The sequence below is a fragment of the Streptomyces anthophorae genome, from assembly GCF_049310305.1.
Taxonomy (GTDB): domain Bacteria; phylum Actinomycetota; class Actinomycetes; order Streptomycetales; family Streptomycetaceae; genus Streptomyces.
Genome location: NZ_JBLWQQ010000001.1, coordinates 4,089,964 through 4,145,422, shown reverse-complemented (window position 1 = coordinate 4,145,422; position 55,459 = coordinate 4,089,964). Strand labels below are relative to the sequence as shown.

Annotated in this window: 51 protein-coding genes (1 of these 51 cut by a window edge); 32 read left to right on the top strand and 19 right to left on the bottom strand. The window is 71.7% G+C overall.

Annotation, left to right across the window (positions count from 1 at the left end; all coding sequences use genetic code 11):
- Positions 1–22: 22 nt before the first annotated feature.
- On the top strand, positions 23–1,477 hold the full coding sequence (locus ACNYS0_RS18590; RefSeq protein WP_422475056.1) for an NCS2 family permease: 1,455 nt from the start codon (positions 23–25) through the stop codon (positions 1,475–1,477).
- Between the two features lie 37 nt (positions 1,478–1,514).
- Here ACNYS0_RS18590 and ACNYS0_RS18585 read toward each other — a convergent pair whose 3' ends face one another.
- A complete protein-coding gene (locus ACNYS0_RS18585; RefSeq protein ID WP_266712647.1) occupies positions 1,515–1,703 on the bottom strand; it encodes a ribbon-helix-helix protein, CopG family in 189 nt (62 codons plus the stop codon).
- 176 nt (positions 1,704–1,879) lie between these two features.
- Between ACNYS0_RS18585 and ACNYS0_RS18580 the strand changes: the two genes are divergently transcribed.
- From ACNYS0_RS18580 to thpR, 3 genes are all read left to right on the top strand, one after another.
- Complete coding sequence (locus ACNYS0_RS18580; RefSeq protein WP_385769628.1) at positions 1,880–2,317, top strand: MarR family winged helix-turn-helix transcriptional regulator; 438 nt, start codon at positions 1,880–1,882, stop codon at positions 2,315–2,317.
- Positions 2,318–2,459: 142 nt separating this feature from the next.
- Positions 2,460–3,800: an MFS transporter gene (locus ACNYS0_RS18575; RefSeq protein WP_422475054.1), complete on the top strand. Its 1,341-nt coding sequence runs from the start codon at positions 2,460–2,462 to the stop codon at positions 3,798–3,800.
- Positions 3,801–4,026: 226 nt separating this feature from the next.
- Positions 4,027–4,584: an RNA 2',3'-cyclic phosphodiesterase gene (gene thpR, locus ACNYS0_RS18570; protein ID WP_422475052.1), complete on the top strand. Its 558-nt coding sequence runs from the start codon at positions 4,027–4,029 to the stop codon at positions 4,582–4,584.
- Positions 4,585–4,719: 135 nt separating this feature from the next.
- Here thpR and ACNYS0_RS18565 read toward each other — a convergent pair whose 3' ends face one another.
- Together ACNYS0_RS18565 and ACNYS0_RS18560 are read right to left on the bottom strand one after the other, a co-directional pair.
- Entirely contained in the window at positions 4,720–5,709 is a 990-nt protein-coding gene (locus ACNYS0_RS18565; protein WP_422475049.1) for an aldo/keto reductase, read from the bottom strand.
- 39 nt (positions 5,710–5,748) lie between these two features.
- Complete coding sequence (locus ACNYS0_RS18560; protein ID WP_422482716.1) at positions 5,749–6,423, bottom strand: SGNH/GDSL hydrolase family protein; 675 nt, start codon at positions 6,421–6,423, stop codon at positions 5,749–5,751.
- A 68-nt stretch (positions 6,424–6,491) separates the two neighbouring features.
- Between ACNYS0_RS18560 and ACNYS0_RS18555 the strand changes: the two genes are divergently transcribed.
- Entirely contained in the window at positions 6,492–7,490 is a 999-nt protein-coding gene (locus tag ACNYS0_RS18555) for a WD40 repeat domain-containing protein (protein ID WP_422475047.1), read from the top strand.
- An 18-nt stretch (positions 7,491–7,508) separates the two neighbouring features.
- On the opposite strand, the gene ACNYS0_RS18550 is transcribed toward ACNYS0_RS18555, so the two are convergent.
- Positions 7,509–8,288: a TetR/AcrR family transcriptional regulator gene (locus ACNYS0_RS18550; RefSeq protein WP_422475045.1), complete on the bottom strand. Its 780-nt coding sequence runs from the start codon at positions 8,286–8,288 to the stop codon at positions 7,509–7,511.
- Positions 8,289–8,376: 88 nt separating this feature from the next.
- Between ACNYS0_RS18550 and ACNYS0_RS18545 the strand changes: the two genes are divergently transcribed.
- Together ACNYS0_RS18545 and ACNYS0_RS18540 are read left to right on the top strand one after the other, a co-directional pair.
- A complete protein-coding gene (locus ACNYS0_RS18545) occupies positions 8,377–9,351 on the top strand; it encodes an ATP-binding cassette domain-containing protein (protein ID WP_422475044.1) in 975 nt (324 codons plus the stop codon).
- Entirely contained in the window at positions 9,351–10,148 is a 798-nt protein-coding gene (locus ACNYS0_RS18540) for an ABC transporter permease (protein ID WP_422475042.1), read from the top strand. Before ACNYS0_RS18545 ends, ACNYS0_RS18540 begins: the two co-directional genes overlap by 1 nt.
- Before the next feature lie 728 nt (positions 10,149–10,876).
- Here ACNYS0_RS18540 and serC read toward each other — a convergent pair.
- Both serC and ACNYS0_RS18530 read right to left on the bottom strand, forming a co-directional pair.
- A complete protein-coding gene (serC, locus tag ACNYS0_RS18535) occupies positions 10,877–11,995 on the bottom strand; it encodes a phosphoserine transaminase (protein WP_422475040.1) in 1,119 nt (372 codons plus the stop codon).
- 91 nt (positions 11,996–12,086) lie between these two features.
- Entirely contained in the window at positions 12,087–12,947 is an 861-nt protein-coding gene (locus ACNYS0_RS18530) for a LysR family transcriptional regulator (RefSeq protein WP_422475038.1), read from the bottom strand.
- 174 nt (positions 12,948–13,121) lie between these two features.
- Between ACNYS0_RS18530 and ACNYS0_RS18525 the strand changes: the two genes are divergently transcribed.
- Positions 13,122–14,084 (top strand): EamA family transporter, encoded by a 963-nt coding sequence (locus tag ACNYS0_RS18525; RefSeq protein ID WP_422475035.1) that lies wholly within the window; start codon positions 13,122–13,124, stop codon positions 14,082–14,084.
- A gap of 35 nt (positions 14,085–14,119) precedes the next feature.
- Here the strand turns inward: ACNYS0_RS18525 and ACNYS0_RS18520 are convergent, their stop codons facing one another.
- Positions 14,120–14,752 (bottom strand): DUF4232 domain-containing protein, encoded by a 633-nt coding sequence (locus ACNYS0_RS18520; RefSeq protein WP_422475033.1) that lies wholly within the window; start codon positions 14,750–14,752, stop codon positions 14,120–14,122.
- A 288-nt stretch (positions 14,753–15,040) separates the two neighbouring features.
- Here ACNYS0_RS18520 and ACNYS0_RS18515 point away from each other — a divergent pair, with 288 nt between their 5' ends.
- From ACNYS0_RS18515 to ACNYS0_RS18480, 8 genes are read left to right on the top strand one after another with little or no spacing between them, the layout of a single operon-like run.
- Positions 15,041–15,835, top strand: a complete 795-nt coding sequence (locus tag ACNYS0_RS18515) for a TIGR03084 family metal-binding protein (RefSeq protein WP_422475031.1) — start codon at positions 15,041–15,043, stop codon at positions 15,833–15,835.
- A complete protein-coding gene (locus ACNYS0_RS18510; protein ID WP_422475029.1) occupies positions 15,832–17,592 on the top strand; it encodes an acyclic terpene utilization AtuA family protein in 1,761 nt (586 codons plus the stop codon). Before ACNYS0_RS18515 ends, ACNYS0_RS18510 begins: the two co-directional genes overlap by 4 nt.
- Entirely contained in the window at positions 17,589–19,187 is a 1,599-nt protein-coding gene (locus tag ACNYS0_RS18505) for an acyl-CoA carboxylase subunit beta (RefSeq protein ID WP_422475027.1), read from the top strand. Before ACNYS0_RS18510 ends, ACNYS0_RS18505 begins: the two co-directional genes overlap by 4 nt.
- A gap of 8 nt (positions 19,188–19,195) precedes the next feature.
- Positions 19,196–21,058, top strand: a complete 1,863-nt coding sequence (locus tag ACNYS0_RS18500) for an acetyl/propionyl/methylcrotonyl-CoA carboxylase subunit alpha (protein ID WP_422475025.1) — start codon at positions 19,196–19,198, stop codon at positions 21,056–21,058.
- Complete coding sequence (locus ACNYS0_RS18495) at positions 21,055–22,230, top strand: acyl-CoA dehydrogenase family protein (RefSeq protein WP_422475023.1); 1,176 nt, start codon at positions 21,055–21,057, stop codon at positions 22,228–22,230. The genes ACNYS0_RS18500 and ACNYS0_RS18495 overlap by 4 nt, the downstream gene beginning before the upstream one ends.
- Before the next feature lie 36 nt (positions 22,231–22,266).
- Complete coding sequence (locus ACNYS0_RS18490) at positions 22,267–23,829, top strand: 4-coumarate--CoA ligase family protein (RefSeq protein WP_422482714.1); 1,563 nt, start codon at positions 22,267–22,269, stop codon at positions 23,827–23,829.
- Entirely contained in the window at positions 23,829–24,584 is a 756-nt protein-coding gene (locus tag ACNYS0_RS18485; protein WP_422475021.1) for an enoyl-CoA hydratase family protein, read from the top strand. The genes ACNYS0_RS18490 and ACNYS0_RS18485 overlap by 1 nt, the downstream gene beginning before the upstream one ends.
- Positions 24,572–25,150, top strand: coding sequence for a TetR/AcrR family transcriptional regulator (locus ACNYS0_RS18480; protein WP_422475019.1), 579 nt, complete (start codon positions 24,572–24,574; stop codon positions 25,148–25,150). The genes ACNYS0_RS18485 and ACNYS0_RS18480 overlap by 13 nt, the downstream gene beginning before the upstream one ends.
- Before the next feature lie 243 nt (positions 25,151–25,393).
- On the opposite strand, the gene ACNYS0_RS18475 is transcribed toward ACNYS0_RS18480, so the two are convergent.
- Entirely contained in the window at positions 25,394–26,506 is a 1,113-nt protein-coding gene (locus ACNYS0_RS18475; RefSeq protein WP_422475017.1) for a citrate synthase 2, read from the bottom strand.
- 258 nt (positions 26,507–26,764) lie between these two features.
- Between ACNYS0_RS18475 and pdxH the strand changes: the two genes are divergently transcribed.
- Positions 26,765–27,409: a pyridoxamine 5'-phosphate oxidase gene (gene pdxH / locus ACNYS0_RS18470; RefSeq protein ID WP_422482712.1), complete on the top strand. Its 645-nt coding sequence runs from the start codon at positions 26,765–26,767 to the stop codon at positions 27,407–27,409.
- A 134-nt stretch (positions 27,410–27,543) separates the two neighbouring features.
- On the opposite strand, the gene ACNYS0_RS18465 is transcribed toward pdxH, so the two are convergent.
- A complete protein-coding gene (locus ACNYS0_RS18465) occupies positions 27,544–28,407 on the bottom strand; it encodes an alpha/beta fold hydrolase (RefSeq protein WP_422475015.1) in 864 nt (287 codons plus the stop codon).
- A gap of 523 nt (positions 28,408–28,930) precedes the next feature.
- The gene (locus ACNYS0_RS18460) at positions 28,931–29,623 is read right to left on the bottom strand and encodes an iron-dependent transcriptional repressor DtxR (RefSeq protein ID WP_351342484.1); all 693 of its coding nucleotides are present in this window, start codon (positions 29,621–29,623) and stop codon (positions 28,931–28,933) included.
- A gap of 255 nt (positions 29,624–29,878) precedes the next feature.
- Here ACNYS0_RS18460 and ACNYS0_RS18455 point away from each other — a divergent pair, with 255 nt between their 5' ends.
- A complete protein-coding gene (locus ACNYS0_RS18455) occupies positions 29,879–30,643 on the top strand; it encodes an SIS domain-containing protein (RefSeq protein WP_422475013.1) in 765 nt (254 codons plus the stop codon).
- A 25-nt stretch (positions 30,644–30,668) separates the two neighbouring features.
- Here ACNYS0_RS18455 and ACNYS0_RS18450 read toward each other — a convergent pair whose 3' ends face one another.
- The gene (locus ACNYS0_RS18450) at positions 30,669–32,042 is read right to left on the bottom strand and encodes a PAS domain-containing protein (protein WP_422475011.1); all 1,374 of its coding nucleotides are present in this window, start codon (positions 32,040–32,042) and stop codon (positions 30,669–30,671) included.
- A 140-nt stretch (positions 32,043–32,182) separates the two neighbouring features.
- Here ACNYS0_RS18450 and ACNYS0_RS18445 point away from each other — a divergent pair, with 140 nt between their 5' ends.
- Complete coding sequence (locus tag ACNYS0_RS18445; RefSeq protein ID WP_422475009.1) at positions 32,183–32,713, top strand: DinB family protein; 531 nt, start codon at positions 32,183–32,185, stop codon at positions 32,711–32,713.
- Positions 32,714–33,146: 433 nt separating this feature from the next.
- Here ACNYS0_RS18445 and ACNYS0_RS18440 read toward each other — a convergent pair whose 3' ends face one another.
- The 3 genes from ACNYS0_RS18440 to ACNYS0_RS18430 form a co-directional block, all read right to left on the bottom strand.
- Positions 33,147–34,718 carry a transporter gene (locus tag ACNYS0_RS18440; protein ID WP_422475007.1) on the bottom strand — a complete coding sequence of 524 codons (1,572 nt, stop codon included), beginning with the start codon at positions 34,716–34,718 and terminating at the stop codon, positions 33,147–33,149.
- Positions 34,715–35,596, bottom strand: coding sequence for an ABC transporter ATP-binding protein (locus tag ACNYS0_RS18435; protein ID WP_422475005.1), 882 nt, complete (start codon positions 35,594–35,596; stop codon positions 34,715–34,717). Before ACNYS0_RS18435 ends, ACNYS0_RS18440 begins: the two co-directional genes overlap by 4 nt.
- Positions 35,597–35,668: 72 nt before the next feature.
- Positions 35,669–36,355 (bottom strand): bifunctional DNA primase/polymerase, encoded by a 687-nt coding sequence (locus ACNYS0_RS18430; protein ID WP_422475003.1) that lies wholly within the window; start codon positions 36,353–36,355, stop codon positions 35,669–35,671.
- 314 nt (positions 36,356–36,669) lie between these two features.
- On the opposite strand from ACNYS0_RS18430, the gene ACNYS0_RS18425 reads away from it, so the two are divergent.
- Together ACNYS0_RS18425 and ACNYS0_RS18420 are read left to right on the top strand one after the other, a co-directional pair.
- The gene (locus ACNYS0_RS18425; protein WP_422475001.1) at positions 36,670–38,058 is read left to right on the top strand and encodes an NsdA family TPR-like regulatory protein; all 1,389 of its coding nucleotides are present in this window, start codon (positions 36,670–36,672) and stop codon (positions 38,056–38,058) included.
- A gap of 145 nt (positions 38,059–38,203) precedes the next feature.
- Positions 38,204–39,763, top strand: coding sequence for a hypothetical protein (locus ACNYS0_RS18420; RefSeq protein ID WP_422474999.1), 1,560 nt, complete (start codon positions 38,204–38,206; stop codon positions 39,761–39,763).
- Between the two features lie 24 nt (positions 39,764–39,787).
- Here ACNYS0_RS18420 and ACNYS0_RS18415 read toward each other — a convergent pair whose 3' ends face one another.
- Complete coding sequence (locus tag ACNYS0_RS18415; RefSeq protein ID WP_422474997.1) at positions 39,788–41,071, bottom strand: ABC transporter substrate-binding protein; 1,284 nt, start codon at positions 41,069–41,071, stop codon at positions 39,788–39,790.
- Positions 41,072–41,188: 117 nt separating this feature from the next.
- Here ACNYS0_RS18415 and ACNYS0_RS18410 point away from each other — a divergent pair, with 117 nt between their 5' ends.
- Together ACNYS0_RS18410 and purU are read left to right on the top strand one after the other, a co-directional pair.
- Positions 41,189–41,689, top strand: coding sequence for an SCO4402 family protein (locus tag ACNYS0_RS18410; protein ID WP_422408714.1), 501 nt, complete (start codon positions 41,189–41,191; stop codon positions 41,687–41,689).
- Between the two features lie 30 nt (positions 41,690–41,719).
- Positions 41,720–42,595: a formyltetrahydrofolate deformylase gene (gene purU / locus ACNYS0_RS18405; protein WP_385755573.1), complete on the top strand. Its 876-nt coding sequence runs from the start codon at positions 41,720–41,722 to the stop codon at positions 42,593–42,595.
- A gap of 189 nt (positions 42,596–42,784) precedes the next feature.
- Here purU and ACNYS0_RS18400 read toward each other — a convergent pair whose 3' ends face one another.
- Positions 42,785–44,050 carry a zf-HC2 domain-containing protein gene (locus ACNYS0_RS18400; RefSeq protein WP_422474994.1) on the bottom strand — a complete coding sequence of 422 codons (1,266 nt, stop codon included), beginning with the start codon at positions 44,048–44,050 and terminating at the stop codon, positions 42,785–42,787.
- Positions 44,047–44,622 carry a sigma-70 family RNA polymerase sigma factor gene (locus ACNYS0_RS18395; protein WP_422474992.1) on the bottom strand — a complete coding sequence of 192 codons (576 nt, stop codon included), beginning with the start codon at positions 44,620–44,622 and terminating at the stop codon, positions 44,047–44,049. The genes ACNYS0_RS18400 and ACNYS0_RS18395 overlap by 4 nt, the downstream gene beginning before the upstream one ends.
- A gap of 307 nt (positions 44,623–44,929) precedes the next feature.
- On the opposite strand from ACNYS0_RS18395, the gene ACNYS0_RS18390 reads away from it, so the two are divergent.
- Entirely contained in the window at positions 44,930–45,310 is a 381-nt protein-coding gene (locus ACNYS0_RS18390; RefSeq protein ID WP_422474990.1) for an STAS domain-containing protein, read from the top strand.
- 120 nt (positions 45,311–45,430) lie between these two features.
- A complete protein-coding gene (locus ACNYS0_RS18385) occupies positions 45,431–45,928 on the top strand; it encodes an EF-hand domain-containing protein (RefSeq protein ID WP_422482710.1) in 498 nt (165 codons plus the stop codon).
- A gap of 47 nt (positions 45,929–45,975) precedes the next feature.
- On the opposite strand, the gene ACNYS0_RS18380 is transcribed toward ACNYS0_RS18385, so the two are convergent.
- Entirely contained in the window at positions 45,976–47,523 is a 1,548-nt protein-coding gene (locus ACNYS0_RS18380; RefSeq protein WP_422474988.1) for a class I adenylate-forming enzyme family protein, read from the bottom strand.
- Positions 47,524–47,670: 147 nt separating this feature from the next.
- Between ACNYS0_RS18380 and ACNYS0_RS18375 the strand changes: the two genes are divergently transcribed.
- The 4 genes from ACNYS0_RS18375 to ACNYS0_RS18360 all read left to right on the top strand — a co-directional run bounded on the left by ACNYS0_RS18375 (position 47,671) and on the right by ACNYS0_RS18360 (position 51,842).
- Positions 47,671–48,873: an amidohydrolase family protein gene (locus ACNYS0_RS18375; protein WP_422474986.1), complete on the top strand. Its 1,203-nt coding sequence runs from the start codon at positions 47,671–47,673 to the stop codon at positions 48,871–48,873.
- A 9-nt stretch (positions 48,874–48,882) separates the two neighbouring features.
- Positions 48,883–50,040: an acyl-CoA dehydrogenase family protein gene (locus ACNYS0_RS18370; protein WP_422474984.1), complete on the top strand. Its 1,158-nt coding sequence runs from the start codon at positions 48,883–48,885 to the stop codon at positions 50,038–50,040.
- A 2-nt stretch (positions 50,041–50,042) separates the two neighbouring features.
- Positions 50,043–50,900 (top strand): acyl-CoA dehydrogenase family protein, encoded by an 858-nt coding sequence (locus tag ACNYS0_RS18365; RefSeq protein WP_422474982.1) that lies wholly within the window; start codon positions 50,043–50,045, stop codon positions 50,898–50,900.
- Between the two features lie 486 nt (positions 50,901–51,386).
- Positions 51,387–51,842, top strand: coding sequence for an ATP-binding protein (locus tag ACNYS0_RS18360; RefSeq protein WP_422474981.1), 456 nt, complete (start codon positions 51,387–51,389; stop codon positions 51,840–51,842).
- A gap of 67 nt (positions 51,843–51,909) precedes the next feature.
- On the opposite strand, the gene ACNYS0_RS18355 is transcribed toward ACNYS0_RS18360, so the two are convergent.
- Positions 51,910–52,836, bottom strand: coding sequence for a cyclase family protein (locus ACNYS0_RS18355; protein WP_422474979.1), 927 nt, complete (start codon positions 52,834–52,836; stop codon positions 51,910–51,912).
- 101 nt (positions 52,837–52,937) lie between these two features.
- Here ACNYS0_RS18355 and ACNYS0_RS18350 point away from each other — a divergent pair, with 101 nt between their 5' ends.
- The 3 genes in view from ACNYS0_RS18350 to ACNYS0_RS18340 are tightly spaced (at most 15 nt apart) and all read left to right on the top strand, a layout consistent with a single transcriptional unit that may run on beyond the window.
- Positions 52,938–53,852, top strand: a complete 915-nt coding sequence (locus ACNYS0_RS18350) for an SDR family oxidoreductase (protein WP_422474977.1) — start codon at positions 52,938–52,940, stop codon at positions 53,850–53,852.
- A gap of 15 nt (positions 53,853–53,867) precedes the next feature.
- Positions 53,868–55,064, top strand: a complete 1,197-nt coding sequence (locus ACNYS0_RS18345; RefSeq protein ID WP_422474975.1) for an acyl-CoA dehydrogenase family protein — start codon at positions 53,868–53,870, stop codon at positions 55,062–55,064.
- Positions 55,061–55,459: the beginning of a Zn-dependent alcohol dehydrogenase gene (locus ACNYS0_RS18340; protein ID WP_422474973.1), read on the top strand. The gene runs 651 nt beyond the window's last position; 399 of the gene's 1,050 nt are visible here — the first part of the coding sequence; it begins with the start codon at positions 55,061–55,063; its stop codon lies beyond the right edge, outside the window. Before ACNYS0_RS18345 ends, ACNYS0_RS18340 begins: the two co-directional genes overlap by 4 nt.

Below are 55,459 nucleotides of genomic sequence, written 5' to 3'. Positions count from 1 at the left end.
CTGAATACCGCTGAGGTCATCCATGTCCACTTCGGCCACCACCCCGGTCGATGTCAACGACTCGCCGCCGCCGGCCCCGAAGAACGGCTTCGACCGCTACTTCAAGATCACCGAGCGCGGTTCGACCGTCCCGCGTGAGATCCGTGGCGGCCTCGCCACGTTCTTCGCGATGGCGTACATCATCGTGCTGAACCCGATCATCCTCGGTGGCGCGAAGGACATGTACGGGCATCAGCTGGACAACGGCCAGCTGGTCACCGCGACCGCGCTGACCGCCGCGTTCACCACCCTGCTCATGGGCGTCATCGGCAATGTGCCGATCGCGCTCGCCGCGGGCCTCGGCGTGAACACGGTCGTCGCCCTCCAGCTCGCGCCCCGGATGTCCTGGCCGGACGCGATGGGCATGGTCGTCCTCGCCGGCTTCGTCGTGATGCTGCTCGTCGCCACCGGTCTGCGCGAGCGGGTCATGAACGCCGTGCCGTACGGCCTGCGCAAGGGCATCGCGATCGGCATCGGCCTGTTCATCCTGCTGATCGGCCTCGTCGACTCCGGCTTCGTGACGCGCATGCCCGACGCCGCGCAGACCACGGTGCCGCTCCAGCTGGGCACCGGCGGTCACCTGATGGGCTGGCCGGTCCTGGTCTTCGTGCTGGGCGTGCTGCTGACCCTGGCGCTGCTCGTGCGCAAGGTGCCGGGCGCGATCCTGCTCGCGATCGTCGTCATGACGGTCGTCGCGCTGATCATCAACGCCGTCGCGGACATCGACCCGGCCTCGTGGGGCCTGACCGTGCCGTCCTGGCCCGGCAACCCGGTCGCCAGCCCGGACTTCTCGCTCATCGGGCAGGTCAGCCTGTTCGGCGGATTCCACAAGGTCGGCATCCTGACCGGCGTCCTGTTCGTCTTCACCGTGCTGCTGTCGTGCTTCTTCGACGCGATGGGCACGATCATGGGCATCAGCGACGAGGCGCACCTGACCGACGACAAGGGCCAGATGCCCGGCATGAACAAGGTGCTGTTCATCGACGGTGTCGCCGTCGCCGCCGGTGGTGCCTCGTCCTCCTCGGCCACCACCTGCTTCGTGGAGTCCACGGCCGGTGTCGGCGAGGGCGCCCGTACGGGCCTCGCCAACGTGGTCACCGGCCTGCTGTTCGCGGTCGCGCTGTTCCTCACGCCGGTCGTCACGATGGTCCCGTCCCAGGCGGCGACGCCCGCGCTGGTCGCGGTCGGCTTCCTGATCCTGTCCGGGGGCATCCGCGAGATCGACTGGGACGACTGGACGATCGCCGTCCCCGCGTTCATCACGATGCTGATGATGCCGTTCACGTACTCGATCACGAACGGCATCGGCATGGGCTTCATCAGCTTCACGGTGCTGCGCGTGGTCGCGGGCCGCGCCAAGGAGGTGCCGGTCGCGATGTACGCCGTCTCCGCGGTGTTCGTCTTCTACTACCTGATGCCGGCTCTCGGCCTCACGTAGTCGCGCCTTACGTAGTAGCGGCTTACGCCGTAACGCCTTACGTAGTCACGTCTCCGTAGAACCGCTCCGTCTCCTCGACGGCAGTCTTGAAGCGTTCGTCGAAGTCGTCCCGAATGAGCGTCCGGACCACATAGTCCTGGACGCTCATTCCTCTTTTGGCGGCATGCACTTTGAGCCGGTCGAGCAGCTCACCGTCGATCCGCAGACTGAGCACTGTCGATCCCATACGGACAGGGTCGCCGGGCCCCGCGACCCGTTGCGTCACTTTCCGCGTCCGGCTCACTCGTATGGGTGATGAAACTTTTCTGCACTCCTGCCACAGGTGAAGAGGTGGTGGGGATCACGGACTCGCCGCGTCCCCCTGGTAGTCGTTAGACACAGTAATGAGTTACGCTAACGAACATGCCAGACCTCTCCCATGGCGACGATGCAGCCGCCGTGAACTCCCTGCGTTCCGCAGTGATGCGCCTGTCGCGTCGGCTCAAGCACCAGCGGGTCGACGAATCGCTGAGCCCCACCGAGATGTCGGTGCTCGGCACCCTCGCCGGATGCGGCTCCGCGACCCCGGGTGAGCTGGCCCGGAAGGAGCACGTGCAGCCGCCGTCGATGACCAGAATCGTCGCGCTCCTCGAGGCCAAGGGACTGGTCCGGCTGGAGCCCCACCCCGAGGACCGCCGGCAGAAGGTCGTCACCTCCACCGAGCAGGCCGAGACCATGCTCGCGGAGAGCCGCCGCAAGCGGAACGCCTGGCTGGCCGGCCTCACCGAGGGGCTCGACGAGGACGAGTGGGCCAAGCTCCGCGCCGCCGCACCCGTCCTGGAGAAGCTCGCCCACCTCTGAACACGGCGAGCGCGACCGCACGAGAAGCACGAGAAGCACGAGAAGCACGAGAAGCACGAGAAGCACGAGAAGTACGAGAAGCACGACGAGCACGACCGAGCCGCAGACGACGCAGGACGACCGCCGAGGAGGCGAACCCACTTTGAGTACGGGATCCGGAGCAGACTCCGCCCCCGCACCAGCCGTCCACGACCCGAACGCCCGCCCACGCAAGCCCTCGATGTTCGCCAGCCTGAAGGTACGCAACTACCGGCTGTTCGCGACCGGGGCCGTCGTCTCCAACACCGGCACCTGGATGGCCCGCATCACCCAGGACTGGCTGGTGCTCTCCCTCACGGGATCCTCCGCGGCCGTCGGCATCACGACGGCGATGCAGTTCCTGCCGATGCTGTTGTTCGGCCTGTACGGCGGCGTGATCGCCGACCGCTTCGCCAAGCGGAACCTGCTGTTCTGCACGCAGGGCGCGATGAGCCTGTCCGGCCTCTTCCTCGCGGCGCTGACCCTCACGGGCAACGTCGAGGTGTGGCACGTCTACCTCGCGGCCTTCTTCACCGGTCTCGTCACGGTCGTCGACAACCCGACCCGGCAGTCGTTCGTGTCCGAGATGGTGGGGCCGGACCAGGTCCGCAACGCGGTCTCCCTCAACTCGGCGAACTTCCAGTCCGCCCGCCTCATCGGCCCGGCCGTCGCCTCCGCGCTGACCGCCGCCGTCGGACCCGGCTGGGCGTTCCTCGCCAACGGCCTGTCCTTCCTCGCCCCGCTCACCGGCCTCATGCTCATGCGCACGCACGAGCTGCACGAGACCAAGCGCTCCCCGCGCGGCAAGGGCCAGCTCAAGGAGGGCCTGCGCTACGTCTCGCAGCACCCCGAGCTGATCTGGCCGATCGTCCTCGTCGGGTTCGTCGGCACCTTCGGCTTCAACTTCCCGATCTGGCTCAGTGCGTACGCGGACGACGTGTTCCACGGCGGGGTCGGCCAGTACGGCCTGTTCAACACGCTCATGGCGATCGGTTCGCTGGCCGGCGCGCTGCTCGCGGCGCGGCGCCGCTCCACCCGTCTGCGGGTCCTGGTCGGCGCGGCGATCGGCTTCGGTGTCCTGGAGGTCGCGGCGGCGTGGGCGCCCGGCGTCTGGGCCTTCGCCCCGCTGATCGTGCTGCTCGGCATCCTCGGCCTGACGGTCAACGTGACCGCGAACTCCACGGTTCAGATGGGTACGGACCCGGAGATGCGGGGCCGTGTGATGTCGCTGTTCATGATGGTGTTCACCGGTGGTACGCCGCTGGGGGGCCCGCTCTTCGGCTGGCTCGCGGACGAGTTCGGGGTGCGGGTCAGTTTCGCCCTCGCCGGGGTGATCTGCGCGGCGGCGGCGGTCGGCGTCGGCCTGATGCTGGCGCGTGCGGCCAACCTCCGTCTGAAGGTGGACCTGCGCCGGGGCGAGCGGCACGTCCAGTTCGTGCCGCGTGAGCTGGCGGCTGCGGCGTAAGCCCCGGTGGCGTGTGATTCGTTGAGCCCCTGGGGCGGGTGAGCCGATCAAGCCCCTGCGGCGATTGAGCAGCGGGGTCCGGGGCGGAGCCCCGAGGCGTCAAGCCTCTCCGGCGTTGCGGTCCTGGGGCGCTGCCCCAGACCCCGCTCCTCAATCGCCGGAGGGGCTTGATTTACTCACCCGCCCCAGGGGGCTTGATGGGACCACGTCGCGCGACACTGGCCCGGTGAGACTCTTCGCGGCCGTGCTGCCGCCGAACGGAACCCTGGCCGAACTGGGTGACGTCGTCGGGAGATTGCCGACCGGCGACGGCATCCGGTGGACCGAGCCCGCCGGTCGCCACCTGACGCTCGCGTTCTACGGCGACGTACCGGAGGACACCGTCCCCGAGCTGTCCCGGCGGCTGGCCCGCGCGGCGGCCCGCACGGAGGCGTTCACGCTGGCGCTCGGCGGGGGCGGGCACTTCGGTGGGCGGGCCCTGTGGACGGGCGTGAGCGGCGACGTGGAGGCCCTGCGCAGGCTCGCGGAGCGCGCGGAGGCGGCGGGCCGCAAGAGCGGGCTTCCGGGGGAGCACCGGCACTACCGCCCGCACCTGACGCTGGCGCGCGCCCGGGAGCCCCAGGACCTCGGCGCGTACGTGTCGGCCCTCGACGCCTTCGCGGGCACACCCTGGACCGTGGCGGAGCTGACGCTCGTGCGCAGCCTGCTGCCGAGCTCGGGAGTGCCGGGGGAGCGGCCGCGCTACGAGAAGGTCGCCGGATGGGAGTTCACCGGTACGCGTTAGTCTCGTTGACGTGGACCCGAAGACCCGTAACCGGATCATGGCCGGTGTGCTCGTGCTGATGTTCTTCGTCGTGGCTGTCGCGGCGGCCGTCGGCCAGTAGTCGACCGAAGGCCGCCGCGTACCGGCGTCGGCCGATTACCAGGCGAAGGCCTCCGGCGACGGGCCCGGACCCGGGAAGATCTCGTCCAGGCCGGACAGCACCTCCTCGCTCAGCTCCAGCTCGACCGCGCGCAGCGCCGAGTCCAGCTGCTCCTGCGTGCGCGGGCCGACGATCGGGCCCGTGACGCCGGGCCGGGTGAGCAGCCAGGCAAGCGCCGCCTCGCCGGGCTCGATGCCGTGCTTGTCCAGCAGGTCCTCGTACCGCTGGACCTGCTCGCGCACCTTCGTGTTCTCCAGCGCGGAGGCGGAGCGGCCCTGGGCCCGCCGCTTGCCCTCGTTCTCCTTCTTGAGCACGCCGCCGAGCAGTCCGCCGTGCAGCGGGGACCACGGGATGACGCCGAGGCCGTAGTCCTGCGCGGCCGGGATGACCTCCATCTCGGCGCGGCGCTCGGCGAGGTTGTAGAGGCACTGCTCACTGACGAGGCCGACGCGGCCGTGCGCCCTGGCCAGTTCGTTGGCCTGGGCGATCTTGTAGCCGGGGAAGTTCGAGGACCCCGCGTAGAGGATCTTGCCCTGCTGGATCAGGACGTCGATCGCCTGCCAGATCTCCTCGAAGGGAGTACTGCGGTCGATGTGGTGGAACTGGTAGATGTCGATGTAGTCGGTCTGGAGCCGCTTGAGCGACGCGTCGACGGCGCGGCGGATGTTCACCGCGCTGAGGTGGTCGTGGTTCGGCCAGACCGGCCCGTCGCCGCCCATGTTCCCGAACACCTTGGTGGCCAGGACCGTCTTGTCGCGCCGGCCGCCGCCCTGGGCGAACCAGGTGCCGATGATCTCCTCGGTACGGCCCTTGTTCTCGCCCCACCCATAGACGTTCGCGGTGTCGAAGTAGTTGATACCGCTGGCCTGCGCCGCGTCCATGATGGCGTGGCTGGCGGCCTCGTCGGTCTGCGGCCCGAAGTTCATCGTCCCGAGGACGAGTCGGCTGACCTTGAGCCCCGTGCGTCCGAGTTGTGTGTACTTCATGTCTGCCATGACTCCATAGCCAAGGACGTGGAGTGCGCTCTAGGCAAGCGTGCGCGGGGCAGCAGCTTCATAAGGCCCCCCGATCCCCCACGCCTGATGCAGCGCGTTCGCGAAGGCGGAGGCCAGTTTGTGTTCGCCGGAGGCGTTGGGGTGGGTGCCGTCGTACGTGTCGTGGTGGATGTCGTACGAGTCGGGGACGGAGGCCAGGAGGAGGGGCGAGCGGGGCTCGTCGAGGTCCGCGACCGTCTTCGCCAGGAGGGTGTTGAAGTGGGCGACCTCGGCGGCGAAGGGGGCGTCCGTCTCGGCCCGGACGTTGGGGATCACGGGGAGCAGGACCATGCGGACGGCCGGGTTCGCGCGGCGGGCCTCGGCGACGAAGCGGCGCGTGTTCGCCGCCGTCTGCTCGGCGTCGGTGTAGAAGCCGAGGTCTATGAGGCCGAGCGAGACGAGGAGGACGTCGGCGCGGGCGGCGGTCACCGCGTCGGCGATCGTGGGCGCCATGTGCTGCCAGCCCTCGCCCCAGCCGGCGAGGTGGTGCTGCGGGAAGTCCGGGTCCGCGTACGCGTGGCCGTCGCCGTGCAGGGCGGTGCGGGGGCCGACCAGCGTGTGCGGGGTCGAGTGGGCGCGCAGATGCTGCCAGAAACGCAGGCGCCAGGTGTGCTCCCCGGCGCTCCCAATGGTCATCGAGTCGCCGACCGGCATGAACCTGAGCATCCGCTCATCATCGTCGATCACGCCGGGTGCGTGCGTGTGAGCCCCAACACGCCTGGCAAGCTGGGGGCATGCGTGCGTATGTGGGGGCGGCCGGGGTCGCCGCAGTCCTCCTTCTCGGCGCGGCGTCCGGTCCCGCGGTCGCCGACTCCCGTTCCGTCGGCTCCGACGGGTTCACGATCAAGGACCCGCGGATCACGGAGTCCAGCGGCCTGGCCGCCTCGCGTGCCCACCCCGGCGTCTACTGGACGCACAACGACAGCGACGACGGCGCCTTCCTGTTCGCCATCGACGGCAGGACGGGGAAGACGCTCGCCACGATCACGATGTCCGGCATCGGCTCCCCGCGCGACGTCGAGGCGATCTCGGTCGGCTCCGACGGGAACATCTACGTGGGCGACATCGGCGACAACCTCGGCGGCAAGTGGGACCACGTGTGGATCTACAAGCTGCCGGAGCCGAAGAAGCTCGTCGACCAGACGGTGCGGGCCACCCAGTACGACGTGAAGTACGCCGACGGGCCGCGCAACGCCGAGGCGCTGATGGTCCATCCGAAGACCGGACGCGTCTACATCGTCGAGAAGGGGGACGACGGCGGCGGCCTGTACGAGGGCCCGGCCACGCTGAACCCCTCCGCCACCAACACCTTCCGTCGCGTCGCCGAGATCGACCTGTGGGCGACGGACGCCGCGTTCTCGCCCGATGGGAAACAGCTCGCCGTACGCGGCTACTTCGGCGGCATCGCGTACAAGTGGAACGACGGGAAGCCCGAGCGGCAGGGCCGGCTGAGCGTGCCGATGCAGCCGCAGGGCGAGTCCGTGACGTACACGCCCGACGGGAAGACCCTGCTGTACGGGAGCGAGGGGCAGGGCAGTCAGGTGGAGCCCGTGGAGGTCGAGGGCGCGGGTGGCTCGGGCGACGGCTCCAACTCGCCGTCCGACCAGGGCGGTTCGGGCGGCGACGACGGCGGCAGCGCCTTCACCGGGAAGGCCGGCGCGGTCGGTGCCGCCGCCGTCGTCATCCTGCTGTTCGGGATCGGCAGGCTGTTCCGCCGGTCCAAGGACCGCTGAACCGGCCGAACCACTCGCTCAGTTCCCGGCGCGCGCGGCCACGAGGACGTCGAGCCCGTCCAGGATCCGTTGCAGCCCGAACTCGAAGTGGTCGAAGCCGGCGGCGAAGGTGTCCTCGGAGAGCGACGCCATCACCGGGTACGCGCCACTGGCCATGGCGGCCTCCAAGGAGGGCTGCTGCGCCTCCCAGAACGCGGCGTCCGTCATGCCCGTCGTCGTCTCCGCCTCCTGCTCGTAGATGCGGGTGCGCGCGACCCCGGACACGTACCCGTCGACCATCACCAGGACGGAGAGCAGCTCCGGGTCGGTGAGGCCCATCGGCTTGATGCGGGCCATCATCTTCTCCATCGAGGCCAGCGCGCCGGGGCCGATCACCGGGCGGGCCTGGTTGACCTGGAGCAGCCAGGGGTGGCGCTGGTAGAGGGCGAGGGTCTCGCGGGCCATCGTGGCGACGGCGTCGCGCCACGTCCCGTCGCCGAGGGCGGCCGGCTCCCCGTACGGGGTCTGCACCCGGTCCAGCATCAGGTCGAGCAGCTCGGCCTTGCCCGGCACGTACCGGTACAGCGACATGGTGCCGGTGCCCAGGTCGGTGGCGAGGCGGCGCATCGAGACGGCGCCGATCCCCTCGGCGTCCGCGACCTCGACCGCGACCTCGACGATCCGGTCGAGCGAGAGCGCGCGCTTCGGGCCCCGGCTCGGCCGGTCCCCCGTGCCCCACAGCAGCTCCATGCTGCGCCGGATGTCGCCGCTGCCGGAGGTCTCGGCGCTGCTGTTCGTGCCCTGGGTGCCGCTGGTCATGGGGTTCAGCGTAAACCTCTGGCGAAAAACTGAGTACGGTGTACTCTCATTTGGGTACGGTGTACTCGGTTTGCCAGGGGGTGTTCCGATGACGAGGTGCGGAGGAGGGGGCGTGGCCGACGGGTATCGCGATCACGCGGTGCGGGCCGAGGGGCTCGTGAAGCGGTACGGGGACAAGCGCGCGCTCGACGGGTTCGATCTGACGGTGCGGCGCGGCACGGTGCACGGCCTGCTGGGGCCGAACGGGGCGGGCAAGACGACCGCCGTGCGCGTGCTCGGTACGTTGCTGAGGTTCGACGAGGGGCGGGCCGTGGTCGGCGGTGTGGACGTGGCGGCCAGGCCGCGCGAGGTGCGCCGCCGCATCGGGCTCACCGGTCAGTACGCGGCGGTGGACGAGGTGCTCACGGGGCGGCAGAACCTGGAGATGTTCGGCCGGCTCTTCCATCTCGGCGGGCGCCGGGCGAGGGCGCGGGCGACGGAACTGCTCGACCAGTTCGGGCTCGCGGACGCGGGCGGCAAGGGGGTGGGCGAGTACAGCGGCGGCATGCGGCGCCGCCTCGACCTCGCGGCGTCCATGATCCTCACCCCGGACGTGCTGTTCCTGGACGAGCCGACGACGGGGCTCGACCCGCGGGGCCGGGGCGAGGTCTGGGACAGCGTCAGGGAGTTGGTGGCGGCGGGCACGACCGTGCTGCTGACCACGCAGTACCTGGAGGAGGCCGACAAGCTGGCCTCGCGGATCACCGTCATCGACCAGGGGCGGGCGATCGCCGACGACAGTCCGGAGGGCCTGAAGCGGTCCGTCGGCGGGGACCGGGTCGAGGTCGTGGTGGCGGAGCCGGCCGAGCTGTCGCTCGCCGCGAAGATCCTCGCCCGCGGCGGCGGCGAGCCGGTGGTCGACGAGGAGGCGCTGCGGGTGCACGTGCCGGTCGCCGACCGGGTCGCCGCGCTCACGGACGCGGCGCGCACGCTCCAGGACGAGGGGGTCGCGGTCGAGGACATCGGGCTGCGCAGGCCGAGCCTCGACGACGTGTTCCTGCGACTGACGGGGAGGGCCGCGTGATGAGCGGGGCGACGATGTACTGGGCAGTGGCCGACTCCTGGAACGTGGTGCGGCGCGGTCTCACCCACTACCAGCGCCAACCGGTCAACATCGCCTGGCAGTTGGGCTTCCCGATCCTGTCGGTGCTGCTGTACGGGTACGTGTTCGGCAGCGCGATGGTGGTGCCGGGCGGCGGGGACTACCGGGACTTCCTGATGCCGGGGATGTTCGCGATGACGATGGCCTTCGGCTTCATCAACACGGCGACGCTCGTGGTGCACGATGCCACGAAGGGGGTCATCGACCGGTTCCGCTCGATGCCGATGGCGCCTTCGGCGGTGGTGTCGGGGCGTGGGGTGACCGATCTGCTGGTCGCCTGTGCGGAGTTGGCGATCCTGATGCTGACGGCCCTGGCGATCGGATGGCGTCCGGACGGCGGCTTGGCGGGCGGCCTTGCGGCGTTCGCGTTGCTGCTGTGGCTGCGGTTCGCGCTGATCTGGCTGGGGGTGTGGCTGGGGCTGCTGGTGCCCAATCCGGAGGCGGCGGGCGGTCTTTTCGCGGTCGCCTTTCCGCTGACCATGATCTCCAGCATCTTCGTCGCGCCGCAGTTGATGCCGGACTGGCTGGGGGCGGTCGCCGCGTGGAACCCGATATCGTCCACGGTCGCGGCGACGCGTGAGCTTTTCGGGTCCCCCGTGGGGGCGGGGGATTCGTGGGTGGAGCAGCACGCGGTGCTGATGGCGTTTGTGTGGCCGGTGGTGCTTACGGCGGTGTTTCTGCCGCTTGCCGTCCGGCGGTTCCAGCGCCTGGCCCGTTGACCGGCACGGCGGTCGCGGCCACGGGGCTCCGCCCCGGCCCCCGCTGCTCAATCGCCGCAGGGGCTTGAATTGGTCACCCGTGCCCGGGGCTGAATTCCTCAACCCGCGCCCGGGGGTGGGTTCTTCAACTCGCGCCCGGGGCTGAATTGGTCACCTGTGCCCGGGGCTGAATTGGTCACCTGTGCCCGGGGGTGGGTTCCTCAACCCGTGCCCGGGGGTGGGTTCCTCAGCTCGTGCCTGGGGGTGAGTTCCTCAACCTGTGCTCGGGGGTGGGTTCTTCAACTCGCGCCCGGGGCTGAATTGGTCACCTGTGCCCGGGGGTGGGTTCCTCAACCCGTGCCCGGGGTTGAGTTCCTCAGCTCGTGCCCGGGGTCGAGTTTCTCAACCCGTGCTCGGGGGTGAGTTCCTCATCTCGCGCCCGGGGCTGAATTGGTCACCTGTGCCCGGGGGTGAGTTGCTCAACCTGCGCCGGGGGTGGGTTCCTCAACTCGTGCCCGGGCTTGAGGTCCACCCGTGCCGGGGCTGGGTTGCTCGTGTGGCGTTGGAGGCTGAAATGCGCAATCGCCGGCGGGGCTTGATCTATCAAGCCCCGCCGGCGATTGAGGCGCGGGGTCCGGGGCGGAGCCCCGGGACCGTAACGCCGGTTCGGCGATTCGAGCCCCGCCGGCGATTGAGGCGCGGGGGCCGGGGCAGCGCCCCGAGGCCGTGACGACGGTACGGCGGATGGGTCAGAGCTGGCCGATGACGTAGTCGATGCAGGCCGTCAGGGCCTGGACGTCCGCCGGGTCGATCGCCGGGAACATCGCCACGCGGAGCTGATTGCGACCGAGCTTCCGGTACGGCTCCGTGTCGACGATCCCGTTGGCGCGCAGCGCCTTGGCGACGGCGGCGGCATCCACACTGTCGTCGAAGTCGATCGTGCCGATGACCTGCGACCGCTTCGCGGCATCCGTGACGAACGGCGTCGCGACCTTCGACTCCTCGGCCCAGGAGTAGAGACGCGAGGACGAGTCCTTCGTGCGGGCCGTGGACCACGCGAGGCCGCCCTGGCCGTTGATCCAGTCCAGCTGCTCGGCGAGCAGGAAGAGCGTGGAGAGGGCCGGGGTGTTGTACGTCTGGTTCTTGCGGGAGTTGTCGATCGCCGTCGGCAGCGAGAAGAACTCCGGTACGTGGCGGCCGGACGCGTGGACTCGCTCGGCACGCTCGATGGCGGCCGGGGAGAAGACGCCGATCCACAGGCCGCCGTCGGAGGCGAAGGACTTCTGCGGGGCGAAGTAGTAGACGTCCGTCTCGGCGATGTCGACGGGGAGGCCGCCGGCGCCGGAGGTGGCGTCCACGAGGACGAGGGCACCCTCGTCCGCACCGGCCACGCGCTTGATCGGCGCGGCGACACCGGTGGAGGTCTCGTTGTGGGTCAGGCCGTAGACGTCGACACCGGCCTCGGCGACCGGCTCCGGGTGCGTGCCCGGGTCGGAGGAGATCACGGTCGGCTCGGCGAGCCAGGGGGCGAGCTTGGAGGCCTTGGCGAACTTGGAGGAGAACTCGCCGAAGTTCAGGTGCTGCGACTTGTTCTCGATCAGGCCGTGCGTCGCCACGTCCCAGAACGCGGTGGAGCCGCCGTTGCCCAGGACGACCTCGTAGCCCTCGGGGAGGGAGAAGAGGTCCTTGACGCCGTCGCGTACGCGACCGACGAGGTTCTTCACGGGCGCCTGGCGGTGCGAGGTGCCCATGAGGGAGGTACCGGTGGCGGCCAGGGCGTCCAACGCCTCCGTACGCACCTTGGAGGGGCCAGCGCCGAAACGTCCGTCGGCGGGCTTGATGTCAGCGGGAATCTGGATCTCAGCCACGAAATGGAGGGTAGCCGGTGGGGTTTCACCGACCGCAAGGTGTTCGGTGGGTGAGATGCCCGGTCTCGCCCACCGTGCCGGCAGGCGGGCGTCAAGGACCCGCGATCTCGTGGGCCAGCGCGATCAGGGCCGGGACCGAGGGGTGCCCGGGCCCCTGGCGGCGGGCCAGCAGGACGGGGAGATCGGGCGCGTCCGTGAGCGGCACATAGCTGACGCCGGGGTACGGATGCAGGTCCTCGGTCGCCGTCGAGGTCACGCCCACCGCCCGGTCCGCGGCGATCGCGGCGAGCCAGTCGTCGGTGTTGGCGACGGTCAGGCTCGCGGTGGGCCGGACGGCGGGCGGCCACAGGTCGAGGGCGGTCGTGCCGGAGACGGTGTTCAGGGCGATCACCTGATCGCTGAGGTCGGCGAGGGCCAGGCGCGGGCGGCCGGCGAGCGGGCTGTCCGAGGGCACCGCCGCGACCCGGGCCTCCTCGTGCAGCAGTTCGGTGATCAGGCCGGGCGTCTCGACCGTGCCGCGCAGCACGGCGAGGTCGACGGCGCCGCGCGCGAGCCCCGCTGTGCGGTCGTCGATGCGCAGCAGTTCCAGCGGTACGTCCGGGTGGGCCCGGCGCCAGCGGCGCAACAGCGGCGTGGTGAAGGCGCCCGCGGCCGACCAGGCGTGGCCGAGGCGCAGCGGCCGGTGCGGGGTCCGGGCGGCGGCGAGCGCGTCCTCGAACGCGGCGACGGCGACGGCCGCCTTCTCGCGGAACGAGTGCCCCTCGGGCGTGAGGTCGAGGTGGTGGGTGGAGCGGTCGACGAGCCGCACGCCGAGCGCGTCCTCCAGGGCCGCGAGCGTGCGGGAGACGACGGGCTGGGTGAGGCGCAGCCGGGTGGCGGCGCGGGTGACGCTGCGCTCCTCGGCGATGGCGAGGAAGCAGCGCAGGTGGCGCAGCTCCGGTTCCCTGGTCATGTGCGTGGAGCATAACGGGGGCGCATTGGGCATTTCACGGGGCATGCCGGGCGGAACTAGCGTGAAGCGTTACCTCGACCACCCTGTTCACCAGGATGGCCTGTAGCGTCTAATACATTGCACTACAGCGTGGTGCCGGTGGCACTCGACAAGACTTCAGGAAAGGGGTGGACCGTGAGCGGCCCGCAGACCGAACCCGTGGCCGTGGCGCAGGATGCCGCCCCGGCCGTGACCGCGAGCGCCGGCGCGGGGGCCAAGCGCCGCCGCGGCTCGCTGGGTCCGGTCGGGCTCGTGCTCGCGGGCTGCGTCTCGGTGCAGTTCGGCGCGGCGCTCGCGGTGAGCCTGATGCCGCGCGCCGGGGCGGTCGGCGTCGTCACCCTCCGCCTCGTCGTGGCGGCCGTGGTCATGCTCGTCGTCTGCCGCCCCCGGCTGCGCGGGCACTCGCGCGCCGACTGGGGCACGGTCCTCGCCTTCGGCATCGCCATGGGCGGCATGAACCTGCTCTTCTACCAGGCGGCGGCCCGGATCCCGCTCGGCATCGCGGTCACCTTCGAGGTGCTCGGCCCGCTCGCCCTCTCCGTCTTCGCCTCCCGCCGCCTCGTCAACGTCCTGTGGGCGGGGCTCGCGCTGTGCGGCGTGTTCCTGCTCGGCGGGGCGGGGGACGGGCTCGGCGGCCTGAATCCGGCAGGCGTGGGCTTCGCGGTCGCGGCCGGCGCCTGCTGGGCGACGTACATCGTCTTCAGCTCCCGCACGGGCCGCCGCTTCCCGCAGGCCGACGGGCTCGCGCTCGCGATGGCGGTCGCGGCGGTCCTCTGCCTGCCGCTCGGCATCGCGACGGCGGGCACGAAGCTGATCGACCCGGTGACCGTCGGCCTCGGCGCGGCCGTCGCGATCATGTCCTCGGTCCTCCCGTACACCCTCGAACTCATCGCCCTGCGCGATCTCCCCGCGTCCACGTTCGCGGTGATGATGAGCCTCGAACCGGCGGTCGCCGCGCTCTCCGGCTTCCTCGTCCTGAGCCAGGACCTGGCCTGGACGGAGGTCCTGGCCATCACGCTGGTGATCGCGGCGAGCATGGGCGCGGTGCGCACGCAGGTGGGGCGGAAGAAGGACGCCGCGGTCGCCCTGCACGAATAGCGGGCGGTCCCGGCGCACGGCCGACGGGGCCGCGGTCACTGCTTGCCGGTGCCGACCGGGTCCACGTAGACCTTCTGGTCCGCGCCGTCGGAGACCGGGAGGTTGATGCCGACCTTCAGCCTTGCGGAGTGGGTCTCGTTCGGCGGCGTGACGTCGAGGGAGGTGACGTCCACGCCGGAGCCGCCGGTGGTGTTCGGCGGGAAGTGGAGGGTGAAGCGGGTCGTCTCGCCGCCGCCCAGGACGACGCTCGGCGAGGCGAGTTCGCTGCGCTTGGCGCTCAGCGGCCCGGAGGCCTGCTCGGAGCGGAGGTCGACGCCCGGGAAGCCCTTCAGCGAGCAGGCGTCGCCGGTGTTCCGCATGCTGACTATGAGCGTGCCCTCGCCCATGCCGTGCGCCGAGTCGAACGCCAGGTTGGCCGTCTTGCACGGGCCGGTGTTGACCTGGCCGTGGCCGGTGCCCTCCGCGGCCCGCGCGGCGTCCGGGTCGTCGGGGGTGTCCGAGCCGGTGGTGTTCGAGGCGTTCTTGCCGGAGACCTTGCCGGAGGACGCGGCGGTGGTGGACGAGTCGTCGCCGGTCCCGGCCGCGGAGTCCCCGTTGCCCTGGCAGGCGGTGAGCGAGAGGCCCGCGGCGAGGGCGACGGCGGCGAGGGTGAGCTTGCGAGCGCGCATGGTGTTCGTCCTTAACTCGTAGGTCGGTGACCCGTCGGTCCGCTTGGGCCGGTCTCTTCGAACCGGTCCGCTTGAGTCACTGATCACGAGGACACGGCCCGGCCGAAGATCGTTCCGGCCGACTCCCGCCTTGTACATGCCTGTTACACACGATCGGTCTCCCGTCACCGCCGGGACGGACCCGTGACATGACGGCCCAATTTCCATGCAAGCACGCTTGCTTGTTTTCTGGCCCCCTGCCATGCTCCAAGCACGCCGCACACCGCCGTGCCCGGAGGGGAGCGCACCGTGTCCGAACCGTCCGCCGTGTTCGATGACTTGCGGGACGAGAGCGAGGAACTCGACCGGATCGTGCGGAAGTTGAGCCGGGGCCAGTGGGCCGCGCCGACTCCCGCACCCCGTTGGACCGTCGCCCACCAGATCGCCCATCTCGCCTGGACCGACCGCGCCGCCCTGCTCGCCATGAGCGACGCCGACGCCTTCGCGGGCGAGGTGGAGAAGGCGATCGCCGCGCCCGAGTCGTTCGTCGACGACGGGGCCGACGAGGGCGCCCGCCAGGACCCGGCCGCGCTGCTCGCCGGCTGGCGGGAGGGGCGCGAGCGGCTCCAGAAGGTGCTGCGCGCCGCCGCGGCCGACAGGACCCGGTTTCCCTGGTACGGGCCGCCGATGTCCGCCGCCTCCATGGCGACGGGGCGGCTGATGGAGACGTGGGCGCACGGCCAGGACGTGGCCGACGCGCTCGGCGTCGTGCGGGAGCCCACCGACCGGCTCCGGCACGTCGCACGGATCGGCGTGCGCGCCCGGAAGTTCGCCTTCGACGTGCACGGGGTCACCGCTCCCGAGGACGAGTTCCGCGTCGAACTCCTGGCGCCGAGCGGCGAGTTGTGGACGTACGGGCCCGAGGGCGCCGCCCAGCGGGTCACCGGCACCGCGCTCGACTTCTGCCTCCTCGTCACCCAGCGCGCGCACCGCGCCGACCTCGACGTACGCGCCGAGGGCCCCGACGCGGACCGCTGGCTCGACATCGCGCAGGCCTTCGCCGGGCCACCGGGGAAGGGGCGCGCGCCGAAGGAGGCCCGATGAGCAGGCCCCCGCTGCGGATCGGCAACGCGTCCGGGTTCTACGGCGACCGGTTCGGCGCCATGAGGGAGATGCTGACCGGCGGCGAACTCGACGTCCTCACCGGCGACTACCTCGCCGAGCTGACCATGCTGATCCTCGGCCGCGACCGCATGAAGAACGCGGACCGCGGCTACGCCCGCACGTTCCTGCGCCAGTTGGAGGACTGTCTCGGGCTCGCGGCGGAGCGCGGCGTACGCATCGTGAGCAACGCGGGAGGCCTCAACCCGGCGGGACTGGCCGACGCCGTACGGGAGTTGGCCGCCCGCCTCGACGTGCCCGTGCGCGTCGCCCACGTCGAGGGCGACGACCTGCTCGGCACCGGGCGCTTCCCCGGGGCGCTCACCGCCAACGCGTACCTCGGCGGCGCGGGCATCGCCGCCTGTCTCGACGCGGGCGCCGACATCGTGGTCACGGGCCGCGTCACCGATGCCGCGCTGGTGACCGGGCCCGCGGCCTGGCACTTCGGGTGGGCGCAGGACGCCTACGACCGGCTCGCGGGGGCCGTCGTCGCCGGACACGTCCTCGAATGCGGGACGCAGGCGACCGGCGGGAACTACTCCCGGTTCGCCGACCGCGCGGACCGGTTGGGCCGCCCCGGCTTCCCCCTCGCCGAGATCCACGAGGACGGCTCGGCCGTCATCACCAAGCACCCCGGCACCGGCGGCTTCGTCGAACCCGGCACCGTCACCGAGCAGCTCCTGTACGAGACCGGGGGCGCCCGGTACGCGGGCCCCGACGTCACGGCCCGCCTCGACACCGTCCGCCTGGAGCCGGAAGGACCCGACCGCGTGCGCATCCACGGCGTACGCGGCGAGGCCCCGCCGCCCACCCTCAAGGTCGGACTCAACCGGCTCGGCGGCTTCCGCAACGAGGTCGTCTTCGTGCTCACCGGCCTGGACATCGAGGCCAAGGCCGACCTGGTGCGACGACAGATGGACGACGCACTGCGGACCGCCAAGCCGGCACCCGCGCACGTCCGTTGGGAGCTGTCCCGCACCGACAGGCCCGACGCCGACACCGAGGAGACGGCGAGCGCGCTGCTCCGGCTCGTCGTGCGCGACCAGAACGAGGAGGCCGTCGGGCGCGCGCTGAGCGGCGCGGCGGTGGAGCTCGCGCTCGCCTCCTACCCCGGCTTCCACGTCACGGCCCCGCCCGGAAAGGGTTCCCCGTACGGGGTGTTCGAGGCGGCGTACGTGGAGCGGTCGGAGGTCCCGCACGTGGCGGTGCTGCCGGGCGGGGAGCGGCGGCGGATCCCCGCACCGTCGGGCCCCGCGCGCCCCCTGGCGCCGGTGGCCGACCCGCCTCTCCCGCCGCCCCTCCCGCCGGGCCCGACGCGCCGCGCGCCCCTCGGCCTGATCGCGGGCGCCCGCAGCGGTGACAAGGGGGGCGACGCGAATGTGGGGGTGTGGGTGGAGAGCGATGCGGCGTGGCGGTGGCTGGTCCACACGTTGACGGTGGGGCGCTTCCGTGAGCTTCTGCCGGAAACGGCGTTGCGCTCCCGGGGCTCTGCCCCGGACCCCGCGCCTCAATCGCCGGCGGGGCTTGAGGGGCTGCCCGTAACAAGGCACCAGCTGCCCCACCTCCGCGCCCTCAACTTCCACATCACCGGAATCCTCGGCGAAGGCGTCGCCTCCCGGCACCGGTTCGACCCACAGGCAAAGGGCCTCGCCGAATGGCTCCGCTCACGCCACCTCGACATACCGGAGGCACTGCTGTGACCGTCCTGGCCAGCGCCCTGGACACCCGGTCCGACGACTACACCGACCGCCGCACCGCCCACCTCGCCAAGCTCGCGGCCCTCGACACGGAGCACGCGAAGGCCGTCGCGGGCGGCGGCGAGAAGTACGTCGAACGGCATCGCAAGCGCGGCAAGCTCCTCGCCCGCGAACGCATTGAGCTGCTGCTCGACCCCGACACGCCCTTCCTCGAACTGTCGCCGCTCGCCGCCTGGGGCAGCGACTACGCGGTGGGCGGCTCGCTGGTCACCGGCATCGGCGTCGTCGAGGGTGTCGAGTGCCTGATCACTGCCAACGACCCGACGGTGCGCGGCGGCGCCAGCAATCCGTGGTCCCTGAAGAAGGCGCTGCGGGCGAACGAGATCGCCCGCGCCAACCGGCTCCCGGCGATCTCGCTCGTCGAGTCCGGCGGCGCCGACCTGCCGTCCCAGAAGGAGATCTTCATCCCCGGCGGCGGGATCTTCCGCGACATCACGCGGCTCTCGGCCGCCGGGATCCCGACCGTCGCCGTCGTCTTCGGCAACTCGACCGCCGGAGGCGCGTACATCCCCGGCATGTCCGACCACGTGATCATGGTGAAGGAGAGGGCGAAGGTCTTCCTCGGCGGTCCGCCGCTGGTCAAGATGGCGACCGGTGAGGAGAGCGACGACGAGTCGCTGGGCGGCGCCGAGATGCACGCGCGGACCTCGGGGCTCGCCGACTACTTCGCGCTCGACGAGCAGGACGCGATCCGCCGGGCCCGCCGCGTCGTCGCCCGCCTGGGCCACCGCAAGGCGTACGCCGATCCACAGCCTGTGGAGCCGCCCAAGTACGACCCGGAGGAGCTCCTCGGCATCGTCCCCGACGACCTGAAGGAGCCCTTCGACCCGCGCGAGGTCATCGCCCGGCTCGTCGACGCCTCGGACTTCGACGAGTTCAAGCCGCTGTACGGCGCCTCGCTCGTCACCGGATGGGCCGAACTCCACGGCTATCCCGTCGGCATCCTCGCCAACGCGCAGGGTGTCCTGTTCAGCGAGGAGTCGCAGAAGGCCGCGCAGTTCATCCAGCTCGCCAACCAGCGCGACATCCCGCTGCTCTTCCTCCACAACACCACCGGCTACATGGTCGGCAAGGAGTACGAGCAGGGCGGCATCATCAAGCACGGCGCGATGATGATCAACGCGGTCTCCAACTCCCGTGTCCCGCACCTCTCGGTGCTGATGGGCGCCTCCTACGGCGCCGGGCACTACGGCATGTGCGGGCGCGCCTACGACCCCCGTTTCCTCTTCGCCTGGCCCAGCGCCAAGTCCGCCGTCATGGGGCCGCAGCAGCTGGCCGGCGTGCTGTCGATCGTGGCCCGGCAGTCCGCCGCCGCGAAGGGGCAGCCGTACGACGAGGAGGCCGACGCCGGCCTGCGCGCCATGGTCGAGCAGCAGATCGAGGCCGAGTCGCTGCCGATGTTCCTGTCCGGGCGGCTCTACGACGACGGGGTCATCGACCCCCGCGACACCCGGACCGTCCTCGGGATCTGCCTGTCCGCGATCCACACCGCACCGTACGAGGGCGCCCGCGGCGGCTTCGGCGTCTTCCGGATGTGAGGCCCGCCATGATCAGTTCCGTTCTTGTGGCCAACCGCGGCGAGATCGCCTGCCGCGTCTTCCGGACCTGCCGCGACCTCGGCATCCGTACGGTCGCCGTGCACTCGGACCCGGACGCCGACGCCCTGCACGTCCGCGAGGCCGACCTCGCCGTACGCCTCCCGGGCGCCACGCCCGCCGAGACGTATCTGCGGGCCGACCTCGTCGTGAAGGCCGCCCTCGACGCGGGCGCCGACGCCGTGCACCCCGGCTACGGCTTCCTCTCCGAGAACGCGGCGTTCGCGCGGGCCGTCACCGACGCCGGGCTCGTCTGGATCGGGCCGCCGCCCGAGGCGATCGAGGCGATGGCGTCCAAGACGCGCGCCAAGGAGCTGATGGGCATCGCGCCGCTCGGCTTCGACATCACGGCGGACGACCTGCCGGTCCTGGTCAAGGCCTCCGCGGGCGGTGGCGGGCGCGGCATGCGCGTCGTACGCGAACTGGACCGGTTCGAGACCGAGTTGGAGGCAGCCCGCGCCGAGGCGCTCTCCGCCTTCGGCGACGGTGAGGTCTTCGTCGAGCCGTACGTGGAGGGCGGGCGCCACGTCGAGGTGCAGGTGCTCGCCGACGCGCACGGCACGGTGTGGACGCTCGGCACGCGCGACTGCTCGCTCCAGCGCCGCCACCAGAAGGTCGTCGAGGAGGCGCCCGCCCCCGGGCTCACCGAACACGTCACGGCCCGCGTGTACGAGCTGGCCGGGCGCGCCGTACGCGCCACCGGCTACCTCGGTGCCGGAACCGTCGAGTTCCTCGTGGCGGACGGCGACACCGTGCAGTTCCTGGAGATGAACACCCGCCTCCAGGTGGAACACCCCGTCACCGAGGCCGTGTTCGGGATCGACCTCGTCGCGCTCCAGCTCCGGGTCGCCGAGGGCGAGGCCCTCGAACCGGAACCCCCGGCCCCGCGCGGCCACGCCGTCGAGGCCCGCCTCTACGCCGAGGACCCGGCCGCCTCCTTCGCCCCGCAGACCGGCACCCTGCACCGCCTCGCCGTGCCCGCAGGCGTTCGCCTCGACACCGGGTACACCGACGGCGACACCATCGGCGTCCACTACGACGCCATGCTCGCCAAGGTCGTCGCGCACGCCCCCACCCGCGCCGCCGCCGTCCGCGCCCTCGCCGGGGCCCTGGAACGCGCCGAGGTGCACGGCCCGGTCACCAACCGGGACCTGCTCGTACGGTCCCTGCGGCACCCCGAGTTCACCGGCGCCCGCATGGACACCGGGTTCTACGAGCGGCACCTCGCCGACCTGACGGCCCCCGACCCGGACCCGTACGCGCCGCTCGCCGCCGCCCTGGCCCGGGCCGCCGAACGCCCGTCCCGGTTCGGTGGCTTCCGCAACGTGCCCTCCGCTCCCCAGTCCAGGCGCTACCGCACCGAACCGGACGGCACCGAGCACGAGGTCCGCTACCGGCACACCCGCGAAGGGCTCGCGGCCGACGGGGTGCGGGTGGTGCGCGCCGCACCCGACCAGGTCGTCCTCGAAGTGGGCGGCGTACGCCGGAAGTACGCCGTCGCCGCCTACGGCGACCGCGTGTACGTCGACGGCGCCGCCCTCACCGCCCTGCCCCGTTTCGCCGACCCCAGCGAGCAGCGTGCCCCCGGCTCCCTGCTCGCGCCCATGCCGGGCACCGTCGTCCGCGTCGCCGAAGGACTGACCGAAGGCGCCGCCGTCACCGCGGGACAGCCCCTGATCTGGCTGGAGGCGATGAAGATGGAACACCGCATCCTCGCCCCCGCCTCCGGAACGCTCACCGCCCTGCACGCCGCCGTCGGCCACCAGGTCGAGGTCGGCGCGCTGCTCGCCGTAGTCCAGGAGGAACAGTCGTGAACGCTCCCGCCGCTCCCGTTCTCGAAACCGAGGAGCACCAGGCCCTGCGCGCCGCCGTCGCCGCCCTCGGCAAGCGGTTCGGCCGCGACTACATGACCCGCGTCACCGCCGCCGAAGGCCACCCCGACGAGCTGTGGGCCGAGGCGGCGGGGCTCGGCTACCTCGGCGTCAACCTGCCCGAGGAGTACGGGGGAGGGGGCGGCGGCATGGCCGAACTCTCCATCGTCCTGGAGGAGTTGGGGGCCGCCGGGTCGCCGCTGCTGATGATGGTCGTCTCGCCCGCCATCTGCGGCACGGTCATCTCCCGCTTCGGCACCGAGGAGCAGAAGCGGGCCTGGCTGCCCGGCCTCGCCGACGGCGGCCGCACCATGGCCTTCGGCATCACCGAACCCGACGCCGGATCCAACTCGCACCGCATCACCACCACCGCCCGCAAGGACGACGACGGCTCCTGGGTGCTGAACGGGCGCAAGGTGTTCGTCTCCGGCGTCGACATCGCGGACGCGACACTGATCGTCGGCCGCACCTCCGACGCCCGCACCGGAAAGCTCAAGCCCTGCCTGTTCATCGTGCCCCGGGACGCGAAGGGCTTCGGGCGGCGGCAGATCGACATGGAACTCCAGGCTCCGGAGAAGCAGTTCGAACTGACCCTTGACGACGTACGTCTTCCCGCGGACGCTCTCGTGGGTGACGAGGACGCAGGACTGCTCCAGCTCTTCGCCGGGCTCAACCCGGAGCGCGTCATGACCGCCGCCTTCGCCATCGGCATGGGCCGTTACGCGCTGAGGCGCGCCGTCGAGTACGCCAAGGAGCGCACCGTGTGGCAGGCCCCCATCGGCTCCCACCAGGCAATCGCGCACCCGCTCGCACAGATCCACATCGAGCTGGAGCTGGCCCGCCTGATGATGCAGAAGGCGGCCCGGCTCTACGACGCGGGCGACGACATGGGCGCGGGAGAGGCCGCCAACATGGCCAAGTACGCCGCCGCCGAGGCCTGTGTGCGCGCCGTCGACCAGGCCGTGCACACGCTCGGCGGCAACGGCCTGACCCGCGAGTTCGGCCTCGCCTCCCTCATCACCGGCTCCCGGGTGGCGCGCATCGCCCCGGTCAGCCGCGAAATGATCCTCAACTACGTGTCCCACCAGAGCTTGGGCCTGCCCAAGTCGTACTGACCCCAACTGGCGTGCTTCAGTGAGGAGTTCGGCATGGTGTACGTGAGTGAGTACGCGGACGTCGCAGTCGTCGACGAGCCCATCCACGACGCCGTGCTCGGGGGCGCGGCCGCCCGCGGCGACGCCCCCGCCCTCGTCGACGGGGTGGCCGGCACCCCCCTTTCGTACGCCCAGCTCGACGTCTTCCATCGCAAGGTGGCGGCCGGGCTCGCCGAAGCGGGCGTGCGCAAGGGCGACGTGGTGGCGCTGCACAGCCCCAACACGATCGCCTACCCGGTGGCGTTCTACGGCGCCACGCGCGCGGGCGCCTCCGTGACCACCGTGCACCCGCTGTCGACGCCCGAGGAGTTCGCCCGGCAGCTGCGGGACTCGGGCGCCGGCTGGATCGTCACCATCACGCCCTTCATCGAGGCGGCCCGCGCGGCGGCCGAACTCGCGGGCGGCGTACGGGAGATCTTCGTCTGCGACCCGGCGGGGGACTCCGGCCACCGTTCGCTCATGGACATGCTCGGCACCGGGGCGCCCGAGCCGCACGTCGCCATCGACCCGGCCGAGGACGTGGCCGCCCTGCCGTACTCGTCGGGCACCACCGGCACGCCCAAGGGCGTCATGCTCACCCACCGCAACATCGCCACGAACCTCGAACAGCTCCAGCCGGTCCTCCCGACGGGACCCGGCGACCGCATCCTCGCCGTCCTGCCCTTCTTCCACATCTACGGCCTCACGGCGCTCATGAACGGCCCGCTGCGGCAGGGCTCCACCGTCGTCGTGCTGCCCCGCTTCGACCTCGACACGTTCCTCGCCGCGATCGAGAAGCACCGCATCACCCACCTGTACGTCGCCCCGCCGATCGTCCTCGCCCTCGCCAAGCACCCGGCCGTCGAGGGCTACGACCTGTCGTCGCTGCGGCACGTCATCAGCGCCGCCGCGCCCCTCGACGGCGAACTCGCGCTCGCCTGCGCGCGCCGCCTCGGCCTGCCGCCCGTCGGCCAGGCCTACGGCATGACGGAGCTCTCGCCCGGCACGCACGTCGTCCCGTACGACGCGAAGAATCCGCCACCCGGCGCGGTGGGCAGGCTCATCGCCTCCACCGAGATGCGGATCGTGTCCCTCGACGACCCGGCGAAGGACGTCGAGCCCGGCGAACCCGGCGAGGTCCTGATCCGCGGGCCGCAGGTCATGAAGGGCTACCTCGGCCGCCCCGACACCACAGCCGACATGATCGACTGCGACGGGTGGCTGCGCACCGGGGACGTGGGGCGCGTCGACGCGGACGGCTGGCTGTTCGTCGTCGACCGGGTCAAGGAACTCATCAAGTACAAGGGCTTCCAGGTCGCCCCCGCGGATCTGGAAGCACTGCTGCTCACGCATGAGGGCATCGCCGACGCGGCCGTCGTCGGCGTCCTCGACGAGGACGGCAACGAGATCCCGAAGGCGTTCGTCGTCCGCGCCGACCCCGCGCTCGGCGCCGACGACGTACTGGGTTACGTCGCCGAACGCGTCGCCCCGTACAAGAAGATCCGCCGCGTCGCGTTCATCGACGGGGTGCCGCGCGCGGCCTCCGGGAAGATCCTGCGGCGCGAACTGAGGGAGATGTGATGGCAGTTGGGAACGCGTCGGGGAACCTGGTGGCGCACGCCCACGAGCGCGGCGTGACCACCCTCGCCCTCGACTCGCCCGCCCACCGCAACGCCCTGTCGGCGGCCCTCGTCGGCGAGCTGGGGGACCGGCTGCGGGAGGCGGACAAGGACCGTGACGTCCGCGCCGTCGTCCTCACCCACACCGGCGGCACCTTCTGCGCGGGCGCCGACCTGCGCGATCCGCCGGACCCGGACGCGCTGGTGGGGCTGCTGCGGCAGCTCGTGGAGCTCGGCAAGCCGGTGGTGGCGCGGGTCGACGGGCATGTCCGGGCCGGTGGCCTCGGCCTGCTCGGCGCCTGCGACCTGGCGGCGGCCTCCTCGGCCTCGTCCTTCGCCTTCACCGAGGTGCGCATCGGGGTCGCGCCCGCCGTGATCTCCATGCCGCTGCTGCCGCGGCTCGATCCGCGCGCGGCGGCCCGCTACTACCTGACGGGTGAGCGCTTCGACGCGGCGGAGGCGGCGCGGATCGGGCTCGTGACGGTGGCGGGCGACGACGTGGACGAGGCGCTCGACCCGCTCGTCGGAGGGTTGCGGAAGGCGGCCCCCGAGGCCCTGGCCGAGACGAAGCGGCTGCTCACGGTTAAGGTCCTGGAGGCCTTCGACCGGGACGCGGAGTCTCTGACGGCGCTGTCCGCGCGGCTGTTCGGCTCCGCGCAGGCCCGCGAGGGCATGACCGCCTTTCTCGAACGACGGGATGCCGCATGGGTGTTGTGACGCTGCCGAAGCAGGACCGCTCGCGGGTGACGCGGCAGCGGCTCCTGGAGTCCGCGGTCGCCTGCCTCGCCGCGCACGGCTGGGCCGGGTCCACGGTCTCCGTCGTCGCCGAGCACGCGGGAGTCTCGCGCGGCGCCGCCCAGCACCACTTCCCGACCCGCGAGGACCTGTTCACCGCGGCCGTCGAGTACGTCGCCGAGGAACGCTCCACCGCGCTGCGGGCGCTGCGACCGCAGGGGCGGGCGGAGGCCGTCGCGGCGCTCGTCGACCTCTACACGGGGCCGTTGTTCCGGGCGGCGCTTCACCTGTGGGTGGCCGCGTCGAACGAGCCGCAACTGGGGGGTCGGGTGACCGAGTTGGAGGCGCGGGTCGGCCGCGAGACCCACCGGATCGCGGTGGAGCTGCTCGGCGCGGACGAGTCGGTCCCCGGGGTGCGGGAGGTCGTCCAGGGGCTTCTGGACATGGCCCGCGGCCTCGGCCTCGCGAACCTCCTCACGGACGACAGGGCGCGCCGCGAACGGGTGGTGGCGGAGTGGGGGGTGCTGGTGGACCGCGTCTTGGGCTGACCCCGCTTCCCCGCCCACCGGCACCGTGGTTGCGGCCACGGGGCTCCGCCCCGGACCCCGCTGCTCAATCGCCGCAGGGGCTTGAAATACCTACCCGCACCGCCCGGCCCGTTCCCCCCTCCGGGGGCGTAGGTCCCGCGGGGTGCCGCCACCGCCTTGGGCAATCTGCCGCCTTGGGCGGCAGGGTGGGCAAGGCGGCCCCCGGTGCCGCGGAACGGGCACCGGGACCCGGCCGCGGGGCGGCTACCGGGCGATGTCCCCGTAGCCGACGATCTCCTGCGGAGGACGGGTCGCCGGACCCGTGTAGCGGGCCGAGGGCCGGACCAGCCGACCCGTACGCTTCTGCTCAAGGATGTGCGCGCTCCAACCGGCGGTCCTCGCACACGTGAACATCGACGTGAACATGTGCGCCGGCACCTCCGCGAAGTCCAGCACGATCGCCGCCCAGAACTCCACGTTCGTGGCCAGCACCCGATCCGGCCGCCGCGCGTGCAACTCCGCCAGCGCCGCCTTCTCAAGCGCTTCCGCCACCTCGAACCGCGGCGCCCCCAGCTCCCGCGCCGTCCGCCGCAGCACCCGCGCCCGCGGGTCCTCCGCCCGGTACACCCGGTGCCCGAAGCCCATCAGCCGCTCGCCCTTGTCCAGCGCCCGGCGGACGTACGCGTCCGCGTCCCCGGTCCGCTCGATCTCCTCGATCATCCCGAGGACCCGGGACGGCGCACCGCCGTGCAGCGGCCCGGACATCGCCCCGACCGCCCCGGACAGCGCCGCCGCCACATCCGCCCCGGTGGAGGCGATGACGCGGGCCGTGAACGTAGAGGCGTTCATGCCGTGCTCGGCGGCCGACGTCCAGTACGCGTCGACGGCCGCGACATGCTTCGGGTCGGGCTCCCCGCGCCAGCGCTTCATGAACCGCTCGACGACGGTGTCCGCCTTGTCGATCTCCCGCTGCGGCACCATCGGCAGGCCCTGCCCGCGCGCGGACTGCGCGACGTACGACAGGGCCATGACGGCGGCGCGCGCGAGGTCGTCGCGGGCCCGCTGCTCGTCGATGTCGAGCAGCGGCTTCAGGCCCCACACGGGGGCCAGCATGGCGAGCGCCGACTGCACGTCGACGCGGATGTCACCGGAGTGGACGGGGATCGGGAACGGCTCGGCCGGCGGCAGGCCCGGGTTGAAGGCGCCGTCGACCAGCAGCCCCCATACGTTCCCGAACGACACGTGGCCGACCAGATCCTCGATGTCGACGCCCCGATAGCGCAGGGCGCCGCCTTCCTTGTCCGGTTCGGCGATCTCGGTCTCGAACGCGACGACACCTTCGAGGCCTGGAACAAAGCCGGGGGTCAGGTCGGACATCGGGCGGCTCCTCTGGATGCGTGGGCAGGTCAAGTCCGGGTGCTGGATCACCCGTGTCTGGACGGGGGTACACCCGTGATGCCCCGTACGGCAGGCGGCTGAACCGTTGCGGTCCCTGGAAGATAACCCTCGGTGCCACAGTTGGCGATAGCTCGCGGCACTCAGTGCCATGTTTCACCCTGAGTGCGTCCGTACCGGTCCGTCCGGCAGGATGACGCCGTGAGCGCCCACGACGATCCCGAACTCGACCTCGCCGACATGCGCGAGCAGTACCGCGCCCAGGACGGCGGCCTGCTGGAGGGGGACCTCGCCCTGCATCCGATGGAACAGTTCACGCGCTGGTTCAAACAGGCGGCGGCCCCGGGCTCCCCGCTGCCCGAACCCAACGCCATGGTCGTCTCCACCGCCGACGCCGAGGGCCGCCCCAGCTCGCGCACGGTGCTGCTCAAGTCGTACGACGAAGCGGGCTTCGTCTTCTACACCAACTACGGCTCCCGCAAGGCGCGCGACCTCTCCGCGAACCCGCACGTGGCGCTGCTCTTCCCGTGGCACCCGATGGGCCGCCAGGTCCTGGTGACGGGCACGGCGGAGCGCACGTCGCGCGCCGAGACCGAGGCGTACTTCCACACCCGCCCGCACGGCTCCCAGCTCGGCGCCTGGGCCAGCGCGCAGTCCTCCGTGGTCGCCTCCCGCGAGGAACTCGACGCCCACTACGCGGACCTGTCAGCCCGCTACCCCCAGGGCACCGAGGTCCCGGTCCCCCCGCACTGGGGCGGCTACCGGATCACTCCCCGCACCATCGAATTCTGGCAGGGCCGCGAAAACCGCCTCCACGACCGCCTGCGCTATGTCCGGGAGCCGGACCGGACGACAACCTGGCTGGTGGAGCGCCTGAGCCCTTGAGCGATCCCTGCATCAAGCCCTTGGTGACGGGTGCTCACATCGGGCTTCGGCGGCGGGTGACCATTTTCAGCCCCCGCGGCGATGGAGCGGCGGGGTCCGGGGCAGCGCCCCGAGACGTCAACCCCGCCTCCCCGTCACAACTCCGCCAGCACCCCGTCAAGGAACGGCTCAACCGCCGCGCGCCACGCCTCCGGCTGGTCGTAGTGCACGAGATGCCCCGCATCGGCCACCTCCCCGTACACCCCCCTGGGAAGGACCCGCACCATCTCCTGCGCCTCCGCCCGCCCCAGCTCCCCGTCGAGCCCGCGCAGCACGAGCGCCGGGCACTGGACCGCCGCCAGCTCCTCCCAGTGCGCGTCGTAGACCCACGTGGAGCGCGCCTCGAGCATCTGGCGGCGCGAGAACACCGGCCGCCAGCCGTCCGCCGTCTCGGTCATCACCTCGGCGTAGAACTCACCGCGCGCGGGGTTGGGCCGCTCGACCCAGGGGTCGTCCTCCCCGAACCACTTCCGCACGTCCGCGAGCGTCGCGAACGGCAGCGGCCACGCCTTGAACCAGTCCTCCCACTCCCGCTGGGAGGCGGCCCCGAGCGCGGAGGCCCGCATGTCGCAGATGATCAGGCCGCGGACGAGATCGGGCCGGCGGGCGGCGAGCTGCCACGCCGTGAGCGCTCCCATGGAGTGCCCGATGAGAACGGCCGGTTCGAGCCCCAGCTGGACGAGCGCCGCCTCCGCGTCCAGGACGTACGCCTCCCGGTCGAACGGGCCCTGCGGCGGCTTGTCGCTCTGCCCGTGTCCGCGCTGGTCGAGGGCGACCGCGCGATGTCGCTCGGCGAGCCAGCGCGTCGTCCCCGCCCAGTGGGACGCCCGCCCCATGAGTCCGTGCAGCAGCAGGACTCCGGGGCTGTGGCCGACCTCGCCCGACTTGGGCGGGTCGGCGAATTCCCAGGCGGCCAGGTGGATCCCGCCTGCTCCGGTCACGTCGATGCGCCGTGCCATAGGCCCTGGCACCCCCTCGTGGTCGCGCCTGCAGTCGCGTACCCGCGCACGCTATCGAACCTGTTTTCGAAAGCGTGCCGCTCTCGGACAACACCCCTCATTTGAGTGACGGAACTCAAGGAATGACCGGCGCTGTCGAGGGGATCTCTTCAGCGGGAGGCGGACCGCTCGGGGAAATCGGTCCGAGGGGAACGACCCTGGGAGCTCGGGGCTCCGGGTCGGAACAGGGGAGGACAGGCCCCGGCGCCGCAAGGCGCCGGGGCCCTCTGTCTGTGGCGCGGCGTTCGACGCCGCCTCCGGTGCACCCCGTGCCCCCCAGGCCCGTCGCGCCCCGATCGGCCGGTCCATGCGGCCCCCTCTGGTCATATGCCTCACGCGACAGCCTTGCACGCCGAGCGTCCGATCGCTGCGGTTCCGCACAGTGAATCTTGTTTTCTGTGCGGAAGTGCAGCATGTGGGGATACAAGTCAACTTTCCCGCACGACACGGAAGTTGACGCCCGGCGCGAAAGGGGCCGCTCGGCTCAGCGCTTCGCCACGAAGACGTGCGAGGCGATCTCCGCCTCCAGCTCCGCCGCCTCACCACTGCTGCCCACGAGCACCCCGCCGGGCGACTGCGTCACGCTGACCACCGAACCGGGCTGCACGCCCGCCCGGCGCAGCGTGTACATGAGCTGCGCGTCCGTCTGGATCGGCTCGCCGATGCGGCGCACCACGACCGTCTTGCCGTCGGCCCCCGGGTCGAGGTCGGAGAGCGAGACCATGCCCTCGTCCAGGAACGGGTTCGCCCCGTCCTTCTCGCCCAGCTCCTCCAGGCCCGGGATCGGGTTCCCGTACGGCGACTCCGTCGGGTGGCGGAGCAGCTCCAGTACGCGGCGCTCCACCGCCTCGCTCATCACGTGCTCCCAGCGGCAGGCCTCGGCGTGCACCTGCTCCCACTCCAGGCCGATCACGTCCACGAGCAGACACTCCGCGAGCCGGTGCTTGCGCATCACGCGCGTCGCGAGGCGCCGGCCCTCCTCGGTCAGCTCCAGGTGCCGGTCGGCGGCCACGGCGACCAGGCCGTCCCGCTCCATGCGGGCCACGGTCTGGCTCACCGTCGGCCCGCTCTGGTCGAGCCGCTCGGCGATCCGGGCGCGCATGGGGACCACACCTTCCTCTTCCAGCTCGAGGATGGTGCGGAGGTACATCTCCGTGGTGTCGATCAGTCCGGACATACGTGCCCCTCGTGTAGCTCTCTCGCTTCGCGACAGCTCCGCTGGCTGACCGCGCAGCATGTGCGCTGGCCCTGGAACCCAGAACTCAATTCTGACGCATACCGCTGACAACCGTGACGCGCCAGGGAAACAACGGGCCAGGAGGGGCCGTGAACCGTATTGACAGAGCACTGGTCCAGACCGCACCGTGATCCGCGAACGCGCCACGCACCACCGAGATCCGACCCGACTCACCAGGACCCAAGGGGCACGCCGATGAGCGAGAGCAGGCCGGCCGAGCAGTACCTCGACGCCTCCATCGGGCTCCTCACGAGGATCCGCGACGAGGAGGCCGACAACATCGTGGCCGCCGGCACCCTCCTCGCCGACACCGTCGCCGCGGGCGGCCGCCTCTTCGCCTTCGGCGCGGGCCACTCCGGGCTCGCCGCACAGGACGTCGTCTACCGGGCCGGCGGCCTCGCCCTGATGAACCTGCTGTCGGTGCCCGGCACCGTCGGCATCGACGTCATGCCCGCGACGCTCGGCTCCGCCCTCGAACGGGTCGACGGGCTCGCGGCGGCGGTCCTCGCGGCCAGCCCCGCGCGCGCGGGCGACGCGCTGATCATCATCTCCCTGTCCGGGCGCAACGCCCTCCCCGTGGAGATGGCTCTCAGCGCCCGCGCGGCCGGCATCAAGGTCATCGGCGTGACCTCCCTGTCGTACGCGACCGGACCCGACGCCCCCACCTCCCGCCACAGCTCCGGCAGCTACCTGCGCGACCACTGCGACGTCGTCCTCGACTCCAAGATCGCGATCGGCGACGCCGAACTCACCCACGAGGGCGTCGACACCCCCTTCGCGCCCGCCTCCACGGTCACCGCCAGCGCCCTCATGCAGGCGACCCTCGCGACCTGCGCCGCGACCCTCGCCGACCGGGGCATCCAGCCCCCACTGCTGCGCTCGGGGAACGTCGACGGCGGCCTGGAGTGGAACGCGCGGGTCTTCGAGGAGTACGGGGACCGGATCTACTACCGGCGGTGAAGACCCGGGCCCTGCACGCCCGCCCCTACCGCTCCGCCGCCAGCGCCCACGCCAGGTCCACCGCACCGGCGATCCGCACCGCCACGCTCTCCGCGTACACGGCGTCCCCGCGCTCGAACCCGACCCTGCTCGCACCCCGCAGAAACGTCACCACGCCGACCGTCCTGCCCCGGCTGCGCAGCGCCGCGCACAACGCGAACACCGTGCCCTCCGGCCACTGCCGGTCCAGAGCCCAGTCCGCGCGGACCACGCCACCCTCCGCGGCGGCCCGCACGGACCCCGCCCGCTCCACGCACTGCAACGCCGGATGCCCCTCCGCGTACCGCACCGGCAGCGCACCCCGCGACACCAGCAGACTCGGCCCCGGCGCCCCCGAAGGCGTCGCCGCGGCCCGCACGAGACGCAGCGGCTCCTCGCTCGCCACCAAATCGATCACCGCGTGATCGGCGAAACCCGCCAGCGCGAAGTCCAGATGCACCGTCGCCGCCTCGGCCGGGTCCTCGCACTCGGCCGCGGCCCGCGCCGCACGGTGCAACTGCTGCGACCGGAACCGCAGCTGCGCCGCCTCCTGCTCGTTCTGCTTCGCCTCGGTCACGTCCTGGAACAGCCAGCCGACACCCAGCGGCACCGGCTCCTCCGCGAGTGGCGACGCCAGCCGTACGAACCCGCTGCGCCAGCACCGGCGCTCCGTGCGCCCGCCAGCCTCGCCGGGCCGCCGCAGCGTCACCCACACCTCCGTCGGCGACGGCGGCGCGCCCTCGGCGAGCACATGGGCCAGCGCGCTCTCCAGCTCCTCCACGCCCTGCCCGACCAGATCCCCGAGCGGCCGCCCCAGCGCGGCGGTGCGCCCGGTGCCCATGGCCCGCGCGGCATGCCCGTTCATCACGGCGGGGCGCAGATCCGCGTCGACCAGCACGACACCCCACGCGGCGTCCTCGAACAGCGCCTCGCTCAGCGCGATGGACCGCTCCAGATCGATCTGCGCGTGCACCTCACTGAACGCGCAGTACACCCCGGCGGGCTTCCCGTCGGGCCCGCGCACGGCGGCGGACTGCGTCCGCACGAGCACCCGCCCACCCTCCTTGGTGAGCAGCGCGAACTCGTTCACCTGACGCCCCGGAGCGTGCATCGAGGCCAGCAGCCGCCCCTGCACCTCCTCCGCGTCGGCGGGCCGCACGGCCCAGCCCGCGAACCCGTGCCGCCCCACGGCCTCCTCGGCCGACCAGCCGAGCACCCGTTCGGCCTCGCGGTTCCAATGGGTCACGACCCCATCGGCGTCGAAGGCGCACAACGCGGCGTCCATGCCGTCCAACAACGCGGCCAGCAGATCGGCCCCGTCCGGCTCGGGCTCCTCGGGCCCGAGCTCATCAGTGGTCCCACTACGCCGGGAAGCACTCACCTGGAACCCCCTGCAGGCTGTGTCGGCGCGACGAATTCCTCGTACCGCTCCAGATCATTCAACTCGAACGTGACGCATCCCACACGGACTTCACGCAAGTTCGGAGAAACGGAAGAGCACATACAACCAGCATGCAACGTATGACGACTCTGCCCGACGGCCGCCCCGTCCCGCCCCCGACCTCCGACGAACGCTCCACCCTCGAAGGCTGGTTGGACTTCCACCGCGAAACGCTGGCCATCAAGTGCGCGAACCTGACGGACGCCCAGGCACGCGCGCGTGCGATCCCCTCGTCGTCGCTCACCCTCCTCGGCCTGGTCCAGCACCTGGCAGAGGTCGAACGCAACTGGTTCCAGCGGGTCTTCGCGGGCGCCCACGACACCCCACCGGTGTACGAGACAGCGGGCCCGGACGCCTTCACCCTCACCGAGGACCGCACCCTCCCGGACGCCCTCGCCCAATGGCGCACGGAAATCGCCCGCGCCCGCGAACTCACCGCGACCGCCCCCCTGGACGCCACCGGCACCCTCTCCCCCGCGGAAGCCGCCTTCACCGGCGACCCCAAGGTCTCCCTCCGCTGGATCCTCACCCACCTGATCGAGGAGTACGCCCGCCACAACGGCCACGCGGACATGCTGCGCGAGGCGATCGACGGGACGGCGGGGGCGTAGGCGTAGTGGTGCTCCCCGTGCTGACGGCCTCACCCGCGATTGATGTTGTCCGGCCATCGCGCGATGGATCCGGTGTAACGCTGGAGTGGTCGCCACTGCCGGTGGCGGACGGCTACGCGTACAGCAGTCGTCAGGAAGCCGGTGCGTCAATGGCTCGGAAAATCGGTTGAGACCTGACGTGAGGGTTCCTAGTCTGCGTAGCACGACCGGAAGGGAGGTGGTTCGGAGAATGTATGTACGCCGGACAGTTGAGGTGACTGCGGGCTAGCGGCCCGACGTCGCATTTCGAATTCGGCGCCGGACCAGCGCGCGATATGTGCGTGCAGCCGGCCCAATCCCAAGCAGTCACCCGACCCGCGAGCCGCCGGTACGTCCGGCCGGCTTCCGACCGTCTCGTACGGGAGGAACCCAGGCTCGCGGGTCGTCTGCGTTCTCAGCCCTTGCTGACCGCCAGCAGGATCTCCGGCAGGCGGTCCGCCGTGCGCGGGGCCGCCAGTCGGAGGCCGAGGAGCGTCGTCGCCGCCCCGTACGCCGCGCCGACGGGCAGCAGGATCCAGCTCCAGGAGGCCGAGCCCGTCGCGTGCAGGGTGATCGCCAGGGCCAGGAGCGGTGCGCACAGGAGGGCCGCCGCGACCATGCCGCCGAAGATGGAGATCCAGGCCAGTCCCGCCTGGCCCGGCGCGACGTTCTTGTAGCCCTCCTGCGGGATCGAGTAGGGGAAGCGGGCCGAGGTCCACGCGCCGGTGGCGAGCATCGCGCCGAGCAGCGCGTAGGAGAGGCCGAGTACTTCGGGGAGGGCCGGCCAGGCGTCCAGCATGGCCGTCGTGACGAAGGTGACGAGCGTGGCGTACGGCAGGGTGATCAGGACGAGGGCCAGTGCACGCGCGCGTAGTTCGGCGTAGGCGTCCTTCGGCGACGCGATCGTCATCGCGACCATCCAGAACGCCGAGGTGTCCTGGCCGAACTGGTTGTACATCTGGATGCCGAGCATCCCGGAGGCGAAGCACGCGAAGTAGACGGTGCCGGTGCCCTGGAGGGCGTTGAAGACGGGGACGATCAGGCCGATCGCCAGGGAGGTGACCCAGGCCGCCTTGGTCTTCGGGTCGCGCCATACGTAGCGGAGGCTGCGCTCCATGACCGTGCCGGTGCGGCCCTCGGGGAGGAGGCGTCGCCGGGGGCCATTGCGGCGGCGTCCCGGGGCCGCGGCCTCGATGGTGGAGCCGTCCGGAGCGGTCATCAGGCGGGTCAGGGCGCGCCGCCAGAGGGTCAGGAGTGTCAGGAGCGCGGCCGCGCAGAGGGCGAACTGGGCGAGCGCCGTTCCGTACGAGCCCTTGCTCGTCGCGTCGACCGCCGCGATCGCCGAGGCCGGCGGGATCCAGCCCAGGACCTTCGCCACGGGGTCGAGCGCGTCCACCCCGCCGGCCGCGCCGAGCCGCTGCACCCCGAAGTTCACGAGCTGCGCGCCGACCGCGATGACGAGGCCGCTGAGGACGGCGAGGTCGCGGCCCTTGCGGCTGGTGAGCAGGCGGATGTTGGCGGCGGCCACGGTGCGGGCGAGGGCGACGCAGGTGAGGACGGTGAGGGGGATCGCCAGTACCGCAACGGCCGCGGCGGCTGCTCCGTGTGCCACCGCGTAGGCCGCGCCGAACGCGAGGCAGAGGGTGAAGAGCGGGCCGATGCCGACGAGTGATGCCACGAGCAGGCCGCGGACCAGCGGGTCGGGGCGCAGCGGGAGCATCGCGAGGCGGGTGGGGTCGAGGGTCTCGTCGCCGCTCGGGAAGAAGAGCGGGAGGACCGCCCAGCCGAGGGCGAGGAGGGTGGTGAGGGGGATGCCGATCGTGGCGGCGTGCGCGTTGCCGTGGAGGAGGATCAGGCCGAGGAGCTGGAGTGCGGCGACGAGCGCTGCCGCGAGGAGCGAGGCGATGTAGGCGGCGCGGCGGCCGGCGGACTGGCGGAGGCCGTTGCGCAGCAGCGCGAGCTTGAGGCGGACCAGGGTTGTGGTCACGGGCGGGTCCGCTTGTTGTGCTGCGGCGGGGTTGACGTCTCGGGGCTCTGCCCCGGACCCCGCTGCTCAATCGCCGCAGGGGCTTCGAATTGTGGTGCTGACCTGCTGCCCAGCCAGTCCAGTGTGCCCCCGCCGTCCCGTCCCTGCGCCCCCACCAGGTTCAGGAACGCCTCCTGCAAGGAGTTCGCCTCGCCGCGGACCTCCGCCAGCGGGCCCTGGGCCCGGATGCGGCCCGCCGCCATGACCGCGACCCAGTCGCAGAGCGATTCGACGAGTTCCATGACGTGGGAGGAGAAGACGACGGTGGCGCCGGAGCGTGTGTAGCGCTCCAGGACGCCGCGGATGATCTGGGCGGAGACGGGGTCGACGCCCTCGAACGGTTCGTCCAGGAAGAGGACTTCGGGATTGTGGAGGAGGGCCGCGGCGAGGCCGATCTTCTTGCGCATGCCGGTCGAGTAGTCGACGACGAGCTTGTTGGCGGCCCCGGCGAGGTCCAGTACGTCGAGGAGCTGGGCGGCGCGTTTGTCGACCTCCGCGCCGGGCAGTCCGCGCAATCTGCCGGTGTACGCGAGGAGTTCGTGGCCGGAGAGGCGTTCGAAGAGGCGCAGGCCCTCGGGGAGGACGCCGATGCGTGCCTTGACCTCGGCGGGGTCGGCCCAGACGTCGTGTCCCGCGACGTGCACGGTGCCCTGGTCGGGGCGGAGCAGGCCGGTGACCATGGAGAGCGTGGTGGTCTTGCCCGCTCCGTTGGGCCCGACGAGGCCGATGAACCGTCCGGCGGGGAGGGCGAGTTCGATGCCGGCCACGGCGGTCTGCTGACCGAACGACTTCCATAGGTCGTGTACGCGTACGGCTGCGGTTTCCTCGGCCGAGGTCAACTGTGCCCGCCCTTCGTCGTCTTCGTCCGTCCGGGCACGATACGTCGGCCGAGGGCGGGCCACCGGGACGTGCTACCCGCGTCGGCCCTCGCGTCCGCACGCGTACGCCAAGGGGGAGATGAGTTCCTCCGCGTCGGGGAGCCAGCGGTTCGCGGCGGTCGGGCGGCAGGCCCACTGGGCGGCGCCCCGGCTGCCGAAGCGGGTCGGGGGAGCGGCGACGTACTGGCCCTCGCCGAGCGCGAGCAGGTCGAGGGAGGCCGGGGGCCAGCCGATCTTGCGGACGAGGTCGGGGACCTTGACGGTCGCGCCGGGCAGTACGAAGAACTGCATGCGGCGGTCCGGGGTGCAGGTCACGGGGCCGAGGGTGAGTTCCATGCGCTCCATGCGGGCGAGGGCGAGGAAGCCGGCGGTCTCGGGGACGTCGATCGCGTCGAAGGTGCGGCCCGTGGGGAGGAGGATCGACGCGTTGGGCTGCTTCGACCACAGGCGGCGGGCCACGGTCGCGCTGCCGGTCGCCTGGTTCGCCCAGTCGGGGCGGGCGGGGTGCGCGCCGGGGGCGGGGCACTGGGGGGAGCCGCACGAGCAGCGCTGGACGCCGTCGCCGATCTCCAGCCAGGTGCCGGGGAACACGTCCCAGTGCCGCTCCTCCGCGTAGCGGACGGCGGTGTCCAGGAGCGAGTCGCCGCGCTGCTGCGGGATCTGTCCGGCGGCGGTGGCGGGTGGGCTGACGTCCGAGGTGCCTGCGATGGTCTCTTCCACGTCGTTCTCAACTCCCGCCGCCACGGAGGGTTACGGGCGCACGTACGGGCGGAGCGGGGGCATCGTTCCCGCACGTGGGGCGCATGGGTGCATGAGTGGGGGCGCGCGGGCGAGGAGGCCCCGGGTCGTGGGTAGTGCGGGGAGACAACGAGAACGGCGACGCGAACGACAACGCTCCGGGGTGGTGTCACGCGGGCGGGTGGTTGCCACCCGTTTGTGGCGCATCTTCCGTTTCCACCCAGGGCAGTGATGATCCAACGACCGGCTGTTGACCGGCAGTCGGACACCCGGACGGGCACAGCAGGGGGTACGTCATGGCCGCACGGCCGCTCGTCGCGCGACAGCCCAATGAACGGCTGCAAGCGCTCATCCAGGAAGCGGGCTGTTCGAACGCGGGGCTCGCACGCCGGGTCAACATGTGCGGGGCGGAGCACGCGCTCGACCTGCGCTACGACAAGACGTCGGTGGCGCGCTGGCTGCGCGGGCAGCAGCCGCGCGGCAGGGCGCCGGGGATCATCGCGGAGGCGCTGGGCCGCAAGCTCGGCCGCACGGTGACGATCGACGAGATCGGGATGGCCAACGGGAAGAACCTGGCCTCCGGTGTCGGGCTCCAGTTCTCGCCGACCGTGCTCGGCGCCATCGAGCAGGTCTGCGAGTTGTGGCGCAGTGACGTGGGACGGCGGGACTTTCTCTCCGGCTCGTCGGTCGCCTCGTCGGCGCTCGTCGAGCCGAGCCGGGACTGGCTGATCTCCGTGCCGGACTCGCAGGTGGCGCGGACGGCCGGGCCGCGGGTCGGGCCCTCGGACGTGGCGGCGGTGCGGGCGATGACGCAGGCGCTGACCGACCTCGACCATCAGTACGGGAGCGGGCATGTCCGGCCTGTGGTCGTGCACTACCTGAACAGTGTGGTGAGCGGGCTGCTCGCGGGCTCGTACCGGGAGGCGGTGGGGCGTGAACTGTTCTCCGCCGTCGCGCGGTTGACGGAGCTCGCCGGGTACATGGCGATCGACACCGGGCAGCCGGGTCTCGCCCAGCGGTACTACATCCAGGCGCTGCGTCTCGCGCAGGCGGCCGGTGACCGTGGCTACGGCGGGTACGTACTGGCCGCGTCCATGAGTCACCTGGCGGCCCAGCTCGGCAATCCGCGCGAGATCTCCCAGCTCGCCCGCGCGGCTCAGGAGGGGGCGCGCGGGCGTGTGACGCCGCGCGCTGAGGCGATGTTCCATGCCGCCGAGGCGCGCGGCCACGCACTTCTCGGGGATGCCCGGTCGGCGCAGTCCTCCTCCTCGCGCGCGGTCGCCGCCATGGAGCAGGCCGACGGGCGGACCGGCTCCGGGGACGACCCGGTGTGGATCGCCCACTTCGACCACGCCTATCTGGCGGACGAACTGGCGCACTGCCACCGCGATTTGGGTCAGTCCCGGGACGCGGCGCGGTGTGCGCAGGAGTCGCTGGACGGGCACCCGGAGTCGCGTGCGCGCCGGCGCGCGATCGGCCTCGTGCTTCTCGCGACCGCGCAGGTGCAGCAGCGTGAGGTGGAACAGGCCTGTCACACGGGACTTCGGGCCGTTGAGCTGCTCGGAACGGTGCGTTCGAACCGGGGCGCGGAGTATCTGGACGACCTCAGGGAGCGCCTCGACCCGTTCCGGGAGGAGCCCGTGGTGCGGGAGTTCGGGGCGCGCATGGAGCCCCAGGCGGCGTGAGCTGTGTCATAACGGGCAAGCCGGCGGCCGGTTTTGTTAGTCGCGTCACTGGGGAGGCTTCCGGGATTTGAGGTGCGTAGCAAGGGCGTACGAAGACCCGGTAGCGTGAGCCGACGATTCGGACCCCCTACGTAGGAGTCTTACGGTGACGGAGCAGAGCGGGCAGAGTGGGCAGGGCGAAAGCCCGCACCTTCCGCAGGCGCGGCAGGCACACGAAGGTGTCGTGCTGCCTGCCGACGGCGGTGAGCCCCTGTTGCCGGGCACGTACGGCGACCAGGCGGGTCCCGCGGGCGCGAGCCCGTGGGGGCAGCCGTGGGGGCCCGAGTCCCAGCAGGCGCACAACGCCGGGCCGATGCCGACCTACGACGGGTCCACGCCGACGTACGAGTGGGGTCAGCCGCAGGGCTCCGCGCCGATGCCGCCCGCGCCGCAGCACGACGCCGGGGCGTTGCCGCCGCAGTCGTACGGGGGCGCACTGCCCCAGCAGCCGACCGCGCAGGCGCTGCCGCGGCAGTACCCGGAGGCGGGGCCGCTGCCGCCCGCCGCTCCCGCGGGGCCCGCCCCCGGTGCGTACGACGGGGACGCCACGCAGTACATACCGCCGTCCGCCCAGCAGCAGGCCGTCCAGCACGCGGCAGGGCCGGGGCTGCCGCCGGAGGCGCCCGCTCCGGACGCCACGCAGTTCCTGGGGCGCGCACAGCCGATGCCCGACGCGGCGCCGCCCGGTCACGGGGCCTCCGACAGCGAGGCCACGCAGTACATACCGCCGGTGCCCGGGCAGCCGATGCCGGGCCAGCCGATGCCGGGCCAGCCGATGCCGGGCCAGGCGATGCCCCCGCAGGACCAGGGCTACGGCGTACGCCCCGGAGCGCCCGGTGAGCGGCAGCCGCCGGCCGAGTTCGACGCCCTGTTCCGTACGGAGCCGGAGGGCCGCGCCGAGGCGACGCAGCAGATGCCGCGCTTCGACCCGCACGCGGCGCAGGCGGGGCCCGGCGGACCGGGGATGCCGGGCATGACGCCGCCCCCGCAGCAGTACGGGTACGAGCCCGAGCCCCCGCGCGGCGGCAAGACCCGCACCGGTTCCAAGGCACCGCTGATCGCCGCGGTCGGTGTGGCCATTCTCGTCGTGGGTGTCGGCGCGGGCGCCATGCTCAGCGGCGGGGACGACGACAAGAAGACGGACGCGACGAAGAACGTGTCGGACTCTGCGCCCGCCTCCGAGTCGCCCTCGCCGTCCGCGGACCCGGCCAAGGCGCAGGCCGTCGAGCTCGACAAGCTGCTCGGCGACTCCAACAACAGCCGCTCCGCCGTGGTGCGTTCGGTCGCGAACATCGGCGGCTGCAAGGCGCTGCCGCAGGCCTCGAAGGACCTGCGCGGCGCGGCGAACCAGCGCAACGACCTGGTGACGCGCCTCGGCTCGCTCCAGGTGGACGAGCTGCCCGAGCACGCGCGCCTCACGGCCGCGCTCACCAGCGCCTGGAAGGCGTCCGCGTCCGCGGACAGCCACTACGCGAAGTGGGGCGACCAGGTCGCAGCCAAGAAGCACGCGCTGTGCAAGAAGGGCCACGCGAAGCCGACGTCGGAGCGCCGGGCGGGCGACGCGGCGAGCGGCACCGCGTCCAAGCAGAAGCAGCAGGCCTCGAAGCTGTGGAACCAGATCGCGAGCAAGTACGGGCTGACGCAGCGCTCGGCCGTCCAGCTCTGACGGCTCCCTTTCGGGACGTGACGGTCAGGGCAGCCTGGCGAGCGTGTCCGTCACGTCCACCGAGGACTTCCTGGTCGCCTTGAGCCGCCCGGAGACGACCTTCTGGAAGGTCACCCGCGCGTTGACCAGGCGCGGGAAGTCGCCGACGGACGACATGTGGTCGTAGCCCCAGCGCAGCGGCGGGGTGAGTCCGCCCGTCGTGACCTTGAGGTCGTCGTCGAGGGCGGTGCGCACGGTGCGCGCGGTGACCGCGCCGTCGCCGGCCGACTCGACGACCTGCCGCAGCACCTCGTACGCGATCCAGGTGGTCTGCACGCCCGCGTCCGCCGGGTCGATCCGGTTGTCGCCGAAGGCCTGCTCGTTGATCGCCCGCTTCATGGGGTTCCAGCGGGCGTCGCCCGACGCCGGGTACCAGCCGGTGACGTACGCCCCTTCGTAAGGGCTCCCGGCACCGCCGGTGCGGTCGACGGCGGTCTGGTCGACGCTGCCGAGGACGGTGGCGGTGTGCACCGACGGGTAGTCCTCGCGCAGCCGCCGGAACGAGTCGAAGAACGTGTTCGTGCGCTCCCCGAGCACCGCCGCGACGCAGCCTTCGCCCCGCGGTGCCCGGCTCGCGGTGTCGAGCGCGCGGCGGGCCTGGTCGGCGTAGTCGGTGGCGTCGTCCGCGGCGAGCATGTCGACGGAGGCGGGGCGGTGGCGCAGCGCGAGGCCGGAGTCGAGCAGGGGCGCGAGCTGGTCGCCCGCGATGGAGTCGGGGCGGATCAGGACGGTGCGGGCGCAGTCCTCGGACAGCTGGCGCCCGTTGCCTGCGAGGAGGGCGGCCTGGCCGCCGTTGACCGGGTACGACAGCGGGCTGGTGAACTCGGCCTCGGTGGCGCCGTAGCCGCCTATGTAGGGGATGCCCGCGGACTCCAGCGGCGGCAGGAAGGCGTTCGAGTGCTGGCTGTACGAGCCGACGACCGCGACGGCGTCGTGCCGGACGGCGGAGCGGGCGCACCGGGCGGCGTCCACGCTGTCGTTGTGGTCGTTGCAGGTGAGGACCTTCAGGGGGCGGCCGCCGATGCCGCCGTGGGCGTTGATCCAGCGGGCGTAGGCCCGCGCCATGGCGGGCATCCCGGGCATGTTCGTCGCCTTGGTCTTCTCGGGCGCCCAGGTCATGACGGTCACCGGCTGTTCACCCGCGCTCTTGGCGTCGCCGCCCGGGACGAGCCCGCACCCGGCGACCAGCGCGGAGCTCAGGAGCACGGCCGCGGTGCGCACGTGGCTTCGGGGGATGCGGTTACGGGTACTGGGGCGCCTGCCGGTCATGTTCCTGCACGATTCCGCCGCGTCGCCAACGGTCGAGTGACCCGCGGGCAACGCATGGTGACGATGAGGTGAATTGCGGGGGTCGTGCGGGGCCCGGGGGGTCGGGACGTACGATCGATGACCGTGCAAACCTCGGACAAGTCTTCCCGTCGCGGCCGTCGCTCCACGAAGATGGGCGGCATGCCACTCAACGACATGCCGTGGTGGCGCTGGCGCAGCAATGTGCGTTCCGCGCTGCACATGCTCTCCGACCCGGCGTTCCAGCGGGACGTCTGGCAGGCGGGCGTGGACGGGTACGGAGATGTGACCGACGCCGTGTACCGCCTGGTCGAGGACACCTGGCTGGACAACTGGTCGGCCGAGAAATACGTCGGGACGATCTTCCGGGACTCGCAGGAGGCGGCGCTCGTCGATGCCGCCGTGCTCCGGGTGCTCAGGATCATGCACCAGGTGGGCCCCGACGCCCCGGTCGCCGCGTACCTCAACCACGAGGGCTGGCCCGAGGCGGTCCGTGCGGCCCGCGACGCCCATGTGAGGCTCGCCACGAGCGACGCCGAGGACCCGGAGACGGCCCCGCAGACCCTGGAGGTGCTGCGGATCATGACGCGGGCGGCTTAGCGCGTCGTGCCGGGCGTTTAGGCTTGGCGCATGAACGCGCAGTCCGCCGCCACCGGTCCCGAGCAGTACGTCCTCACGCTCTCCTGCCCCGACAAGCAGGGCATCGTGCACGCCGTGTCGAGCTACCTCTTCATGACCGGCTGCAACATCGAGGACAGCCAGCAGTTCGGTGACCACGACACAGGTCTGTTCTTCATGCGCGTCCACTTCAGCGCGGACGCCCCCGTGAGCGTGGAGAAGCTGCGCGCCAGCTTCGCCGCGATCGGCGACTCCTTCCACATGGACTGGCAGATCCACCGGGCCTCGGACCGGATGAAGGTCGTCCTGATGGTCAGCAAGTTCGGCCACTGCCTCAACGACCTGCTCTTCCGGGCGCGGATCGGCGCGCTGCCGGTCGACATCGCCGCGGTCGTCTCCAACCACACGGACTTCGCCGAGCTGGTCGCCTCGTACGACATCCCCTTCCACCACATCCCGGTGACGAAGGAGACGAAGGCGCAGGCCGAGCAGCAGGTGATCGACCTGGTGCGGGCCGAGGGCGTCGAGCTGGTGGTGCTGGCGCGGTACATGCAGGTGCTGTCGGACGACCTGTGCAAGCAGCTCAGCGGGCGGATCATCAACATCCACCACTCGTTCCTGCCGAGCTTCAAGGGCGCGAAGCCGTACCACCAGGCGCATGCGCGGGGCGTGAAGCTGATCGGTGCGACCGCGCACTATGTGACCGCCGACCTCGACGAGGGGCCGATCATCGAGCAGGAGGTCGAGCGGGTCGGGCACGACGTCACGCCCGACCAGTTGGTGGCGATCGGGCGGGACGTCGAGTGCCAGGCGCTGGCGCGGGCCGTCAAGTGGCACGCGGAGCGGCGGATTCTCCTCAACGGGCGCCGCACGGTCGTCTTCGCCTAAGCCCTCCGGGCCCATCAAGCCCGGTTCGGCCCCATTGAGCCCCTGCGGCGATTGAGCAGCGGGGTCCGGGGCAGAGCCCCGAATCTTTCGCCCCGTCGGGGTTGCGGCCGCGGGGCTCTGCCCCGGACCCCGCGCCTCAATCGCCGGCGGGGCTCAAATTGGCTTGATGGAGCCGGAACAGAGGCCGAATCACAAGCGACTCAGCCCAGCCGTCGCAGACAGGACGTCGCGGATGGCCTCGCGGTCGCCGACCTGGCCGGCCGCCGCTTCCTCCGGCAGGACGTGGCCCGCGGCGAGGCGGCAGAACTCGACGCCGTCCAGGGCGACATGCGCCACCTCCCGCTCGTCGGAACCGGTCGCCGCGGGGGAGTCGAGGGCGATCAGCCACTCGCCGCCGCCCGCTCCCTCGACCTCCAGGCGCAGACTGCGGCCGGGCCGCCCCGCGCCGACGAGTTCCTTGGCGGGGGCCGCGAGGCCGGTGCGGCGGCGCGCGGCCAGGGAACCGGGGAGCAGCCGGGCGGCGAGGTCGATCATCCGGTTGAGGTGGCGCGGGGCCGGGGCCTCGTAGGGATAGTCGACCGCGTCCGCGATGTCACCGGCGTGGATCCAGCACTCGAAGGCCCGGTCGATCATGGCATCGCGCAGCGCGAGCTCGAAGTTGCCGTACGAGACGGGGAGTTGACCGGAGCCTCCGGAGCCGCCCGCGTCCGAGCCCGCGAACGACACCGTGCGGATGACGGAGTGCGACTGCTCGCGCCAGGGCGCCCGCACCGCGCGCGTGGGCGGGAAGTAGGACGACTTCCAGTACGCCTTGGTGCGCGCGGTGGGGTCGAGGGCCTGCGGCGCGGGGTCCTCCAGGCCGATGGCGCGGGCCACCAGGCCGTCGACGCTGGTCAGATGGGCGATCACCCCGGCCACCGTGGTCTTCTTGCCGACCTGCTCCGCGCCCTCGTACCAGCGCAGCCGCACCGGCGCGTGCCATTCGCCGTCGCCGATGTCCTGGAGCAGCGCGTCGAGCCGGGCGGTCTCCGCGTCGTACGAGGTGGCCCAGCCGGGGACGGGGATGCGGGCGGGGCGCCGGGTGAGGCAGCCCTCCAGGACGCGGGAGCGCAGCATCGGGTCGAGGTCGAGGCTCTCCTCGGCGTGCAGCAGGCCGACCGCGTCGCGCAGCCGCAGCGCCTCCTCGGCGCAGGTGCCGCAGGCGCCCAGGTGGACGTCGACGGCGGCCGCTTCCTCGGGGGAGCAGGCGGCCAGCGCCCAGGCGCCGAGCAGCGACTTGAGGACGCGGTGCTCCAGGACGGGCGGTTCGGCCGCCGGCACGTCCGGCAGCGGGCGGCCGGTGTCCTCCACGGAGGAGCGGGGCGTCGGTATCCACGGCCGGTCCACCGGGCCGCCGGTCCCCTCGGGCTCCTCCTCGTAGGGGTCGAACCGGTCCGGTCCGTTCGCCGCGCTCACGCCGGCCTCCCGAAACCGCGGGCGGGAGGTGTGCCCGTGTTGTGGGCCGTCGACAGGAGTTGCAGGCCGAGGCGGAGCCTGCGGCGGGCCTCGTCCTCGGTGACGCCGAGGTCGGCGGCGGTCTGGCGGTAGTCACGGCGCTGGAAGTAGGCGAGGTTGAGCGCCTCGCGCAGCGGGGCGGGCATGGACGTCACGATGTAGTCGGCGCGGGCCGCTGCGGAGGCGTGACGCACCTTGCGCTCCAGGTCCTCGGTCGTCCCGAGCCCGGTGCGCACGAGCGCGGCGGACTCGGTCTGGCGCAGGCGCTGCACGGCGTGCCGGTGGGTGAGGGTGGCGATGAAGGAGCGCAGCGGGCCCTGCTTCGGGTCGTAGGACTCCGGATTCTCCCAGATTTGCGTGAACACGTCACGGGTGATCTGGTCGGCCGCCGTCTCGTCGTCGAGGACGCGGTGTGCCAGGCCGTGCACCAGCGAGGCGAACCGGTCGTAGAGCTCGCCGAGCGCCGCCGCCTCCCCGTGGGCCAGGCGCTGCTGCATCCTGCGGTCCCAGCGGGACGGGGTGTCCTTGGGCATGGGGCCCCCTCACCGACTGCCGAACGACTTGCCTTCTCACTACATGCCTTCTCATCGAATGTAACTGTCGGGGCCAACAGCGCACGCCCCTTTGCCGCATTGTGCGCCCCCAGAGGGCAGCAGGTGGTAAAGACCATCTGCCGCCCGAAACGCGCTGAGGTATTTGGTTCACATGTGCCCGGCCAGGGCTTAACCAGGCCATATGTGATAGGTCTGCGGGAGTGTTTCATCCCAGTGCGGCAGGGCAGCCGCGCAGAAGAAACGTAGGGACAGATTCCGGATCGTCGATATTCCCGAACGAGAGGCGTTGCGCGTGGCGCTCAAGGTGACCGAGTCAGGGCAGGGCGACTGGGCCGTCGTGCGCGCGTCGGGCGAGATGGACCTCGTGACGTCCCCGGCGCTCCGTCAGCAGGTGCACGAGGCGGTGGCGGACGGCCGCCGCAGCGTCGTGCTCGACCTCTCCGACGTGCTGTTCTGCGATTCCAGCGGCGTGGGTGTGCTGATCGCCTCACGCCGTCTGATGCGCTCCTGCCAGGGCCGCCTGCGCCTGATCCTGCCGGCCCAGGGCGCGGTCGACGGCTCCCACGTGAACCGCGTGCTCGGCGCCCTCGGCGTCCGCCGTCTCTTCGACGTCTACCCGGACGTCGCCTCGGCGGTGGACGAGGACGCGGCCCCCATGTCGGCGTAACGGCTTGTACCGGATTTTCACCGGCCTTGACACAATCGCCGCAGTTCGGGGCGTGCGCGCACGGGACCGTCGTACGCTCCGTTGCGTAACACCCAACGACCCGAGAGGCGGCCCATGAGCATGGACGAGCGGAGGATCGCGGCCCGGTTCGCCGGCTTCGACCAGGACGGCAACGGATACATCGACCGCGAGGACTTCTACGTCGCCGCGAAGGCGCTGCTCGCCGAGTTCGGTGTCACGGCGCGCTCCGGGCAGGGGCAGTCGCTGTTCGCCGGGGCCGAGGCGTTCTGGCAGGGCATGGCCGGGATCGCGGACGTCGACGGGGACCAGCGGGTGACCCGCGAGGAGTTCGTGACCGGGGCCGTGAAGCGGCTGCGGGACAATCCCGACCGGTTCGCCGAGATCGCCCGGCCGTTCCTGCGGGGAGCCCTCGCGGTGGCCGGTGCGGATGAGGCCGGGATCGAGCCGGACACCGCGCGGCGGGTGCTCGGTGTGCTCGGGGTGGAGCCGGATGTGGCGCGGGCGGCGGCGGATGCGCTGGCCGCGGACGGGTCCGGGCGGATCTCGGAGGATGCGGCGGTCCGGGCCTTCGCGCGGTACTTCACCGTCCCGGAATAGCCGCACCGGCGTTGACGCCTCGGGGCTCCGCCCCGGACCCCCGCGCCTCAATCGCCGGCGGGGCTTGATTGGTAGCGGTCCCGGAGTTTGTACTTCAGGACCTTGCGGAGTGTTTCGTTGCGCGGCAGGGCCTCCAGGACTTCCAGCTGTTCCGGCAGCTTGAACGTGGACAGGCCCTGGTCGCGGAGATATGTGGTGAGGGCGGGCAGGGTCAACGGGGGGTTTCCCGGGCGCAGTTCGAGGACCGCGCACACCCGTTCCCCGCGTTCCGCGTCGGGGAGGCCGATCACTGCCGCGTCCTGGATCGCGGGGTGTTCGTGGAGCAGGTCCTCGATCTCCTTCGCGGAGATGTTCTCGCCCTTGCGGATGATGACGTCCTTGGCGCGGCCGGTGAGGACCAGGTGGCCCCCGGGCAGGACGTGGCCCAGGTCGCCCGTGATCAGGAAGCCGTCCGCGTCGAAGGCGTCCGCGGTCTGGCGCGCGTCGAGGTAGCCCTGGCAGACGGCCTCGCCGCGCAGCCGTACGTCGCCGTCGACGCCGGGCGGCACCTGTTTGCCCTCGGCGTCGACGATGCGGATCTCCATGCCCTCGGGCGGGCGGCCCTCCGTCGTCGCGAGGTTCTCCGCAGTGTCGTCCGGGGCGCCCATCGTGATCATCGGGACTTCCGTCATGCCGTAGCCGTGGGTGAGCTGGACGTCCATCTCGCGGACGACCGAGTGGTAGACCTCCGGCGGTTTCGGGGCCCCGCCGCCCGCGAGCAGACGCAGCGTGGGGATGAGTTTCTCGTCCGGCTGCTTGCGCTGTTCGGTCAGGAACATCGAGTAGAAGGCCGTCGAGCCGCCCGCGACCGTCACGCCGTGACGCCGGTACTCCTCCAGTGAGTCCGGCATCGCGAAGTGCTCGAACATGACCGCGGGGAAGCCGTACAGAAGCAGCATCACCGTGTAGTCGGGGCCCGCTATGTGCGCGAACGGGAAGGCCATCGAGCCGACGTCGGCCGCGGACAGGTGCAGCGCGTGGGCGAGGCAGGAGCCGCCCGCGATGAGGGAACGGTCCGTGTGCAGCACGCCCTTGGGGTCGGACGTCGTGCCCGAGGTCCAGTAGATCCAGCGGACGTCCGTCCCGGATGCGGGCGGCGGGGGCAGGACGGCCGGGTCGCCCTCCGGCAGGTTCTCGTACGCCTCGAAGATGCCGCGCGCGCCGAGCCGCCGGGCCATGTCGGTGTGGTCGAAGCCGCGCCACACGCCGGGTGTCGCGAAGAAGTCGGCCTTCGACTCCCTTAGCGCGAAGCCGACTTCGCGGTCCCGGTAGAAGGGGATGGTCGGCGACTGCACCGCCCCGATGCGGGCCAGCGCGAAGGAGAGCAGGGCCGTCTCGATGCGGGTGGGCAGCTGCCAGGCGACCACGGTGCCGGGGCGGATGCCGAGGTCGTGGAGGCCGGCCGCGACGCGCTCGCCCCGGGAGTGCAACTCGCCGAAGGTCAGGGTGCGTTCGCCCTGGAGCAGCACCGGGTGGTCGGGGGTGAGGGCGGCGCGGCGTTCGACCAGCTCCCAGAGCGTGCGGGAGGCGCCCAGGGCGTGTGCGGTGTCGGTCATCTCCATACCCCTTCACGGCCGGTGCCGTCACCTGACGGGTTGTCAGATCTGACCGAGAGCGTAAGTCCGCGCTCCTTGTCGGTCCAGGGGTGCGGGGCTAGCCTGCTATCTGACGGGTCATCAGATACCGCGAGGGGCTGAACACTCATGACGGAACTGCCGCGCATCGTCAGCGTCGACGACCATGTGATCGAACCGGCCCATCTCTTCGAGACCTGGCTGCCGGCCAAGTACCGGGACAGGGGGCCGAAGCCGCTGACCGAGGGGATCGGCGAACTCGCCTACGTGGCGGGCAAGTACCAGATCACGATGGATCCGGCGGGTCCGCCCACGGACTGGTGGATCTACGAGGACCTCAAGTTCCCGTACAAGCGCAATATCGCGGCCGTCGGCTTCGACCGCGACGACATGACCCTGGAAGGGATCACGCGGGCCGAGATGCGGCGTGGGTGCTGGGATCCGAAGGCGCGGCTCGCCGACATGGATCTCAACCATGTCGAGGCCAGCCTCTGCTTCCCGACCTTCCCGCGCTTTTGCGGTCAGACCTTCGCGGAGGCGCACGACAAGGAGGTCGCGCTCGCCTGCGTGCGCGCCTACAACGACTGGATGGTCGAGGAGTGGTGCGGGGACAGTGGCGGCCGGCTGATCCCGCTGTGCATCATCCCGCTGTGGGACGTCGAGCTGGCCGTCGCGGAGATCCGGCGCAATGCCGCGCGCGGCGTCAAGGCCGTGACGTTCTCCGAGATCCCCACCCACCTGGGTCTTCCGTCCATCCACTCCGGCTACTGGGACCCGTTCTTCGCCGTGTGCCAGGAGACCGGGACGGTCGTCAACATGCACATCGGGTCCAGCTCCCAGATGCCGGCCGCGTCCCCCGACGCGCCGCCCGCCGTCCAGGCCTCGCTCAGCTTCAACAACGCGATGGCCTCGATGATGGACTTCCTGTTCAGCGGCGTCCTCGTGAAGTTCCCGCGGCTCAAGCTGGCGTACAGCGAGGGGCAGATGGGCTGGGTGCCGTACGCCCTGGAGCGCGCCGACGACGTGTGGGAGGAGCACCGCGCGTGGGGCGGCGTCCGGGACCTGATCCCCGAGCCGCCGTCCACGTACTACTACCGGCAGATCTTCTGCTGCTTCTTCCGCGACAAGCACGGGGTGGCCTCCCTGGACGTGGTCGGCCGGGACAACGCGACGTTCGAGACGGACTATCCGCACGTCGACTCGACCTTCCCGAACACCAAGGAGGTCGCGCTCGACCACGTGAAGGGCCTCGACGACGAGACGATCTACAAGCTGATGCGCGGCAACGCCATCCGCATGCTCGATCTCGATCTCGACAAGGCCGGCAAGTAGGCGTCCGGTATGGATCTCACGTACACGGACGAGGAAGAGGGGTTCCGGGCGCGGCTTCGGGAGTGGCTGGGCGGCGTGCTGCCCACGCTGCCGCCGAAGCCGTCGCCCGGCGACTGGCCGGGCAGACGCGCGTACGACATGGGCTGGCAGCGGCGCCTGTACGACGCCGGGTACGGGGACGTGCACTGGGGCGCCTCGCCGACCAAGCGGCTGATCTTCCTGGAGGAGACCGAAAGGGCGGGCGCACCCTACGTGGGCGCGAACTTCGTCGGGCTTCTGCACGCCGGGCCGACCATCGCCGCCGAGGGCAGCCCCGGCCAGCGGGACCGCTGGCTCGCGCCGATCCTGCGCGGCGACGAGGTGTGGTGCCAGGGGTTCAGCGAACCGGACGCCGGGTCCGACCTGGCGGCGCTGCGGACGAAGGCCAGGCGCGAGGGCGACGAGTACGTGATCAGCGGCTCGAAGATCTGGACCTCGCACGCCGAGGTCGCCGACTGGTGCGAGCTGCTCGTACGCACCACCCCCATCAGTGACGCCGCCCCCAAGCACCGCGGCATCTCCTGGCTCGCCATGCCCATGGACGCGCCCGGCATCACGGTCCGCCCGCTGCGCACGCTCGCCGGGTCGACCGAGTTCGCCGAGATGTTCCTCGACGACGTGCGGGTGCCGGTCGGCAACCGGGTCGGCGAGGAGAACGACGGCTGGCGTGTGACCATGGTGACCCTGTCCTTCGAGCGCGGCACCGCGTTCGTCGGCGAGGTCGTCGCCTGCCGCCGCACCCTCGGCGAGCTGGCCGCCCACGCGAAGAAGACGGGGCGCTGGGACGACGCGGTGCTGCGCCGCGAACTCGCCCTGCTGTCCGCCGAGTTCAGCGCCCTGTGGCGGCTCACCCAGTGGAACGTGAGCGAGGCGCAGGCGACCGGCGGTGTGCCCGGTGTGGGCGGCTCGGTCTTCAAGCTGCGGTACTCGCACGCCCGGCAGCGGCTCTACGACGCCGCGGCCGAGGTCCTCGGCGGCGCGGGCGCCCTCGACACCGACCAGGAGTGGACGCTCGACCGGCTCTCCTCGCTGTCGTACACGATCGCCGCGGGCACCTCGCAGATCCAGCGGAACATCGTCGCCGAGCGGATCCTCGGGCTGCCCAAGTCCGCGAAGGGGGGACGGTAGGCGTGCATTTCCAACTGACGCAGGAACAGCGGGCGTTGCGTGACGGCATGCGCGAGCTGCTTGCCGGGCGGTTCGGGCGGGACGCGCTGCGGGCCGCCGTGGACGCGCCCGGGATCGACCGGGAGCTCTGGCGGGAGCTGGGCGGGGCGGGTCTGTTCTCGCTGTGTCTTCCGGAGGCCGAGGGCGGCGTCGGGCTCGGCCTCCCGGACGCGGTGGTCGTGTTCGAGGAGGTGGGGCGGGCCCTTGTCCCGGGGCCGCTCGTGGCCACCTTCCTCGCGGCGGGCGAGGTGCCGGGCGCCGCGACCGGCGAGGCGGTGGTGACCGCACCGTACGGGTCGCTGCTGCCGTGGCGGGACGACGCGGACGTGGTGCGCGGTGATGTGTCCACGGCCCGCCCGATCGCCTCCGCGGACCCGCTCACCCCCCTGCACGCCCTCCCCGAGCCCGCCCCCGTCCCGCTGGAGGCGACCCTCCTGTACGCCGCCGAACAGCTCGGATCGGCCGGCCGCACGCTGGAGGAGGCGGTTCAACACGCCCGGGGGCGCGAGCAGTTCGGAGCGCCGATCGGCTCGTTCCAGGCGGTGAAGCACCTCTGCGCCGAGATGCTCGTACGAGTGGAGGTGGCGCGCGCCGCCGTGTACGCGGCGGCCGTCACCGCCGACCCGGTCGAGGTCGCGGCGGCGGAACTGCTCGCCGACGAGGCCGCCGTGCAGGGTGCCCGCGACTGCCTCCAGGTGCACGGCGGCATGGGCTTCACCTGGGAGGCCGACGTGCACCTGCACCTGAAGCGCGCGTGGGTGCGGGCCGAATTGGGCGGCAGCGCGCGGGGTGCGGAAGAGGTGCTCGCCGCCGCGCTCTGACCCCCGTACGACGACGGCCGCGCGTCCGGAAAGCGGACGCGCGGCCGTCTGAGCGGAGGGCCTGAGCAAGGGTGCACGCACAGTGACCGTGCGTGGTTATCGGGTTGTGTCCTGCGCGGGGCTCGTCACGGCGCGGAGTCGGCGTCCTGCTCCGGTACCTTGTGGCAGATGCGAGTGGTGCTGAACCCGAGCGACGGCTCCGGTGTTGCCTCCGAGGCAGCTCCGGGGTTCCGGATGTGCGCCGCTCGCAGTGCAGAGAGGGGTTTTGCCCCCGTCTGTTCGAGCCCCGGCGAGACGCGTCGCACAGTATGCCGCACGCGTACTCCTTCGCGCTGGAATATGCCCGAAGCGCTTGTTGGGGTGACTGTACGTCAACCATGCTGTGTCTCAAGGGGTTCACGTTCCGTGATCCCTCTCACTGGTCAGCACGGTAAGAGGCGCGAGGCAGTACTCCAGCGGTCCCGCCGGATTCGGATGGTGTGAGCGGTGCAGGTGCTTCAGGTTCAACTGGAGGTCGGGGCCGACCCCGCTGAGGTGGGGCGGGCCCGCAGGTGGGCGCGTTCGCGTCTCGCCGGTTCGGGCATAGAGGCCGATGAGTCCTTGGCGGAGACGCTGATTCTGATCGTCTCGGAGCTGGTCACCAACGCCGTGGTGCACACGGGGCATCCCGCCGTGCTGCGCTTGGCACTGCCCAGCGGCGTCCCGGCGGCGTGTCTCGGCACCGTGCGCGTCGAGGTCGCCGACACCTGCGAGCGGCCGCCGACACCGCGGCACGCGGACGGCGAGGAGACGAACGGGCGGGGGCTCGAACTCGTCGACGGGCTCGCGGACCGCTGGGGCTGGCGCCCCGAGGGGGCCGGCAAGGCGATCTGGTGCGAGATCGACCAGTGCGCGGTGGCCACGACCGGCGCGTTCCAGGGTGTGACGTTCGAAGCGGTGTGAGCGGGTACGGAGCGGCGCGGGTCCCGTCGGTGCCCGCGCCGCTTCCTGTGTCCCTTCGGGTGTCCCTTCAGAAGATGGCGACCGGGGCCACCGGCGTCCCCGTGCCGCCCTGGAAGGGTTCCGGCATCGCCGACAGCAGGAACGAATGGCGTCCGACTTCTCCACAGGCTGTGGACAGGGATTCCAGATTCCAGTTCTGGCCCTGGAGCATCCCCATCTCGACGAGGTTGAGCGCGTGCACGGGGAGCCACAGGTTCTCGATCTCCGGCGGGAAGATCTCGAAGGTCAGGGTGTCGTTGGCGACCGCCGCCACGTCCCGCGCGTGGAACCACTCCGGCGTACGCACCGACAGGCCCGGTGACGGATAGCCGTACCCGTGCTTGTCCCCGGCCAGGTACACCTGGATCTGCCCGGTGCGTACGAGCACGATGTCGCCGGCCCGGACCGTCACGCGGCCGAACTCGGCCGCCTCGTCGAGGTCTTCGGGGGTCACCGCGTGGTCCCCGGGCAGCCGGTCGAGGCCCTTCGCCGCCGCCACGTCGAGCAGCACGCCGCGCGAGACGATGTACGGCGCCTTGTCGATGCCGCTGAACCGGGCGCCGTGGTGCGCCGTGATGGTGTCGGCGGGGCGGCCGTTGTAGAGCTTGCCGGAGTGCGAGACATGGGTCAGGGCGTCCCAGTGGGTGGCCGCCTGCAAGCCCATCGTCACCGCGTCGTCGCTGGTCGCGACGGTTTCCGGGCCGAAGATCTCCTGGTTGATCTGCACCATCGTGTGGAACGGGTTGATGCGGCCCGGGATCAGGCCCGACTGCACGCCGTCCTCCTTGAGGGGCAGCGCGAGCGGGACGCGGCGGCCCGTGCGGACCTCCGTGGCGGCCTCGCGCACACAGTCGTCGGTGACGAGATTCAGGGTGCCGATCTCGTCGGCCTCCCCCCAACGCCCCCAGTTGTTCACGCGTTTGGCGATGTCGTGGAACTCGGCGGGCAGGGGCATCGGGTCCTCCCGGGTCTTGTGTTCCGGTATCTGACGGGTCGTAGAATCCGACCGGACTTGAAATCTAACGGGTCGTCAGAAACCGCGGGAAGGGGCCGGGCATGGGGAACTTCTTGGCAGGCAAGGTCGTCGCCGTCACGGGAGCGGGGCGAGGCATCGGCAGGGCGGTGGCGCTCGCGTGCGCCGCCGAGGGCGCCAAGGTCGTCGTCAACGACTACGGGGTGTCCATAGAGGGCGGCGAGCCCACGTCGGACGTGGCGCTGGGCGTCGTCAAGGAGATCGAGGCGGCGGGCGGCACGGCGGTCGCCGTGGCCGACGACGTGTCCACGATGGCCGGTGGCCAGCGGATCGTGGACACGGCCGTGAACGAGTACGGGCGGATCGACGGGGTGGTGTGCGTCGCCGGGATCCTGCGCGAGCGGATGCTGTTCAACATGTCCGAGGAGGAGTGGGACCCGGTCGTCCAGACCCACCTCAAGGGCACCTTCACCGTCTTCCGTGCCGCGTCCGCCGTCATGCGCAAGCAGAAGACCGGCACGCTCATCGGCTTCACCAGCGGCAACCACCAGGGCTCCGTCGCGCAGGCCAACTACAGCTCCGCCAAGGGCGGCATCATCTCGCTGGTGCGCAGCGCGGCCCTCGGCCTCAACAAGTACGGCGTGACCGCGAACGCCGTCGCGCCCGTGGCCCGTACCAGGATGTCGGCGAACGTGCCGATGGAGCTGAAGGAGATCGGGGAGCCGGAGGACGTCGCGGCCTTCGTCGTCTATCTGCTCAGCGAGCGGGCCCGCGAGGAGAAGATCACCGGTCAGGTCTACACGGTCGCCGGGCCGAAGATCGCCGTGTGGGCGCAGCCGCGCGAGCTGCGCGCCGGGTACGCGGACGGCGGCTCCTGGACGCCGGAGAAGATCGCCGACTTTCTGCCGGGGACGGTCGGCACCGACCCCATGCCGCTCCTCGAACAGCTCCAGGAGATGGCGCGGGCGGCGGCCGCCAAGGAACGACCCAACCAGTAACGGGGGTGGCGGGGCGTGGAGTTCGGCTTCGACAAGGGAGACAACGACGACACGGCCTTCCGGGGCGAGGTCCGGGAGTGGCTCGAGAAGCATCTGGACGAGCGGTTCACGGCCGCCGTGGGGCGCGGGGGGCCGGGCAGTGAGCACGAGGGCGGCGCCGAGCGGCGCGCCTGGGAGCGGGAGCTGGGCACGGGCGGCTGGATCGGCATCGGCTGGGGCCGCGACGGCTTCGGCAACCGGGTCGCCACGCTCACCCAGCAGGTCGTCTGGGCGGAGGAGTACGCGCGCGTGCGGGCGCCGGGCCGCTACGGCCACATCGGCGAGAACCTCCTCGCCCCCACCCTCCTCGCGTACGGCACCGAGGAACAGCAGCGCCGCTTCCTGCCGCCGATCGCGCGCGGCGAGGAACTGTGGTGCCAGGGCTACAGCGAACCGGGAGCGGGCTCCGACCTCGCGTCGCTGCGCACCTCCGCGACCCGCGACAAGGACGGCCGCTGGCGGGTGACCGGCCAGAAGGTGTGGACATCGCTCGCGCACGAGGCCGACTGGTGCTTCGTCCTGGCCCGCACGGACCCGGACACGCGCCGCCACAAGGGCATCTCCTTCCTCCTCGTCCCCATGGACCAGCCGGAACACATCGACGTACGGCCGATCCGGCAGCTCACCGGGACGAGCGAGTTCAACGAGGTGTTCTTCGACGGCGCCGTCGCCGAGGAGCTCGTCGGCGGCGAGGGCGAGGGCTGGAAGGTCGCCATGGGCCTGCTCGCCTTCGAGCGCGGGGTCTCCACCCTCGCCCAGCAGATCGGGTTCGACGAGGAGCTGCGGGCGGTCGTCCGGACGGCCGCCGCGGGCGGCGCGCTCGACGACCCCCTCGTACGGGCCGGGCTCGTGCGCCTGTGGGCCGAGCTGCGCACGATGCGGTGGAACGCGCTGCGCACCCTCGGCGGCGCGCCGGACGCGGGCGCGCCGAGCGTCGCCAAGCTGCTGTGGGGCGGCTGGCATCAGCGGCTCGGCGAGCTGGCCCTGCGGGTGCGCGGCGCGGAGGCGGCCGTCGGCCCCGCCGACTGGTCGCCCGACGCACCCTACGAACTCGACGAACAGCAAAGGCTGTTCCTCTTCAGCCGGGCCGACACGATCTACGGCGGCTCGGACGAGATCCAGCGCACCATCATCGCCGAGCGGGTGCTCGGCCTGCCCAGGGAGGCCACGTGAGGGGTGTTGTGTTCGACGGCCAAGAGGCCGTCGTCGTCGACGACTTGGAGATACGGGACCCGGGCCCCGGGGAGGTGCTCGTCGGCGTCGCCGCGGCGGGCCTGTGCCACAGCGACCTGTCGGTGATCGACGGGACGATCCCGTTCCCGCGTCCGGTGGTCCTCGGGCACGAGGGTGCGGGCGTGGTGGAGGCGGTGGGCGCGGGCGTGACGCATGTGGCGCCCGGTGACCATGTGGCGCTCTCCACGCTCGCGAACTGCGGGGCCTGCGCGGAGTGCGACCGGGGCAGGCCGACGATGTGCCGCAAGGCGATCGGGATGCCGCAGAAGCCGTTCTCGCGGGGCGGCAAGGACCTCTTCCAGTTCGCGTCGAACTCGGCGTTCGCGGAGCGGACC

Bases quoted from the DNA above. Each gene is read 5' to 3' on its own strand.
- ACNYS0_RS18545 (WP_422475044.1), top strand. From the start codon at position 8,377: ATGACGAGGTGCGGAGGAGGGGGCGTGGCCGACGGGTATCGCGATCAC.
- ACNYS0_RS18395 (WP_422474992.1), bottom strand. From the start codon at position 44,622: ATGCCCAAGGACACCCCGTCCCGCTGGGACCGCAGGATGCAGCAGCGC.
- ACNYS0_RS18485 (WP_422475021.1), top strand. From the start codon at position 23,829: ATGGCAGTTGGGAACGCGTCGGGGAACCTGGTGGCGCACGCCCACGAG.
- ACNYS0_RS18445 (WP_422475009.1), top strand. From the start codon at position 32,183: ATGACGACTCTGCCCGACGGCCGCCCCGTCCCGCCCCCGACCTCCGAC.
- ACNYS0_RS18540 (WP_422475042.1), top strand. From the start codon at position 9,351: ATGAGCGGGGCGACGATGTACTGGGCAGTGGCCGACTCCTGGAACGTG.
- purU (WP_385755573.1), top strand. From the start codon at position 41,720: ATGAACGCGCAGTCCGCCGCCACCGGTCCCGAGCAGTACGTCCTCACG.
- ACNYS0_RS18480 (WP_422475019.1), top strand. From the start codon at position 24,572: ATGGGTGTTGTGACGCTGCCGAAGCAGGACCGCTCGCGGGTGACGCGG.
- ACNYS0_RS18510 (WP_422475029.1), top strand. From the start codon at position 15,832: ATGAGCAGGCCCCCGCTGCGGATCGGCAACGCGTCCGGGTTCTACGGC.
- ACNYS0_RS18590 (WP_422475056.1), top strand. From the start codon at position 23: ATGTCCACTTCGGCCACCACCCCGGTCGATGTCAACGACTCGCCGCCG.
- ACNYS0_RS18585 (WP_266712647.1), bottom strand. From the start codon at position 1,703: ATGGGATCGACAGTGCTCAGTCTGCGGATCGACGGTGAGCTGCTCGAC.
- ACNYS0_RS18555 (WP_422475047.1), top strand. From the start codon at position 6,492: ATGCGTGCGTATGTGGGGGCGGCCGGGGTCGCCGCAGTCCTCCTTCTC.
- pdxH (WP_422482712.1), top strand. From the start codon at position 26,765: ATGCGCGAGCAGTACCGCGCCCAGGACGGCGGCCTGCTGGAGGGGGAC.
- ACNYS0_RS18475 (WP_422475017.1), bottom strand. From the start codon at position 26,506: ATGTCCGACCTGACCCCCGGCTTTGTTCCAGGCCTCGAAGGTGTCGTC.
- ACNYS0_RS18500 (WP_422475025.1), top strand. From the start codon at position 19,196: ATGATCAGTTCCGTTCTTGTGGCCAACCGCGGCGAGATCGCCTGCCGC.
- ACNYS0_RS18560 (WP_422482716.1), bottom strand. From the start codon at position 6,423: ATGCTCAGGTTCATGCCGGTCGGCGACTCGATGACCATTGGGAGCGCC.
- ACNYS0_RS18385 (WP_422482710.1), top strand. From the start codon at position 45,431: ATGGACGAGCGGAGGATCGCGGCCCGGTTCGCCGGCTTCGACCAGGAC.
- ACNYS0_RS18550 (WP_422475045.1), bottom strand. From the start codon at position 8,288: ATGACCAGCGGCACCCAGGGCACGAACAGCAGCGCCGAGACCTCCGGC.
- ACNYS0_RS18580 (WP_385769628.1), top strand. From the start codon at position 1,880: ATGCCAGACCTCTCCCATGGCGACGATGCAGCCGCCGTGAACTCCCTG.
- ACNYS0_RS18370 (WP_422474984.1), top strand. From the start codon at position 48,883: ATGGATCTCACGTACACGGACGAGGAAGAGGGGTTCCGGGCGCGGCTT.
- ACNYS0_RS18355 (WP_422474979.1), bottom strand. From the start codon at position 52,836: ATGCCCCTGCCCGCCGAGTTCCACGACATCGCCAAACGCGTGAACAAC.
- ACNYS0_RS18455 (WP_422475013.1), top strand. From the start codon at position 29,879: ATGAGCGAGAGCAGGCCGGCCGAGCAGTACCTCGACGCCTCCATCGGG.
- ACNYS0_RS18410 (WP_422408714.1), top strand. From the start codon at position 41,189: ATGACCGTGCAAACCTCGGACAAGTCTTCCCGTCGCGGCCGTCGCTCC.
- ACNYS0_RS18530 (WP_422475038.1), bottom strand. From the start codon at position 12,947: ATGACCAGGGAACCGGAGCTGCGCCACCTGCGCTGCTTCCTCGCCATC.
- ACNYS0_RS18465 (WP_422475015.1), bottom strand. From the start codon at position 28,407: ATGGCACGGCGCATCGACGTGACCGGAGCAGGCGGGATCCACCTGGCC.
- ACNYS0_RS18460 (WP_351342484.1), bottom strand. From the start codon at position 29,623: ATGTCCGGACTGATCGACACCACGGAGATGTACCTCCGCACCATCCTC.
- ACNYS0_RS18425 (WP_422475001.1), top strand. From the start codon at position 36,670: ATGGCCGCACGGCCGCTCGTCGCGCGACAGCCCAATGAACGGCTGCAA.
- ACNYS0_RS18565 (WP_422475049.1), bottom strand. From the start codon at position 5,709: ATGAAGTACACACAACTCGGACGCACGGGGCTCAAGGTCAGCCGACTC.
- ACNYS0_RS18520 (WP_422475033.1), bottom strand. From the start codon at position 14,752: ATGCGCGCTCGCAAGCTCACCCTCGCCGCCGTCGCCCTCGCCGCGGGC.
- ACNYS0_RS18375 (WP_422474986.1), top strand. From the start codon at position 47,671: ATGACGGAACTGCCGCGCATCGTCAGCGTCGACGACCATGTGATCGAA.
- ACNYS0_RS18380 (WP_422474988.1), bottom strand. From the start codon at position 47,523: ATGACCGACACCGCACACGCCCTGGGCGCCTCCCGCACGCTCTGGGAG.
- ACNYS0_RS18350 (WP_422474977.1), top strand. From the start codon at position 52,938: ATGGGGAACTTCTTGGCAGGCAAGGTCGTCGCCGTCACGGGAGCGGGG.
- ACNYS0_RS18415 (WP_422474997.1), bottom strand. From the start codon at position 41,071: ATGACCGGCAGGCGCCCCAGTACCCGTAACCGCATCCCCCGAAGCCAC.